At 70.3% G+C, this 57,671-nt stretch carries 53 protein-coding genes (2 of these 53 cut by a window edge); 38 read left to right on the forward strand and 15 right to left on the reverse strand.

The window, feature by feature from the left end:
* The 7 genes from metK to AB0M35_RS13890 all read left to right on the forward strand — a co-directional run.
* Positions 1–835, forward strand: the 3' portion of a protein-coding gene (gene metK / locus AB0M35_RS13860; RefSeq protein WP_363745061.1) for a methionine adenosyltransferase. It extends 359 nt beyond the left edge of the window; only the last 835 of its 1,194 coding nucleotides appear in the window; its start codon lies off the left edge, out of view; it ends in the stop codon at positions 833–835.
* 65 nt (positions 836–900) lie between these two features.
* A complete protein-coding gene (locus AB0M35_RS13865) occupies positions 901–2,886 on the forward strand; it encodes a primosomal protein N' (RefSeq protein WP_363745063.1) in 1,986 nt (661 codons plus the stop codon).
* Positions 2,887–3,160: 274 nt separating this feature from the next.
* Complete coding sequence (locus AB0M35_RS13870; RefSeq protein WP_363745065.1) at positions 3,161–4,144, forward strand: AAA family ATPase; 984 nt, start codon at positions 3,161–3,163, stop codon at positions 4,142–4,144.
* Between the two features lie 92 nt (positions 4,145–4,236).
* Positions 4,237–5,496, forward strand: coding sequence for a cytochrome P450 (locus AB0M35_RS13875; protein WP_363745067.1), 1,260 nt, complete (start codon positions 4,237–4,239; stop codon positions 5,494–5,496).
* A gap of 43 nt (positions 5,497–5,539) precedes the next feature.
* Entirely contained in the window at positions 5,540–6,100 is a 561-nt protein-coding gene (gene def, locus AB0M35_RS13880; protein ID WP_363745068.1) for a peptide deformylase, read from the forward strand.
* Between the two features lie 4 nt (positions 6,101–6,104).
* A complete protein-coding gene (gene fmt, locus AB0M35_RS13885; RefSeq protein WP_363745069.1) occupies positions 6,105–7,031 on the forward strand; it encodes a methionyl-tRNA formyltransferase in 927 nt (308 codons plus the stop codon).
* A gap of 23 nt (positions 7,032–7,054) precedes the next feature.
* Entirely contained in the window at positions 7,055–8,443 is a 1,389-nt protein-coding gene (locus AB0M35_RS13890) for a transcription antitermination factor NusB (RefSeq protein WP_363745237.1), read from the forward strand.
* 50 nt (positions 8,444–8,493) lie between these two features.
* Here the strand turns inward: AB0M35_RS13890 and AB0M35_RS13895 are convergent, their stop codons facing one another.
* The gene (locus AB0M35_RS13895) at positions 8,494–9,378 is read right to left on the reverse strand and encodes a septum formation family protein (protein WP_363745071.1); all 885 of its coding nucleotides are present in this window, start codon (positions 9,376–9,378) and stop codon (positions 8,494–8,496) included.
* A gap of 72 nt (positions 9,379–9,450) precedes the next feature.
* A complete protein-coding gene (locus AB0M35_RS13900; protein WP_363745073.1) occupies positions 9,451–10,338 on the reverse strand; it encodes a septum formation family protein in 888 nt (295 codons plus the stop codon).
* A 248-nt stretch (positions 10,339–10,586) separates the two neighbouring features.
* Here AB0M35_RS13900 and rpe point away from each other — a divergent pair, with 248 nt between their 5' ends.
* From rpe to ribH, 6 genes are all read left to right on the forward strand, one after another.
* A complete protein-coding gene (gene rpe / locus AB0M35_RS13905) occupies positions 10,587–11,267 on the forward strand; it encodes a ribulose-phosphate 3-epimerase (protein WP_363745075.1) in 681 nt (226 codons plus the stop codon).
* Position 11,268: 1 nt separating this feature from the next.
* Positions 11,269–12,249, forward strand: a complete 981-nt coding sequence (locus AB0M35_RS13910; RefSeq protein WP_363745077.1) for a response regulator — start codon at positions 11,269–11,271, stop codon at positions 12,247–12,249.
* Between the two features lie 375 nt (positions 12,250–12,624).
* Positions 12,625–13,686 (forward strand): bifunctional diaminohydroxyphosphoribosylaminopyrimidine deaminase/5-amino-6-(5-phosphoribosylamino)uracil reductase RibD, encoded by a 1,062-nt coding sequence (gene ribD / locus AB0M35_RS13915; RefSeq protein ID WP_363745079.1) that lies wholly within the window; start codon positions 12,625–12,627, stop codon positions 13,684–13,686.
* A gap of 2 nt (positions 13,687–13,688) precedes the next feature.
* Positions 13,689–14,330, forward strand: coding sequence for a riboflavin synthase (locus AB0M35_RS13920; protein WP_363745081.1), 642 nt, complete (start codon positions 13,689–13,691; stop codon positions 14,328–14,330).
* A gap of 58 nt (positions 14,331–14,388) precedes the next feature.
* A complete protein-coding gene (locus tag AB0M35_RS13925) occupies positions 14,389–15,660 on the forward strand; it encodes a bifunctional 3,4-dihydroxy-2-butanone-4-phosphate synthase/GTP cyclohydrolase II (protein WP_363745083.1) in 1,272 nt (423 codons plus the stop codon).
* A gap of 5 nt (positions 15,661–15,665) precedes the next feature.
* Positions 15,666–16,166: a 6,7-dimethyl-8-ribityllumazine synthase gene (gene ribH / locus AB0M35_RS13930; RefSeq protein WP_363745085.1), complete on the forward strand. Its 501-nt coding sequence runs from the start codon at positions 15,666–15,668 to the stop codon at positions 16,164–16,166.
* 109 nt (positions 16,167–16,275) lie between these two features.
* Here the strand turns inward: ribH and AB0M35_RS13935 are convergent, their stop codons facing one another.
* Both AB0M35_RS13935 and AB0M35_RS13940 read right to left on the reverse strand, forming a co-directional pair.
* Complete coding sequence (locus AB0M35_RS13935) at positions 16,276–16,929, reverse strand: hypothetical protein (RefSeq protein ID WP_363745087.1); 654 nt, start codon at positions 16,927–16,929, stop codon at positions 16,276–16,278.
* A 100-nt stretch (positions 16,930–17,029) separates the two neighbouring features.
* Positions 17,030–19,021 (reverse strand): acyl-CoA dehydrogenase, encoded by a 1,992-nt coding sequence (locus AB0M35_RS13940; RefSeq protein WP_363745089.1) that lies wholly within the window; start codon positions 19,019–19,021, stop codon positions 17,030–17,032.
* 503 nt (positions 19,022–19,524) lie between these two features.
* Between AB0M35_RS13940 and AB0M35_RS13945 the strand changes: the two genes are divergently transcribed.
* A complete protein-coding gene (locus AB0M35_RS13945) occupies positions 19,525–25,908 on the forward strand; it encodes a polymorphic toxin type 50 domain-containing protein (RefSeq protein ID WP_363745091.1) in 6,384 nt (2,127 codons plus the stop codon).
* 17 nt (positions 25,909–25,925) lie between these two features.
* Positions 25,926–26,345, forward strand: coding sequence for a HEAT repeat domain-containing protein (locus tag AB0M35_RS13950; protein WP_363745093.1), 420 nt, complete (start codon positions 25,926–25,928; stop codon positions 26,343–26,345).
* Between the two features lie 414 nt (positions 26,346–26,759).
* Here the strand turns inward: AB0M35_RS13950 and AB0M35_RS13955 are convergent, their stop codons facing one another.
* From AB0M35_RS13955 to AB0M35_RS13975, 5 genes are read right to left on the reverse strand one after another with little or no spacing between them, the layout of a single operon-like run.
* Positions 26,760–27,224 (reverse strand): transposase, encoded by a 465-nt coding sequence (locus tag AB0M35_RS13955; protein ID WP_363745095.1) that lies wholly within the window; start codon positions 27,222–27,224, stop codon positions 26,760–26,762.
* Positions 27,225–27,277: 53 nt separating this feature from the next.
* Positions 27,278–27,808 carry a transposase gene (locus AB0M35_RS13960; RefSeq protein ID WP_363745097.1) on the reverse strand — a complete coding sequence of 177 codons (531 nt, stop codon included), beginning with the start codon at positions 27,806–27,808 and terminating at the stop codon, positions 27,278–27,280.
* 27 nt (positions 27,809–27,835) lie between these two features.
* A complete protein-coding gene (locus tag AB0M35_RS13965; RefSeq protein WP_363745099.1) occupies positions 27,836–28,579 on the reverse strand; it encodes an amino acid ABC transporter ATP-binding protein in 744 nt (247 codons plus the stop codon).
* Positions 28,580–28,581: 2 nt separating this feature from the next.
* Positions 28,582–29,427 carry an ABC transporter permease subunit gene (locus AB0M35_RS13970; RefSeq protein WP_363745101.1) on the reverse strand — a complete coding sequence of 282 codons (846 nt, stop codon included), beginning with the start codon at positions 29,425–29,427 and terminating at the stop codon, positions 28,582–28,584.
* On the reverse strand, positions 29,424–30,290 hold the full coding sequence (locus tag AB0M35_RS13975) for an ABC transporter substrate-binding protein (protein WP_363745103.1): 867 nt from the start codon (positions 30,288–30,290) through the stop codon (positions 29,424–29,426). The genes AB0M35_RS13970 and AB0M35_RS13975 overlap by 4 nt, the downstream gene beginning before the upstream one ends.
* A gap of 121 nt (positions 30,291–30,411) precedes the next feature.
* Between AB0M35_RS13975 and AB0M35_RS13980 the strand changes: the two genes are divergently transcribed.
* The 19 genes from AB0M35_RS13980 (at position 30,412) to argH (ending at position 49,367) form a co-directional block, all read left to right on the forward strand.
* Positions 30,412–30,693: a phosphoribosyl-ATP diphosphatase gene (locus AB0M35_RS13980; protein WP_198408957.1), complete on the forward strand. Its 282-nt coding sequence runs from the start codon at positions 30,412–30,414 to the stop codon at positions 30,691–30,693.
* 43 nt (positions 30,694–30,736) lie between these two features.
* Positions 30,737–31,582 carry an ATP phosphoribosyltransferase gene (hisG, locus tag AB0M35_RS13985; protein ID WP_363745105.1) on the forward strand — a complete coding sequence of 282 codons (846 nt, stop codon included), beginning with the start codon at positions 30,737–30,739 and terminating at the stop codon, positions 31,580–31,582.
* A 71-nt stretch (positions 31,583–31,653) separates the two neighbouring features.
* Entirely contained in the window at positions 31,654–32,181 is a 528-nt protein-coding gene (locus tag AB0M35_RS13990) for a PH domain-containing protein (RefSeq protein ID WP_363745107.1), read from the forward strand.
* A 417-nt stretch (positions 32,182–32,598) separates the two neighbouring features.
* The gene (gene infC, locus AB0M35_RS13995) at positions 32,599–33,243 is read left to right on the forward strand and encodes a translation initiation factor IF-3 (protein ID WP_363745109.1); all 645 of its coding nucleotides are present in this window, start codon (positions 32,599–32,601) and stop codon (positions 33,241–33,243) included.
* Between the two features lie 20 nt (positions 33,244–33,263).
* Positions 33,264–33,458, forward strand: a complete 195-nt coding sequence (gene rpmI, locus AB0M35_RS14000; RefSeq protein ID WP_363745111.1) for a 50S ribosomal protein L35 — start codon at positions 33,264–33,266, stop codon at positions 33,456–33,458.
* Between the two features lie 32 nt (positions 33,459–33,490).
* Complete coding sequence (gene rplT / locus AB0M35_RS14005) at positions 33,491–33,883, forward strand: 50S ribosomal protein L20 (protein WP_363745113.1); 393 nt, start codon at positions 33,491–33,493, stop codon at positions 33,881–33,883.
* Between the two features lie 69 nt (positions 33,884–33,952).
* On the forward strand, positions 33,953–34,750 hold the full coding sequence (locus AB0M35_RS14010; RefSeq protein ID WP_363745115.1) for an RNA methyltransferase: 798 nt from the start codon (positions 33,953–33,955) through the stop codon (positions 34,748–34,750).
* Positions 34,751–34,989: 239 nt separating this feature from the next.
* Positions 34,990–36,060, forward strand: coding sequence for a phenylalanine--tRNA ligase subunit alpha (pheS, locus tag AB0M35_RS14015; RefSeq protein ID WP_363745117.1), 1,071 nt, complete (start codon positions 34,990–34,992; stop codon positions 36,058–36,060).
* 38 nt (positions 36,061–36,098) lie between these two features.
* Entirely contained in the window at positions 36,099–38,675 is a 2,577-nt protein-coding gene (gene pheT / locus AB0M35_RS14020) for a phenylalanine--tRNA ligase subunit beta (RefSeq protein WP_363745119.1), read from the forward strand.
* 219 nt (positions 38,676–38,894) lie between these two features.
* Positions 38,895–40,097 carry a nucleotide sugar dehydrogenase gene (locus tag AB0M35_RS14025; protein ID WP_363745121.1) on the forward strand — a complete coding sequence of 401 codons (1,203 nt, stop codon included), beginning with the start codon at positions 38,895–38,897 and terminating at the stop codon, positions 40,095–40,097.
* Positions 40,094–40,873 (forward strand): glycosyltransferase family 2 protein, encoded by a 780-nt coding sequence (locus AB0M35_RS14030; RefSeq protein ID WP_363745123.1) that lies wholly within the window; start codon positions 40,094–40,096, stop codon positions 40,871–40,873. Before AB0M35_RS14025 ends, AB0M35_RS14030 begins: the two co-directional genes overlap by 4 nt.
* A gap of 8 nt (positions 40,874–40,881) precedes the next feature.
* A complete protein-coding gene (locus AB0M35_RS14035; protein WP_363745125.1) occupies positions 40,882–41,907 on the forward strand; it encodes an NAD-dependent epimerase/dehydratase family protein in 1,026 nt (341 codons plus the stop codon).
* 146 nt (positions 41,908–42,053) lie between these two features.
* Positions 42,054–43,055: an N-acetyl-gamma-glutamyl-phosphate reductase gene (gene argC / locus AB0M35_RS14040; RefSeq protein ID WP_363745127.1), complete on the forward strand. Its 1,002-nt coding sequence runs from the start codon at positions 42,054–42,056 to the stop codon at positions 43,053–43,055.
* Entirely contained in the window at positions 43,052–44,224 is a 1,173-nt protein-coding gene (gene argJ / locus AB0M35_RS14045; RefSeq protein WP_363745129.1) for a bifunctional glutamate N-acetyltransferase/amino-acid acetyltransferase ArgJ, read from the forward strand. Before argC ends, argJ begins: the two co-directional genes overlap by 4 nt.
* 2 nt (positions 44,225–44,226) lie before the next feature.
* Positions 44,227–45,162, forward strand: a complete 936-nt coding sequence (argB, locus tag AB0M35_RS14050; protein WP_363745239.1) for an acetylglutamate kinase — start codon at positions 44,227–44,229, stop codon at positions 45,160–45,162.
* A complete protein-coding gene (locus tag AB0M35_RS14055) occupies positions 45,159–46,424 on the forward strand; it encodes an acetylornithine transaminase (protein WP_363745131.1) in 1,266 nt (421 codons plus the stop codon). The genes argB and AB0M35_RS14055 overlap by 4 nt, the downstream gene beginning before the upstream one ends.
* Positions 46,421–47,341: an ornithine carbamoyltransferase gene (gene argF, locus AB0M35_RS14060; protein WP_363745133.1), complete on the forward strand. Its 921-nt coding sequence runs from the start codon at positions 46,421–46,423 to the stop codon at positions 47,339–47,341. The genes AB0M35_RS14055 and argF overlap by 4 nt, the downstream gene beginning before the upstream one ends.
* Positions 47,342–47,347: 6 nt before the next feature.
* Positions 47,348–47,863, forward strand: a complete 516-nt coding sequence (locus AB0M35_RS14065; protein WP_363745135.1) for an arginine repressor — start codon at positions 47,348–47,350, stop codon at positions 47,861–47,863.
* A gap of 40 nt (positions 47,864–47,903) precedes the next feature.
* Entirely contained in the window at positions 47,904–49,367 is a 1,464-nt protein-coding gene (gene argH / locus AB0M35_RS14070) for an argininosuccinate lyase (RefSeq protein ID WP_363745241.1), read from the forward strand.
* A 138-nt stretch (positions 49,368–49,505) separates the two neighbouring features.
* On the opposite strand, the gene AB0M35_RS14075 is transcribed toward argH, so the two are convergent.
* The 3 genes from AB0M35_RS14075 to AB0M35_RS14085 all read right to left on the reverse strand — a co-directional run bounded on the left by AB0M35_RS14075 (position 49,506) and on the right by AB0M35_RS14085 (position 52,206).
* Positions 49,506–49,922 (reverse strand): DNA-binding protein, encoded by a 417-nt coding sequence (locus tag AB0M35_RS14075; RefSeq protein ID WP_363745137.1) that lies wholly within the window; start codon positions 49,920–49,922, stop codon positions 49,506–49,508.
* Positions 49,923–50,031: 109 nt separating this feature from the next.
* Complete coding sequence (locus AB0M35_RS14080) at positions 50,032–50,748, reverse strand: alpha/beta hydrolase (protein ID WP_363745139.1); 717 nt, start codon at positions 50,746–50,748, stop codon at positions 50,032–50,034.
* Positions 50,749–51,618: 870 nt separating this feature from the next.
* Entirely contained in the window at positions 51,619–52,206 is a 588-nt protein-coding gene (locus AB0M35_RS14085) for a DUF1152 domain-containing protein (protein ID WP_363745141.1), read from the reverse strand.
* Between the two features lie 305 nt (positions 52,207–52,511).
* Between AB0M35_RS14085 and AB0M35_RS14090 the strand changes: the two genes are divergently transcribed.
* Positions 52,512–53,681, forward strand: coding sequence for a helix-turn-helix transcriptional regulator (locus AB0M35_RS14090; RefSeq protein ID WP_363745143.1), 1,170 nt, complete (start codon positions 52,512–52,514; stop codon positions 53,679–53,681).
* A gap of 11 nt (positions 53,682–53,692) precedes the next feature.
* On the opposite strand, the gene AB0M35_RS14095 is transcribed toward AB0M35_RS14090, so the two are convergent.
* On the reverse strand, positions 53,693–54,403 hold the full coding sequence (locus AB0M35_RS14095; RefSeq protein ID WP_363745145.1) for an SDR family oxidoreductase: 711 nt from the start codon (positions 54,401–54,403) through the stop codon (positions 53,693–53,695).
* Positions 54,404–54,405: 2 nt separating this feature from the next.
* Entirely contained in the window at positions 54,406–55,662 is a 1,257-nt protein-coding gene (locus AB0M35_RS14100) for a transcriptional regulator (protein WP_363745147.1), read from the reverse strand.
* A gap of 534 nt (positions 55,663–56,196) precedes the next feature.
* Between AB0M35_RS14100 and AB0M35_RS14105 the strand changes: the two genes are divergently transcribed.
* The 3 genes from AB0M35_RS14105 (at position 56,197) to AB0M35_RS14115 (ending at position 57,605) form a co-directional block, all read left to right on the forward strand.
* Positions 56,197–56,679 (forward strand): hypothetical protein, encoded by a 483-nt coding sequence (locus tag AB0M35_RS14105; protein ID WP_363745149.1) that lies wholly within the window; start codon positions 56,197–56,199, stop codon positions 56,677–56,679.
* Between the two features lie 76 nt (positions 56,680–56,755).
* Positions 56,756–56,956: a hypothetical protein gene (locus AB0M35_RS14110; RefSeq protein WP_363745151.1), complete on the forward strand. Its 201-nt coding sequence runs from the start codon at positions 56,756–56,758 to the stop codon at positions 56,954–56,956.
* 40 nt (positions 56,957–56,996) lie between these two features.
* Positions 56,997–57,605: a DNA-3-methyladenine glycosylase gene (locus tag AB0M35_RS14115; protein ID WP_363745153.1), complete on the forward strand. Its 609-nt coding sequence runs from the start codon at positions 56,997–56,999 to the stop codon at positions 57,603–57,605.
* A gap of 22 nt (positions 57,606–57,627) precedes the next feature.
* On the opposite strand, the gene AB0M35_RS14120 is transcribed toward AB0M35_RS14115, so the two are convergent.
* On the reverse strand, positions 57,628–57,671 hold the end of the coding sequence (locus AB0M35_RS14120; RefSeq protein WP_102659282.1) for a type II toxin-antitoxin system HicA family toxin. It continues 181 nt past the right edge of the window; only the last 44 of its 225 coding nucleotides appear in the window; the start codon falls outside the window, past its right edge; the stop codon is at positions 57,628–57,630.

A 57,671-nucleotide genomic window follows, 5' to 3' on the forward strand; every position in this document is an offset into this window, starting at 1 on the left:
TGCGTTGGACGCGCAGGGCGCCGGCGACCAGGGCATGATGTTCGGCTTCGCCTGCTCCGAGACGCCCGAGCTGATGCCGCTGCCCATCGCCCTGGCCCACCGCTTGGCCCGTCGCCTCGCCGCAGTCCGCAAGGACGGCACGGTTCCCTACCTGCGGCCCGACGGTAAGACCCAGGTCACCATCGAGTACGAGGGCCTGCGGCCGGTACGACTCAACACCGTCGTCGTCTCCAGCCAGCACGCCGCCGACATCTCGCTGGAGTCGCTGCTCACGCCGGACGTGCGCGACCACGTCATCGCTCCGGAGTTGGAGAGCCTCGGCCTGGACACCGAGGGCTACCGGCTGCTGGTCAACCCGACCGGTCGCTTCGAGATCGGTGGCCCGATGGGCGACGCCGGCCTGACCGGGCGGAAGATCATCGTTGACACGTACGGCGGCTACGCCCGGCACGGTGGGGGCGCCTTCTCCGGCAAGGACCCGTCGAAGGTCGACCGGTCGGCCGCGTACGCGATGCGCTGGGTGGCCAAGAACGTGGTGGCCGCCGGCCTGGCCGAGCGGTGCGAGGCGCAGGTCGCCTACGCCATCGGCAAGGCCCACCCGGTGAGCCTGTTCATCGAGACCTTCGGCACCGAGACCGTGCCGGTGGCCTCGATCGAGAAGGCGGTGAACGAGGTCTTCGACCTGCGTCCGGCCGCCATCATCCGGGACCTGCACCTGCTGCGCCCGATCTACCGGCAGACCGCCGCCTACGGTCACTTCGGCCGTGAGCTGCCGGAGCTGACCTGGGAGAGCACCGACCGGGCCGCCGACCTCAAGTCGGCCGCGGGAGCCTGACCGGCAACAGGCGAGACGACCGGCGGCCCGCGGACGGGTCGCCGGTCGCTCGTGTCTGTGTCGACATGCCGCTGCCTCACCTGGATCGTCCGTTCGACTACTTGGTTCCGCAGGCGCTGGCCGCCGACGCGCGGCCCGGCGTGCGGGTGAAGGTGCGCTTCGCCGGCCAGCAGGTCGACGGCTGGCTGTTGGAACGGGCCGAGCGCTCCGACCACCCCCGGCTGGCGTACCTGGAAAAGGTGGTCTCGCCGATGCCGGTGCTCGCACCCGAGGTGGTCCGGCTGGCCCGCGCGGTCGCCGACCGGTACGCCGGCAGCCTGGCCGACGTGCTGCGTCTCGCGGTCCCACCCCGGCATGCCCGGGTGGAAAAGGATGTCCTCGCACGAACCGCCACCACCTCGGTGGAGTCCGCCGTCGAGTCGCCCACCGAACTCACCGAGCCGGCTGCCGCCCCCGACCGGCCGCCACCCGCGCCGGAGGTGTCGCCGGTCGGGCCCCCGGAGCCAGGTGGGTGGCGGGACTACCCGGCCGGGCCGGCGCTGCTGCGGGCGCTCGCTGACGGGCGCGCACCCCGGGCCGTCTGGTCGGCGTTGCCGGGTGAGGACTGGGCGGCAAGGTACGCCACCGCGGTCGCCGCCACCGTGGCCGCCGGTCGGGGCGCCCTGGTCGTGGTCGCCGACGGCCGGGACCTGGACCGGCTGGACGCCGCGTTGACCGCCACTCTCGGGCCGGACCGGCACGTCTGCCTCTCCGCCGCGCTCGGGCCGGCCCGCCGGTACCGCGCCTTCCTCACCGCCCGCCACCACGCCGCGCCGGTGGTCATCGGTACCCGGGCGGCCATGTTCGCCCCGGTGTCCCGGCTGGGTCTGGTGGCCATCTGGGACGACGGTGACGACCTGCACGCCGAGCAGCGGGCTCCGTACCCGCACGCCCGTGAGGTGTTGCTCACCCGCGCCCAACTCGACGGCGCGGCGGCGCTGGTCGGCGGCTACGCCCGTACCGCCGAGGCGCAACTGCTGGTGGAGACCGGGTGGGCCCGTGAGGTGGTCGCGGCCCGGGAGGTGCTGCGGGCCCGTGCTCCGGCGGTGGCCCCGACCGGCGACGACCCACAGTTGGCCCGTGATCCGGGGGCGGCGACCGCCCGGCTGCCCAGCCTGGCCTGGACCGCCGCCCGGGAGGCGCTGCGGGCGGAGTCTCCGGTTCTGGTGCAGGTTCCCCGGCGGGGTTACCTGCCGTCGGTGGCCTGCGACGACTGTCGTACCCCGGCTCGCTGTCCGCACTGCGCCGGGCCGTTGGCGCTGCCGTCGGCCGGTGGGGCACCGGCCTGCCGGTGGTGCGGGCGGGTGGCGGCCGCGTACGCCTGCCCGCACTGCGGTGGGCGGCGGCTTCGGGCCTCGGTCACCGGAGCCCGACGTACCGCCGAGGAGTTGGGGCGGGCCTTTCCCGGCGTGCCGGTGCGCACCTCGGGACGGGAGGAGGTGCTGGCCGACGTCCCCGGCGGCGCCGGCCTGGTGATCGCCACCCCGGGCGCCGAGCCGGTCGCCGAGGGTGGCTACGGGGCGGTGCTGCTGCTGGACACCTGGGCCCTGCTCACCCGGGCGGACCTGCGCGCGGGCGAGGAGGCGCTGCGGCGCTGGGCGGCGGCGGCCGCGCTGGCCCGGCCGGCTGCCGAGGGGGGCCGGGTGGTGGTGGTCGCCGATGGCGCGCTCGCCCCGGTACAGGCTCTGCTGCGCTGGGATCCCGCCTGGTTCGCCGCCCGGGAGTTGGCCGAGCGGCGGGAACTCGGCTTCCCGCCGGCGGTACGGATGGCCAGCCTGACCGGTGCACCGGACGCCGTGGCCGACCTGTTGGCGCAGGCGCGCCTGCCCGACGAGGCGCAACTGCTCGGCCCGGTACCGGCCGACGGCGAGCGGGAGCGGATGCTGGTCCGGGTGCCTCGGGCGCGGGCCGCGGCACTGGCCGAGGCGTTGCACGCGGCGGCCGGGGTACGCAGCGCCCGGAAGGCGGCCGACCCGGTACGCCTACAGGTCGACCCGCTCGCGATGTTCTGACATCGTCAACTGACGCCGCCCGGTGACGTTGCGTGGTGGCTGACACCGCAATTGTCGCCATATGTGAGAAATCCATCGCTGTCCGTGCCGATATGCCGGGCGGCGGTCGTGTCTTCGGGGCCGTCGTGCCGAAGGTGATAGAGTCGCCCGTCATGCCGGGGCGCACGACAGCTCCAGGTCACGGCGCGACGGCAGACGCGCAGGGTAGGGGTTGTCGCAGGACGGCGCGATATCGATGCTTCCAATCAGCCGGTGATTCAGGGGTGGGCCAGTCGTGACCGTTCGTCAGTCGATCGTCTTCAACGGTGACCTCGGTAGCGGCAAGAGCACCGTGTCAGTCGAGATCTCCAAGCGGCTGGGACTGCGCCGGATCAGTGTCGGCGACCTCTACCGGCAGATGGCCCAGGAGCGTCAGATGACCGCGCTCCAGCTCAATCTGCACGCCGAGCTGGACCAGGCCGTCGACGGCTACGTCGACCAGCTCCAGCGCGACATCGCCGCCTCCGGCGAGAGCCTCGTCATGGACTCGCGGCTGGCCTGGCACTTCTTCACCGACGCGCTCAAGGTGCACATGATCACCGAGCCCGGTGAGGCGGCCCGCAGGGTGCTGCTGCGCCCCTCCGGTCCGGCCGAGAGCTACACCTCGCTGGAGGAGGCCAAGGCCAAGCTCAGGGAGCGCAGCGAGAGTGAGCGTGGCCGGTTCCTGGTCCGCTACGGCGTGGACAAGGCCCGGCTGCGCAACTACGACCTGGTCTGCGACACCACCCGGGCCCCCGCCGACGAGGTGATCGAGCGCATCATCGACGTGTACGAGGGGCGGCTGGCCCCCGAGGTGCTGCGCGCCGCGCCCCCGCTGCTGCTGCTCGACCCGGCGCGGGTCTACCCGACCGAGGATGTCGCCGGCCTGCGCGGCCTGTGGGACTCGACGTTCGTCGGCGAGGTGGCCGAGGCCGGTGAGGCGGCCCTGGAGCCGTTGGAACTCGGCTACACCGGCGAGTACTTCTTCGTGATCAACGGGCACCGCCGGCTCAGCGCCGCCATCCAGAACGGTTTCCGGCTGGTGCCCGGGCGGCTCGTCGCCGAGGTCGACGAGCCGGTGGTGGGCACGACGAGCGCGGTCGACTTCTTCGCCGCGCAGGCCCGGCCCAGCCTCCTCCACGATTGGGAGGCGGCCCACGACATCCGCCTGCCGCTGCCGGAACACGCCCTGCTCGCCGGGGACGCGGTGCTGGCGGGGGAGCCCGGCGGCCTCGGCTGACCGCCCGGCCGCCGCGCCCGGACACCCTCGCCGAATGCCGTCGGGTCGCCGTGCGGGCATGATGGGAGCTTCGGCACACCGGGGAGGCCATTATGGACGTTGCGGACACCCTCGCCGCACTCATGGCGCCCGCCGGGCGCCTCGACCCCTATCCGGCGTACGAGCGGCTGCGCGCCCACGGTCCGGTGGTCCCCTCCGGTCCGGGCCTGTACGTCGTCACCGGCTATGCCGAGGCCGACGAGCTCCTGCGGGACGCCCGGGTGCGGGTCTCCGACGACGCGGTGCGCGACATGCTGCTGCCGCAGTGGCGCGATAGCCCGGCCGTCTCGACGATCGCCCGGTCGATGCTGGAGACCAACCCGCCCGATCACAGTCGGATGCGTCGTCTCGCCGCGCGGGCCTTCACCCCCCGGCGGATCGCGGCGATGCGGGACGTGGTGGCGGCGCAGGCCGACGAGTTGATCGACGCGATGGCGGCGGCCGGTCGAGGCGTCGACTTCATGGCCGACTTCGCCTATCCGCTGCCGGTCGCGGTGATCTGCGAGCTGCTCGGTGTGCCGGCCGTCGACCGGCCGCTGTTCCGACGTTGGGCGGCCGATCTCACCGCCGTCCTGGAACCCGAGATCACCCGCGAGGAGCTGGCCATGGCCGACGCGGGCGCCACCGAGCTGGTCGGCTACTTCACCGAGTTGGTTTCCGCTCGTCGGCGCCGTCCGGCCGACGACCTGACCACCGCGCTGGTGCAGGCACACGACGACGGTGACCGGCTTTCCGGTGACGAGCTGCTGGGCAACCTCGTGGTCCTGCTCGTCGCGGGATTCGAGACCACCACCAACCTGCTGGGCAACGGTCTGGCGGTGCTGCTGGCGCACCCCACGGCCGCCGACGTGTTGCGCCGTCACCCGGAACACGCCCCGGCGTACGTCGACGAACTGCTGCGCTACGACTCTCCCGTGCAGCTGACCACCCGGACCAGCAGCGAGACGGTGCGAGTCGGTACGGTCGAGGTGTCCGCCGGCAGCCGGATCCTGCTGCTGCTGGGCGCGGCCAACCGCGATCCCCGACGCTACCCGCAACCGGACCGTTTCGACCCGTGGCGGGCGTTGTCGAACCCGCTCTCCTTCGGCGCCGGTCCGCACTACTGCCTGGGTGCCGGGCTGGCCCGGCTGGAGGGGCAGGTCGCCTTCACCCGGCTGCTGCGTCGGCTGCCCGCGCTGGCGTTGTCGGGCACGCCCCGGCGTCGGTCGCGGCTGACCCTGCGCGGGTACGAGACGCTGCCGGTCACCGTGGGTGAGCTGGCATCGGTCGCCGATCATGGTGCGCCGGTCGGGGCGACCCCGGACACTCCGTAGACTGGTACGGCACTACCGCCCGCCCGTTAAGGAGTCAACCCGCGTGACCGTCCAGCCCATCCGTCTGTTCGGCGATCCGGTGCTGCGCACGCCGGCCGATCCGGTTGTCGATTTCGACGTGGAGCTGCGCAAGCTCATCGCCGACCTGACCGACACCATGCGTGACAGCAGCGGGGCCGGTCTCGCCGCGCCGCAGCTCGGTGTGGGCCTGCGGGTGTTCACCTTCGACGTCGACGACGTGGTGGGCCACCTGGTGAACCCGGTGCTGGAGTTTCCCGACTCCGAGGAGCAGGACGGCCCGGAGGGCTGCCTGTCCATTCCCGGGATGTACTTCGACACCAAGCGCCGGCAGAACGTGATCGCCAAGGGTTTCAACGGCTACGGCGACCCGTTGCAGATCGTCGGCACCGGCCTGATGGCCCGCTGTGTGCAGCACGAGACCGACCACCTCGACGGTGTGCTGTTCATCGACCGGCTGGACTCCGCCGGTCGCAAGGAGGCGATGAAGGCGATCCGCCAGGCCGAGTGGTACGACGCGGCCACCCCGCCCACGGTCAAGCTGAGCCCGCACACCGCCGGCAGCCCGTTCGGCCTGGGGCGGTGACCGGATGCGTGTGATCTTCGCCGGCACTCCGGCCGTTGCCGTTCCCGCCCTCGCTGCGGTCGCCGAGTCCCGGCACGAGCTGATCGCCGTGGTCACCCGCCCCGACGCACCGGCCGGTCGGGGCCGTGGCCTGGTCCGTTCCCCGGTGGGTGCCTGGGCCGACGAGCACGGCGTCGAGGTGCTCACCCCGGCCCGGCCGCGCGAGCCGGAGTTCCTGGACCGGCTGCGCGCCCTGGCCCCGGACTGCGTACCGGTGGTGGCCTACGGTGCGCTGGTCCCGCCGGTCGCGTTGGAGATCCCCCGGCTGGGCTGGGTGAACCTGCACTTCTCGCTGCTGCCCGCGTGGCGGGGTGCCGCACCCGTGCAGCACGCGGTGCTGCACGGCGACGAGTTCACCGGCGCCAGCGTCTTTCAACTGGAGGAGGGGCTGGACACCGGCCCGGTGTACGGCACGCTGACCGACGAGATCCGGCCCGCCGACACCTCGGGCGACCTGCTGGAGCGATTGGCCCACTCCGGGGCCGGTTTGCTGGTGGCGGTGCTGGACGCGCTGGACGACGGCACCGCCCGGGCCGAGCCGCAGCCCGCCGACGGGGTCACCCTGGCGCCGAAGCTGACCGTGGAGGACGCCCGGGTCCGCTGGTCCGACCCCGCCTTTGCGGTGGACCGCCGGATTCGTGCCTGCACCCCGGCGCCCGGGCCGTGGACGACCTTCCGGGGTGAGCGGGTGAAGCTGGGGCCGGTCGTCGCGGCACCGGACGCCGACGCCCTCAAGCCCGGGGAGTTGAAGGTGGAGAAGGCGCGGGTGCTGGTCGGCACGGCCACCGTCCCGGTTCGCCTCGGCGAGGTGCGGGCGGCGGGCAAGCGGGCCATGCCGGCGACCGACTGGGCGCGCGGCGTCCGGGTCAGTGCCGGGGAGGAACTGGCGTGAGGGACACCGCACCGCGCGGGGGAATGGACCGACGGGGCCCGCGTGCCCCCCGCCCGACGGTGGACCGGCCCCGCTACGCCGCGTACCAGGCCGTCGCCGCGGTCAACCGGGACGACGCGTACGCCAACCTGGTGCTGCCGGCGATCCTGCGGGACGAGGGGCTGGTCGGGCGGGACGCCGCCTTCGCCACCGAGCTGACCTACGGCACGCTGCGTCACCTCGGCACCCTCGACGCGATTCTCACCTCTGCCGCCGGTCGGGACGTGCAGCGGATCGACCCGCCGGTACGCGACGCGTTGCGCATCGGCGCGTACCAGGTGCTGCACACCAGGGTGCCCGCACACGCGGCGGTCTCCTCGACCGTCGACCTGGTCCGGATGGTCGGTCAGGGTGCCACCGGTTTCGCCAATGCGGTGTTGCGCGAGGTAGCGGCCTGTGACGCGGACGAGTGGGTGGCCCGCCTCGCCCCGTCGATGGAGACCGACCCCATCGGCCACCTCGCCCTCGCCCACAGCCATCCACAGTGGATCGTCCGGGCGTTCTCCGAGGCGCTCGGCGGTGACCTCGGCGAGACCACCCGGCTGCTGATCGAGGACAACGAACGCCCACCGGTGCACCTGTGCGCCCGGCCGGGTCTCGCCGACCCGATCGAGCTCGCCGACGCCTCCGGTGGCGCACCGGGTGCCTTCTCGCCGTACGCCGTCTATCTCGGTGGCGGCTCACCCGGGGACCTGGCGGCGGTGACCGACGGGCGCGCCCACGTCCAGGACGAGGGGTCCCAACTGGTCGCCAACGCCCTCGCGGTGGCACCGCTGGACGGCCCGGACGGTCGCTGGCTCGACCTGTGCGCCGGGCCGGGCGGCAAGTCGGGGCTGCTCGGCGCGCTCGCGGCGCAGCGCGACGCGCGGCTGACCGCGGTGGAGGTGGCCGAGCACCGCGCCCGACTGGTGGAGGGCGCCACCCGTGGCCTGCCGGTGACCGTGTTGCACACCGACGGTCGGCTGGTCGGTGCCGAGCCGAAGCTGCCCGAGGGGCACTTCGACCGGGTACTGGTCGACGCCCCGTGCACCGGTCTGGGGTCGCTGCGTCGCCGACCGGAGTCGCGTTGGCGGCGTCAGCCCTCGGATCTGCCGGCGTTGACCCGGTTGCAGCGCGAGCTGCTCACCGCCGGGCTCCGTGCGGTCCGCCCGGGTGGCGTGGTGGCCTACGTGACCTGTTCACCGCACACCGTGGAGACCCACGTGACGGTCACCGAGGCCGCCCGTAGGTGCGGTGCCCCGGTGGACTTCGTCGACGCCCGGCCGTTGTTGCCGGCGGGCATGCCGGGGCTCGGGGCCGGGCCGACGGTGCAGCTGTGGCCGCATCGACACGGCACCGACGCGATGTTCCTCGCCGTGCTGCGCCGCGGCTGACGTCGCACCCTGCCGGTGGGCGGGTTTGACGCCGAGCCCGGCCGGTCGCCTCAGGTGATCGGCAGGGCTCGGCTGCCGGCGCCCTTCATCGAACGGGTGAGGACACGCTCGCTGCTCCACAGGAAGCACTGCACGCCCCGGTTGCCGCTGCGCCACTCGGCCTCGGCGGGATGGTAGAAGATGGTGCCGGCGCGGTACTGGAGGTTGTTGTCGTCCGGCACCTTGGCGAACTTCGCGATCAAGCTGCGGCAGCCCCGATGGGCCCGCCCGGCGTTGTCGAGGAAATCCTTGTAGCTGCTTTTCGGGGCCTTCCAGATGCCGACGAACTCGGCCCGGTGTCGCGCCGTGCACTTGACGGCGACCATCTCGATGACCTCGTCGCCGCTGGTCTTGGCGTTGAAGCAGCCGTGCCGCAGCGGTGACGCCCCGGACAGGGTTCCGGACAGGCTCGCCGTGCGCCGTACCGGGACCGGGACGTCCAGGCCGCGTAGTTCGGTCACGTCGCAGCGGAACCAGCGTGCGCCGCCGCTCCACGCCGCCGGGGAGGGGAAGACGACGCTCAGCCCGACCCGGCCGCTACGCCAGTCGGCTCCCAGGGCCGAACGCGTCTGCCGGTCGCACTCGGCGAAGGCGGTACGCATCTGGGCGCTGCCGGCGGTCGGTGGCGTCTTCGTGTCCGCCGAGGGCAGCGAACCGACGTGCAGGGTCTCGACCCGGTGCGGCTGATCGCAGTCCACCGGGGCGTACGCGCCGACGTAGCCGACTTCCTGCGGCTGGGCGTGACAGGTGTCTGGCGCGGGGGTGAACACGGCGGGCGCGGCCATCGGCGCCCAGTCGTCGCTGAGGTCGCCGTCGGTCCCGGCCGGCCTGGTGCAGCCGGCCGGCGCCAGCGCCACCACCGTGCTCAGCGCGATCCCGGTCAGCCACCGTCGCATCCCGTCGACCTCCCGCCGCCGCGCTCGCGCGGCCTCCGGCGCGCGTAGCAGCGGCAGCATACGGCACGGTGATCAGGTCACCGGGAGTCCTTGCGGGCCGACCCCACGCATCGAGCCGGTGAGCTTGCGATCGTCACTCCACAGCAGACAGCGCACCCCCCGATCGCCCTCCTCCCATTCTCGTTGCGAGGGCGGATAGAAGATCGAGCCGGCGCGGTAGGGCAGGTCGGAGTTGTTGGGCACGTCCGCGTACGCGGCGATCAGTTCCATGCAGCGTCGGTGTGCCTGGCCGGCCGAGTCACTGAACTGTTGCCAGGTCATGTCCCGCTCGATGTACACCCCGACGAACTCGGCGCCGTGCGGTTCGGTGCACAGCACGGGGGCCATGTAGTTCAGGCTGTTGCCGATGAGCTTCGGGTCGAAACAGCGGTGCACCAGCGGTGAGTCGCCGATCAGCGCCCCGCGCAGGCTGCCGGTGCGGTTGACCGGCCGGGTGTTGTCGATGCTGTCGGTCTCGCTCAGGTCGCAGCGGAACCATCGGGCGCCGCCGTTCCAGGCCGACACCGACGGCAGGGCGATGTTCAGCGTCAGCCGGGCGACGTGCCAGTCGCCACCGAGCACCAGCCGAGCCCGCTGGTCGCACTCGGCCCGGGCCTTGCGCAGGGCTGCGGATCCGGGCTCGGGTCGCGGGCCCCTGCCCGCCGCACCGCTGAACGCGCCGACGTGGACCGCCTCGGCCAGATGGTTGCGGGCGCAGTCCACGGTCTCGTAGGTGCTTGCCTGCACGATCGCGGTGACCCGCGGCAGGCAGGCGTCGGTGGCCGGGACGAACATCGTCGGCGCGCGCAGCGCGGGCCAGTCGTCGGTGAGATCGCCGTCCGTCGCTCCCTGCCGTACGCAGCCACTCAGCGCAATCGCAGCCGCGCTGGCCAACACCAGCGCCGCGAACCACCGTCGCATCGTCCGCCCTTTCCGGGAGCCGTTGCCCGGCTGTCGGCTCCCGTGCCCACCAGCCTGCACGTTACCGTGACCGTCCCGGATGGAGTGTCGCCGCGATTCGGCCGTCTGGCCAGTCGGGGGAGCACCTTCGCACTGTGCCATCGGTCCGGAGGGTGCCATTCTGCACCATTGGTCACCTCTGGGTCACGTGGCGTCCTGGTTGGTGCCGTGCTGCCAGCGGGTGACGGCCGCCTTCGTACACTGGCCCGGTGACCGTACCGCCGCTGATCATCGCGCCCAGCATCCTCGCCGCCGATTTCGCCCGCCTCGCCGAAGAGGTCCGTGCCGTCGAGAACGCCGCGGACTGGTTGCACGTGGACGTGATGGACAACCACTTCGTGCCGAATCTGACCATCGGGTTGCCCGTCGTGCAGAGCCTGCGCGCCGCCACCGAACTGCCGTTCGACGTCCACCTGATGATCGAGGATCCGCGCCGGTGGGCGCCCGGCTACGCCGACGCCGGGGCCTACAACGTCACCTTCCACGCCGAGGCGTGTGACGATCCGGTGGCACTGGCCAAGGATCTGCGCGCGGCCGGCGCCAAGGCGGGTCTGGCGATCGACCGGGACACCCCGATCGAGCCGTACCTCGACCTGTTGCCAAACTTCGACACGCTGCTGGTGATGACCATCAAGGCCGGGTTCGGTGGCCAGCGGTTCATTCCGCAGTTGTTGGACAAGGTCCGCACCGCTCGTCGGCACGCCGCCGCCGGCCACCTGGAACTGCGTATCGAGGTCGACGGTGGGATCGCCGCCGACACCATCGAGCAGGCCGCCGCGGCCGGTGCCGACGCGTTCGTCGCCGGCACCGCGGTCTACGGCGCCGACGATCCGGCCGAGGCGGTACGCCGGCTGCGGCAGCTGGCGGAGCGCGCGGCTGACGGGCAGTGACGTGGAACCCGCCAGCGACCGCAAGGACGTGATCCTCGTCGTCGACGACGACGAGGACATCGCCCGTTTCGTCGAGTTCAACCTGCGGCTGCACGGTTTCGACGTGATGCTCGCCAGCGACGGGCAGGAGGCGCTGGAACTGATCCAACACCAGCGCCCCGACCTGGCCGTGGTCGACCTGATGATGCCCCGGGTGGACGGCCTGGAACTGACCCGGCGGCTGCGGGCCGACCCGATGACCGCGGTCCTGCCGGTGATCATGTTGACCGCCAAGGGGATGACCCAGGACAAGGTCAACGGGCTCAGTGCCGGGGCCGACGATTATCTGGTCAAGCCCTTCGACACCCTGGAACTGCTGGCCCGGGTCACCTCGACGCTGCGCCGCAACAAGGAGTTCCGCGAGGTTTCCCCGCTGACCGGGCTGCCGGGCAACAGCCGTATCCGTCGGGAGATCGCCGACCGGGTCCGCAGCGGCACCGACTACGCGGTCGGCTACATCGACATCGACCGGTTCAAGAGCGTCAACGACCGGTACGGGTTCGTCCGGGGCGACGACTTCATCTCCGCGTTGGCGCGCACCCTGCACCAGGCGGTGGTTTCGGTGGCGCTGCCGCCGGCCTTCCTCGGTCACGTCGGCGGTGACGACTTCGTCTTCGTCTGCACCCCGGATCAGGTTCGGCCGCTCACGTCCCGAGTTTCCGCAAGTTTCGAGAAGGCGGCGGACGCCCTCTACGACCCCACCGACCGCGAACGGGGGTACGTGGAGCTGAAGGATCGGCGCGGAAACATCCGCCGGGCGGCCCTGGTAACCCTCTCCATCGGGGTCTGCATCTCCGACGCCGACAAGCGCCTGACCAGCCCACTTGAGGCGATGACCATCGCTTCGGAAATGAAAACCGTGGCCAAGAGCCAACCCGGTTCGTACGTGGCGGTGGACCGTCGGCGCGGTGTCACCGAACCGAATCACCGTCATGTGAAGTAGCTCGCCGGGCTGGCCAAACCACCCGGTCTACGTGTAAGACTTTCCCTCAGTACCCACCACGCGCTGGCGGGACTCGGTGTAATTCCGAACCGGCGGTGATCCACGGTCCGACCGTGGTAAGCCCGCGACCCGGGAGCGGTTCGTCCGCCCGGTGGACCTGGTGAGAATCCGGGGCCGACGGTTGGGTGCGGTCCGTCCGCGCCCAGACAGTCCGGATGGGAGACAGCGCGCGGATCGGAAGGGCCGGGGTGCTCGCCGAACTTCGGCGTGCGCACCCTCCCAACCGGGGCGGCTGCGCCGTACCCGGACTCCGCCGCCTGCCTGTTCCCGTCTCCCCGCCCGCGCCTTGACAGCGAGAGGGCAGGGACCAGGCCGATGGCGAGCGTCTCCGTGGATGAGGCGATGCGTCGCGCGATCGAACTCGCGGCGCGCGGGCTCGGCACGACCAGTCCCAATCCCGTGGTCGGCTGCGTGCTGCTCGACGCCGACGGCGAGGTGGTCGGCGAGGGCTTCCACGCGTACGCCGGCGGGCCGCATGCCGAGATCGTCGCGCTGGCCCAGGCGGGCCACCGGGCGAAGGGCGGCACCGCCGTGGTCACCCTGGAGCCCTGCGACCACACCGGTCGCACCGGACCCTGTAGCAACGCCCTGGTGCAGGCACAGGTGGCGCGGGTGGTCATCGCGGTGCCCGACCCGACCCCGGTCGCGGCCGGCGGCGCCGCGACGCTGCGGGCCGCCGGTGTCCGGGTCGACCTGGGAGTACGCGCCGCCGAGGCGGAGAGCGGCAACATCGCCTGGTTGACCGCGATGCGCCGGGGCTGGCCCTACGTGATCTGGAAGTACGCGGCGACGCTGGACGGCCGGTCCGCGGCGGCCGACGGCACCAGCATGTGGATCACGTCGGAGGCGGCCCGGATGGACGTGCACGCGCTCCGCGCGACCGTCGACGCGGTGATCGTCGGGGTCGGCACGGTCCTCGCCGACGACCCACGGCTCACCGTGCGCAACCTGCGGGACGGCAGCCTGGCCATCCGGCAACCGTTGCGGGTGGTGGTCGACTCGGCCGGGCGTACCCCCGTCGACGCCCAGGTCCGCGACGGTGCCGCCCGCACCTGGATCGCCACCGCGGCGGAGGTGGGTACCGGCCCGGACGGGGGGGTGGACCTGCCCGCGCTGCTGGCCGGCCTGCATACCCGGGGAGTGCGGGCCGTGCTGCTGGAGGGTGGGCCGAGGCTGGCCGGGGCGTTCCTCGCCGCCGGTCTGGTCGACCGGGTCGTCGGCTATCTCGCCCCCCGGTTGCTCGGCGCGGGCCCGGCCGCCCTGATCGACGCGGGTGTGACCACCATCGCCGAGGCCATCGACCTGGAGATCACCGACGTTACCCAGGTCGGACCCGACCTGCGGATCACCGCACTGCCCCGTAAGAGGGAGGGCTAGGCATGTTCACCGGCATCGTCGAGGAACAGGGCGAGATCGTCGGAGTGACCCCGACGGCACAGGATTCGGTCCGGATGGCGATCCGCGGCCCGCTGGTCACCTCCGACGCCCGGCACGGCGACTCGATCGCGGTCAACGGCGTCTGCCTGACCGTGGTGGAGGCCGACGGCGGGGTGTTCACCGCCGACGTGATGGGCGAGACCCTGCGCCGTTCGGCGCTGGGCACGCTGCGCTCCGGCGACCGGGTCAACCTGGAACGCGCCGCCGCGCTCGGCAGTCGCCTCGGTGGCCACCTGGTGCAGGGCCACGTCGACGGCGTGGGCGAGGTGCTCTCGCGCCAGCCGGCGCAGCAGTGGGAGACGGTCCGGTTCCGGCTGCCCGCGTCGCTGGCCCGGTACGTGGTGGAGAAGGGCTCGATCACCGTCGACGGGGTGTCACTGACCGTGGCCGAGGTGGGTGGCGACTGGTTCACGGTGGGTCTGATCCCCACCACCCTGTCGCTGACCACGCTCGGTGCCCGACGGGTGGGCGACCCGGTCAACCTGGAGGTCGACGTGCTGGCCAAGTACGTCGAGCGGCTGCTCGGCACCGAATCGTCGGCGGCGTTGCCCGACGTGACCGCCACCGGGTCGGTGCGGGCATGACCGGCCCGCTCGGCCGGTCGGCCGCCGGGATCACGTCAACCTACGCGGAGGCCGTGGCATGACCGATTCGGGATCCTTCGACAGCATCGAGCAGGCGCTGGCGGACATCGCCGCCGGCCGGCCGGTCGTCGTGGTCGACGACGAGGACCGGGAGAACGAGGGCGATCTGATCTTCGCCGCCGAACTGGCCACCCCGGAACTGCTGGCCTTCACCGTGCGGCACACCTCGGGCTTCATCTGCGTACCGCTCACCGAGAGCGAGTGCGACCGGCTCGACCTGCCGCCCATGCACCACACCAACCAGGACCGCCGGCAGACGGCGTACACGGTGACGGTCGACGCCCGCGAGGGGGTGAGCACCGGCATCTCCGCCGCCGACCGGGCGCACACCATCCGGCTGCTCGCCGACCCGGCGACCGGGTCGGCCGACCTGGCACGGCCGGGGCACGTGGTGCCGTTGCGGGCCCGCCCGGGCGGGGTGCTGCGCCGTGCCGGACACACCGAGGCGGCCGTCGACCTGGCGCGGCTGGCCGGTCTGCGGCCGGCCGGGGTGCTCTGTGAACTGGTCAACGACGACGGCACCATGATGCGGCTGCCGGACCTGGAGAAGTTCTGTGCCGAGCACTCGCTGACCCTGGTCACCATCGCCGACCTGATCGCCTACCGGCGCCGCACCGAGAAGCAGGTCGAACTGGTCGCCGACGCCCGGATGCCCACCGAGCACGGCGTGTTCCGGGCGCTGGGCTACCGCAGCGAGCACGACTCGGCCGAGCACGTGGCCCTGGTGATGGGTGAGATCGGCGACGGCCGGGACGTGCTGGTACGGGTGCACTCCGAGTGCCTGACCGGGGACGCCTTCGCCTCGGTGCGCTGCGACTGCGGCCCTCAGCTCAACGCCGCCCTGGACCGGGTGGCGCGGGAGGGACGGGGCGTGGTCCTCTACGTGCGCGGCCACGAGGGGCGGGGCATCGGGCTGCTGCACAAGCTGCGGGCGTACCAGTTGCAGGACCAGGGTCGCGACACGGTCGACGCGAATCTCGACCTCGGCCTGCCGGCCGACGCGCGTGACTACGGCACCGGTGCGCAGATCCTCTACGACCTCGGAGTGCGCTCGATGCGGCTGCTCACCAACAACCCGGCCAAGCGGGCCGGGTTGGAGGGCTACGGGCTCACCGTCACCGGCCGGGAGAGTCTGCCGGTACGCGCGCACCCGGAGAACGTGCGTTACCTGCGCACCAAGCGGGATCGGATGGGGCACCTGCTCGACGTGGACGGGACGGCCGAGGCGCCGATGGGTCGCCCGGTGGCCGGCAACGAGATCGGAGCGTAGGAGAGATGGCAGGTTTCGGTGAGCCGGGGACGACTCCGGTCGACGCGTCGGGGATGACCGTGGGTGTGGTCGCCGCGCGCTGGCACGGTGAGCTGACCGATCACATGCTCGACCGGGCGGTCGCCGCCGCGCAGGCGTGCGGGGCCCGGGCCGTGGTGGCCCGGGTGGCCGGCTCGGTGGAGTTGCCGGTGGTGGCTCAGGCCCTGGCCCGCCGCTGCGACGTGGTGGTCGCCCTCGGCGTGGTGGTACGCGGGGCCACCGCCCACTTCGACTACGTCTGCCGATCGGTCACCGACGGGCTGACCCGGGTCGCGCTCGACGAGGGCAAGCCGGTCGCGCACGGCGTACTCACCGTCGACACCCTCGACCAGGCCCGCGACCGGGCCGGCCTGCCGGACTCCGCCGAGGACAAGGGCTGGTCGTCCACCGTCGCCGCGCTGGACGCCGCTCTGGCCATCCGTCAGGTCGACACCGGCGGCAACCAACGCGTCGGTTTCGGCGTCTGAGCGGGTCCGTTCGGGTGCCACCCGGCCGCCGGACTGTCCACCTGCCCGCGCTGTTCCGGCTGCCCCGCAGGGGCCGAGGGCCGCGACCCGGTCCCCGGCCCACACCGGCTCAGACCTCGTCCTCGTCCGGGTCGAACTGGGCCCGGACGGCCTCCTCGACCACCGTCGCGGACAGCTTGGTGACCACCTGCCCGCTGATCGAGCAGCCGGCCCAGTAGCTGCCGGTGGCCTGCGAACCCTGGATGCTCCAGTAGTCGCTGTCGCACCTGGCGACGTCCCTGTTGACGCTGTCGAGATCGGCTGCACTCACCAGCACGTGCGGAATGCCGGCCTTGCTGATGTACATGAAGTCCGTCGGCATGTAGATCGTCACGTTGTCCACCCCGGCGGCGGCCAGGAGGTTGGCCAACGCGGTGGTGTCGTGCCCGGTGTGGCAGACGAGAAACCACAGGGTGCGGCCGCTGAGGCCGGCCGGGGTGAACTTCGCCGTGACGTCCTGCACGAACTCGTCCAGCCACCGCCCGCCGATCCAGGGTGCCTCCTGCCCGTGGCGGTTGTCGAAGTCGTAGCCGGAGTGGGCGAGCACCAGCACCGGCTCGCCGGGGGCGAGGGCGGGCGCGAGCGGGGTCTGCACCTCGGCGAGCGTGCTGTTCAGTACGGATCGGGAGACGTGCGCCGCGACCGCCGCATTGGCCCGGAGGCGCTTGAGGTCGGCCGCGAACTCACGACTCAGCTTGCTCTTGCTCTCGATGATCCAGATCACCAGGGGCTCCCGTCGACGAGGGTGTGGCCCCAGGATGCGGTACCCCTTCGCGATTGCAGTCGCTACGGTCCGTTACTGAACAGTCGGGAAGTAGGCCCGGCTACGCCGGGACGGTCTGCGGGTCACCGGCGGCGTCGTGGGCCGCCATGGTCTCCTGCCGGTCGGCCTCCTCGCGGAGGATGGCGCAGTGCAGCCACGTCTGCGGGATGGCGAACCCGTCCACGAGCGTGCGCATCTGCGGGCGTAGCTCCTTGAGCAGGCCGTTCACCACGGCGGTGATCGCCTTGGCGCGGGCCGGTGTGAGCCGGCCATGTTCCAGGAACCAGCCCTTGTTGGCCTCGATCACGCTGAGCGCGTACAGATCACAGACGCGGGAGAGCAGCGCCTTGACCGCCGGGTCCGTGGTGCTGTCGATGCCGGCGACGAACGCCTCCAGGGTGACCCGGTCGATGTGTGCGGCGGCGACCGTGAGGACGTGGTCCTGGACGTCGTTGAAGATGTCGAAGGGTCGGTCCTTCTTGGTGCTCGCGCCGTTGCGCAGCCGCCGGACCGCGCCGTCGAGCAGATGCCGCTCGCGGTCCTCGAAGGCCTTGAGCTGCCAGCCGCGATCGGTGACGGCGACCTCCTCGTCGCGTCCCGGTACGGCGCTGACGAGCCGCTCGATGAGCGCCCGCGCGGCGGTGCGTTCCAGCACCATCTCACGGACCTGTTCGGCGACGAAGGAGGCCCGCCCCCAGCCGTCCAGGGAGCCGAACTCGTCCCGGTAGCCGGTGAGCAGCCCCTTGGCCACCAACTGCAACAGCACCGTGTTGTCGCCTTCGAAGGTGGTGAAGACGTCGGTGTCGGCCTTGAGACCGGGCAGCCGGTTCTCGGCCAGGTAGCCGGCTCCGCCGCACGCCTCCCGGCACATCTGGATGGTGCGGGTGGCGTGCCAGGTCTGTGCGGCCTTCAGACCGGCGGCCCGGGACTCCAACTCCCGCTGGCGGTGCTCGTCGACCGGACCATCGCCGCCCTGCACCTCGTCGATCGCGGCGACCAGTTCGGCCTGGGCGAAGTGTAGGGCGTACGTGGTGGCCAGAGCCGGCAGCAGCTTGCGCTGGTGGGCCAGGTAGTCGTTGAGCAGCACCTCACGCTCGGCGTCGGGGGTGCTGAACTGGCGGCGGATGTCGCCGTAGCGGACCGCGACGGTCAGCGCCACCTTGGTGGCTGCCGCTGCGGCGCCACCGACGCTCGCCCGGCCCCGGACCAGGGTGCCGAGCATGGTGAAGAAGCGCCGGGAGTCGTTGGAGATCGGGCTGGAGTAGGTGCCGTCGGCGGCCACCTGGCCGTAGCGATCCAGCAGCATTTCCCGGGGCACGGTGACGTGGTCGAAGCTGAGCCGCCCGTTGTCCACACCCAGCAGGCCGGCCTTGGGCCCCGCGTCGCCGATGGTCACGCCCGGCATCGGGTTGCCCTGCGCGTCGCGGATCGGGACCAGCCAGGCGTGCACACCGTGCTGCCGCCCACCGGTGATCAGCTGCGCGAAGACCACCGCCATCCGGCCGTCGCGGGCCGCGTTGCCGATGTAGTCCTTGCGGGCCGCCTGATGCGGGGTGTGCAGGTCGAAGGTCTGCGTCGCCGGGTCGTACGTGCAGGTGGTGCGCAGCTGCTGGACGTCGGAGCCGTGACCGGTCTCGGTCATCGCGAAGCAGCCGAGGATGTCACCGGCGACGATGTCGCGCAGGTAGGCGTCGTGGTGCCGCCGGGTGCCCAGCGACAGGACGGCACCACCGAACAGGCCCCACTGCACGCCCGCCTTGACCATCAGGGACAGGTCGACCTGGGCCAGCATCTCGGTGGCCACGATCGAGGCGCCGATGTCGGACCGGCCGCCGTACTCGGCGGGGAAGGCCGCAGGCATGCCCATCGTGACCGGCAGCCGGGCAAGCAGCCGGGTGATCCGCTCCCGTGCCTGGTCGCCGCTTTCCCCGTACACCGGCAGGAAGCTGTCGTCGAGTTCCCTGCGGTGTGCCTCGCGGACCTCGACCCACGGCCCGTCCAGCACCTCTCGCAGGCGGGCCACGTCGACGGGTACGGACGGCTGACTGGTCATGGCTGCTACCTCTGGCGAGATCGTCATGGGTGCGTTTTGTACCCAATCGAGCTTACCCGCCCACCACCTTGTGGCCTCGATCATGAGATTATCGGTGGCGGTAAGTTGTCAGACTATGGGCGTTCTATCCAGTCCTCCTGATTGGAGATGACTTGTAGTAGGTCGGAGGATGCCTCCGACCGTAACCCCTTCTTGCTGAGAATTTTCTGAAGATCGCGTTGCGTGAAGGTGTTGGCTGAGTGGTTGGAGTGGTAGGCCTCCTGTCGGGTGCTTTGTGGTGGTATTCGGCGGCAGGTGTGATCGGATGGCCCGCCTGATGAGTGCGTTCGGTGACCGTCCTTCATGGACGGTTGTTGATCATGCTCTTGTGTGGGCGTCGATGGGGTGTCTAGCGTGTCGGTCAATTTTCTTGATCGACGGGGGGCGTTGTGATGCTTGCTGGCCGCCGTGGGGGCACTGCGTTTGACCGTTTCGGGGCGCGGGGGAGGGTCAGGGCGGGAGCCTTGGCGGTCGCGGTGTTGCTGGGGTTGTTGCCGGTGGTGCAGTTACGTGGCCCGGCGGTTGCGGCGGGGCCGGTGTTGGAGCCGGGTGATTCGACGTCGGTGGCGAGTGTCGCGGTGCGGCAGCAGGGGCAGGATCCGGATCCGGATGACGAGGTCACGGTGACTGATCCCCTTCCCGCGGGCATGTTCCCTGAGGGTGGTGAGGCGGTCCTCGACCTTCAGGGTGACCCTGAGGATCGGGAAGCGTTCGGGCTGACGGTCGAACCGGCCGGTGAGGCGCCCGCGGGTGAGGGTGTGGCGGGGCGGGGCCTGGCTGGTGGTGAGGTCGGGTCGGTGCGGGTGCGGTCGTTCGATCGGGCGGCGTCGGTGGCGTTGGGTAACGCGGGCCCGTTGTATGCGCTTGATCGTGCGGATGGTTCGGCGGTGGCTGGTGCGGTGCAGGTCGTTGTCGACTATGCGGATTTCGCGCAGGCGTATGGGGGTTCGTTCGCGGATCGGTTGACGTTGGTGCGGTTGCCGGGGTGTGCGGCGACGACGCCGGAGGTGCCGGAGTGTTCGGCGGATCCGGTGTGGGTGTCGGCGACCAATGATCCGTATGCGAAGACGTTGACGGCGGTGGTGGAGGTCGGCGGCGACGCGACGGCCGCCGGTAGCCGCACCGGGGTGTTCGAGGGTTTCGGTCCGGAGTCGACGGTCGAGTCGACTGGTGTGTATGCGTTGGCGTCGTCGGCGTCGGGTGGGTCGACGGGTTCGTACACGGCGACGGATTTGAAGCCGTCGGGGTCGTGGCAGGTCGGGGAGAGCGCGGGGTCGTTCACGTATTCGTATCCGTTGCCGGAGCCGCCGTTGCCGTACGGGCAGACCCTGGGCTTGGAGTTGTCGTACAGCTCGTCTGCGGTGGATGGGATGACGCACGGGACGAACAACCAGTCGGGTCCGGCGGGGTTGGGGTGGTCGTACTCGCCGGGTTATGTCGAGCGGACGTACAAGCCGTGCCGTACGCATAAGACGGAGATGTGTTGGGAGTCCCCGGATGGTGAGGACGGGGAGACGGCGACGAATGATGCCGGGGCGTCGCATATCACGATTTCGTTGCAGGGGCAGTCGACGCAGATCGTGAAGACGACGGCGGGTGTGTGGAAGCCGGTCGACGACTTCGGGTGGCGGGTGGAGTTCCTGGCGGGTGGGGCTGAGGACGACGGTTATTGGAAGGTGTGGACGCCCGACGGTACGGAGTACCGGTTCGGGTTCGTGCGGGACTCGGTGTGGAAGATGTCGTTCCTCGGTGACGAGGCGGGCGAGCCTTGCTATGACGTTTATCCGGCGTCGTGTCGGGATCCGTGGCGGTGGAACCTGGATCGGGTTCGGGATGCCAACGAGAACGAGACGTATTTGCACTGGACGCGGGAGACGAATCATTACAAGCGGGCGTTGAGCGGGTCGATCCTGGAGTACGACCGGGGTGGGTATCTGTCGGAGATCGAGTACGCGAAGAACGTGACCGAGGCGGGTGCGGTCCCGGTCGGCCGGGTGGTGTTCGGGTGGGCGCACCGATGTGTGGAGCGCACCGCCGAAGATGATCCGTTCAACAACGAGCCAGCGACCTGTCCGGCGTTGTCGTCGAACCCGAACTCCTACCCGGATGTGCCCGGTGACCTGGTCTGTGGGTCGTCGTCGTGTGGGAACTACACCCAGTCGTTTTTCACCAGCAGGATCCTGGACCGCGTCATCTCCTACCAGTGGAACGCGGGCACCGGAGAGTGGAACAACATCGCCCGGGTTCAGCTGCGGTACAAGGTGTCCAACCCGACCGGCTTGACCGAGCGGGCCTTCGTCCTGGACTACATACGCCCCAGCGGCCTGATCGGTGCGGACACGAACAAGATCGACCTGCCGCCGGTGGACTTCGACTACGTCGACGGCGTCCAGCCGAACTTCCGCGACGGCCGCGTCGACTACGACGAGTCCGGACTCGGTGTGTCCGCGATGCGCATGCCACGCCTGCTCGTCGTGCGTAACGGCTTCGGTGGGCGCACGCAGGTCACGTACGGGACGCAGAAGCCGTGTCCGCAGGGCGGGTCGACACAGTCGGGCTACAACAGTTGGCACAACGGCAAGGTGGGTAACTGGGACGTCAACACCGAGGACTGCTACCCGATCTTCCACTCACCACCCGGGGCCGACCCCGGGTTCGGGATCTTCCACAAGTACCTGGTCAAGAAGGTGGTGGTGAAGGACCAGGTGGGTGGGTCGCCGGACCAGGTCACCCAGTACGACTACTCGGTCGGGAACCCGGCGTGGAAGAACCCCAACAACCCCCTCGTGCCGGACGCGGAGGAGACGTGGAGCATCTTCGCCGGCTACAACCGCGTCCGCGTGGTGCAGGGTTCGGGTACGGACCCCAGTAAGTACACGGTGTGGATGTCGAACTTCTTCCGCGGCATGTACCACGACATCTATGACCCTGGCAGCGGCGGCGGTATCAAACAGACCACGGTCACCGACTACGCCGGTGACACCTATGACGACCACTACGCCCGCGCCGGCCGGACCCTGCAAACCCGCCACTACCGGATGACCACCTACAACGCGAATCCGGCCAACGCCTCCTACACCGAGGTCGCCAGCACCCGCTACGACCACGTCATCCAAGGCAGCTCCAACGGCCCCGGCTACGCCAACCCCCGCCAAACCCGCCTCGGCCTAGAAAGCAACCGGGTCAAACTCGACGACGGCAGCTGGCGGACCAACGAAGAGAAAACCATCTACGAGTCCACGTACGGGCTCCCGATCCGATTCCACCAGTACAACCAGGTCGGCGTCGCCGACAACACCTGCACCTCCTACACCTACGCCCAACAGAACGCACCCAACTCCTACTACATGATCGGCTTCCCGGAACGGGTGGAAACCTGGTCCGGCGACACATGCGGCTCCGGCACACTGCTATCGCGGACGGTCACCTTCTACGACACGTACACCGTCGAAGGGTCCCAGGCCCCGTTCGACGGCAACGTCGCCGAGACCCGCGTCTACTCGGGCCCGGCCACCTACACCAGCAGTGGCCGAAGCACCTACGACAACATGGGCCGGATCCGTACCGCGACCGACCCCGCCGGGCTGACCACCACGACCACCTACAGCCCGGTTGTCAACTGGCCCGATAACGGCATCACCAGCACGGTCGGTGGCGGCTACAACCACACCACCACCACGCTGATCGACCGGCACACCGGCCGTCCGTCGAAGATCACCGACCCGAACGGCAAGGTCACCGAGCTGGTCTATGATCCACTGGGCCGCTTTGCGGAGGTGTATCTGCCGGGGCAGGCGAAGTCCTCTGGGATACCGTCGCTGCGCTTCAGTCACCAGATCACCTCCAGCGGCATCGGACAACCGACCGCCCCTGCGCGCACCAAGACCGAAACCCTGCAATCCAACAGCGGCAGCCCCGTCTATCTCACCTCATACCAATACGTCGACGGCGTCGGCCAGAGCAGGGAGAGGCAACAGCCCGGCCCGAACGGCGGCCGTATCGTCACCGCCACCACCTACGACGGCCGCGGCAATGTGGCCGCCACCACCGAACCCTTCCACAACACCTCAGCGGCCGGCTCCGGGCTGGTCAGCCCGAGCCTGGCCAGCGTCCCGGCTATCCGGGAAACCAGCTACGACCACCTGAACCGGGCTACAACGGAGGTGGACAAAAAGCTCGGTGTGGCTTGGCGCCAGACCGCCACCACCTACCACGGGGACCGCGTCACGGTCGTCCCCCCGATCGGTGGCACCAAGACCGTCAGCCACACCGATGTGCGTGGCAACGTCACCCGCCTGGACCAGTACACCTCGGCCACTGATCCGAACGCGTACCAGAGCACTTCCTACACATTCGACCTCCTCGACCAACTGACCAAGGTCGTCGACTCCGCCGGCAACACGTGGACCAATACGTACGACCTCGCTGGCCGCACTACCAAGAAGGTCGACCCGGACTCCGGCACCAGCAGCATCTATTACGACACCGTGGGCAGAGTTGACTACACCCTTGATGGACGCGAGCGAATGGTCTCCATCGAGTACGACGCCATGTCCCGCACCACGGCTCGCTGGGCCGGCCGCGTCGGCACCGGCGTCAAAAACGCTAGCTACCTGTACGACACTATCGCTAAGGGCCGCCTGACCTCATCCACGAGGTGGCACAACGGCAGCGCCTACACGACCGCAGTCACCGGCTACACAGACCAGTACCAGCCCACCGGCTCCACCGCCACGATTCCCGCCGCCGAAGGTAGCCTCGCTGGCACCTACACCACCGGCGTTACCTACAACCCCGCCGGCCAGATCACCAGCCAGACATTGCCGGGCATCGGTGGCCTGCCCGCCGAGACCATCACCTCTGACTACGACAGCAACGGCTACCTGCAGTCAACGATCGGGCAGATTGCCGGCATCCCCGACACCAGATACCTGGCAGATCTCGTCTACTACAGTCACGGACCCACCTACCAGACTGTGCACGGTGCTCCCGGCAGCCAGGTCCGGCATACCACCACCATCGACCCGGGAACCGGACGGCTGAACAGCCACGACGTCGCCACCGAACGCCAGAGCGCTCCTGGCGTTTTCGACAGTCGGTTCGCCAGCAGCTACACCTACGACCAAATCGGCAACATCACTACGATCGCCGGAAAAACCGACGGCACCACCGACCAGGTTGAATGCTTCACCTACGATCAGCTGCGCCGGCTAACCGAGGCATGGACCCAGACCACCACGAACTGCACCAACCCCCAGCGCGCCGGCGCTGACCCCTACCACCGGTCCTGGACCTTCGACGCCCTCGGCAACCGGCTAACGCAAACCGACCACAATCCCACCACGGGTGACACCGTGTGGACCTACAACGTCGGTGCCGCACATCAAGTGACCGCCCACCAGATCGCTTCGATTACCGCCAGCGGTCCCCTCGCCGAGGCCAGCATCCGCAGCTTCGCCTACGACAACGCCGGCAACACGACCCACCGCACCGCACTCACCGGCGCCACCCAGACGCTTACCTGGAATGGCGAAGGCCGCCTAGACACCATTACCGAGGACACCGACACCACTCAGTACATCTACGATGCCGGCGGCAGCCGGCTCATCTCCCGCGCACCTGACAAAACCACCCTCTACCTCGGCAGCACCGAACTCGTCCTTACCCCCACCAGCGGCGGCCCGCTCGGCACCCGCTACTACGCCGGCATCGCTGTCCGCGACGCATCCGGCCTGAAATGGACGATCAACAATCACCAAGGCACCGGCCAGATCCAGATCGACGCCGGAACCCTGGCAAGTCAACGCCGCCGGAGCATGCCCTACGGCGAACAACACGGCACCGCTCCATCAGTCTGGCTGGGCACCACGGCCTTCGTCGGTGGCACCCAAGACGACACTGGCCTCATCCACCTCGGCGCCCGCGAATACGACCCCAGCCTCGGCAGGTTCATTTCGGTCGACCCGATCATGGATCCTGCCAATCCGCAGCAGATGCACGGGTACGCCTACGGCAACAACTCCCCGATCACGTACAGCGACCCCAGCGGTCTCTACTTCGAAGAGGGCAGCCACGGCGAAGGTCAACGCGGCTACGTCACCAAGACCTCCTCGGGCAAAAACAAGATCAAGGTCACCGGTCAGCCGATCAAGGCCAAGCCGATCAAGGATCCTGAGCCGGCTACGCCGAAGAATGTGCCGACTATTTCCATTCCCGAAGAAAAGGCGCAGGAACTGCGCGAGTACATCGAGATGGTCATCCGCCAGAACCCGGACACCTGGAACGTCGCTACCTCCAACGCCAACAAAGCCATCATGGTCCGCGTTCGCAATGCCATGTACGGATCGCCCGGCTGGAAGGACTACTGGGAAGCGCTGGACGGCGTTGTGGTCTCCACCGTCGTCGCTACGGTCGGAGCCATCCTGTGCCCGGCATCCGCCGGAGTCACCTGCCTAGTTGCCGTCGGCGCCTTGGCCGGCGTCGCGGGCCAGTGCATGGACGGCTGCGCCGATGCTCAGGCCGTGGGGCTGGCGGCGGTACTCGGAGCCGCGGGCGGGAAAATTCCGAAGATTCACCCAGGCAAACAGGGCAAGCATGTCCCTGGCCATAACAATTTCGATCCTACAAGAGGAAGAAGTGAGTTCACCCACTCCGACCCGCAAGGCCTGATCAACCAGTTTGCCGGAACCGGTGCACGTCACGGAAACAAGGAGGTGGTGGACTTCCGCCAGCATATTGGAACCTGGGTGGGAATTGACGGAACTCGACTCAGTACTACTCGGGGCACAATTCACTACGGGAAGGATGATGTCCACATCGTTCCCGCTCACCCGACGGGCAGACAATGAACCCTCTAGCAGTCGAAGTGGCGCGCTTCAAACAATGGCAGGAAAGCGGTGCTCCAGATTACCTGAACTTGGGTCACGGTGCGGAGTGGGAGGCGAACTACCCCCACTGGGAGGCTCTACTTGATGCTGCGGAGCAGGCAGTCAAACGAGCGAGCGTACTAGAGCGGGAGGTGATTTCCGATCTCCTATTCGTACTTGCGCGTGACAACGAAGATGAGCGCGTCGCTGAGATTCTGCGCGATAATCCAGCTGCCCTACGTCGCCTATTACCTCAGGCTCTTCGGTACCCCGATGCTCAAGCTCGCTGGCAGGTTGCGGCAATCCTTCCGGCACTTGGCGCCGTCGCAGTAGAGCCCCTGATGCAACTCAAACTCGACCCAGACGAATACGTCCGGCGTCGAGCGGCTATTGCGCTCTCCGAGATTGGTGTCGAGTGACCGTCGAGCAGGAGAGCCGAGGCGCTCCTACAGCGCCTGGGTGATTCGTGCGTCCAGCGGACCTGGAGGTGAGTGTGTAGCTCATCTGTAGTCGTAAGCGCGTCGTCGCCTGCCGGTGTGAGTCCGGTCCGGGTAGCTGCCAGGAGGCCCGGTGGCAGGCTGGCGGCTCGGTCTGGAAACGGGTCGGGCCGAAGCCCAGCGTCGAAAGCCCTGTCAGGGGGAGAGCGACTGAGCCTCGATCCACCGACGCGGTTCGTTTTGGATTCGGTTGAATAGTTTCGGTATTGGGTGGTTTCGGGGCGTGGTGGTATCGCCGATCACGTGATCGGCTTGCTCCGGGCGTGGTTCGTTCGGGGGTGGGACGGGGTTCGTGGCCTGTGGTCGGGCCGCTTGGTCGCGGTCGGTGTGCCGTGGTCAGCCGGGTGCCGGGTGGACGGTGGTGAACAGGTTGTCGAACGCGGCTTGCCAGGGCCAGTGCTCGGGTAGGTGCAGGTGGATGGTCCGGGTGCGGTGCGCGAGGCGGGCGGTGACGTTGATGATCCGGGTCCGGATCGTGGTGGTTCGGGCAGCTGGCCAGGCGCCGGCGGTGAGGTGCCCGGCGGCGCGGGTGAGGTTGTGGGCAATGCCGGCGCAGGTCAGCCACGCGTCGTTGGCGGAGAATCGCCCGGATGGCAGGTGCGCCAGAGGGCCGGCGATCAGATTCGCGTTGATCTGTTCGATGACCGCGTGTTGACGGTGCTGGGCTTCGGCCTGGGGCAGAGTGTAAGGGCTGTCGGTGAAGACCGCGTGGTAGCGGTAGGCGGGGACGAGTTCTTCCTGGTCCGGGTGCTGTGTGGGGTCGTCGCGGCGGATGCGGCGCACGATCAGCCGGGCGGTCATCTGGTGTCGGGTGCCGGCGAACGCGGTGTAGGTGGTCTCGGCGATCTGCAGATCTACCGTTGCTCGTCATCGTCCCAGACGGCCTGTGGATACCGGATGTCGATCCACTGGTCATCGCCGATGCTGTCGCAGGCGGCGCGGATCTTGGCGTCGATGCGGGCGGTGACCGAGAACCGCACCCTGTGACGCCGGCAGGTGCTGATGACCGTCTTGGCGTAGAAGGCGGAGTCGGCCCGGAGCACGATCTCGCCGGTCGCGCCGCACGCGCGGGCGGTGGTGATCGTTTCGGCGATCATGCTCGCCGCGCCCCGGCTGGAGCCGGCGTTGCCGCTGCGCAGCCGGGTCGCCGCGACGACCGGCGCGCACAGCGGCGTGGACAACGTCGCGATCAGGGGGTGGTAGCCGCGCAGCCGCATTTCGTAGCCGCCGACCTTGGCGTGGCCGAACCCGATGCCCTGTTTCTGCTTGCCGTAGACCCGACGCAGCATCGAGTCGATGTCCACGAAGGTCAGCACGTCCGCGCCGGCCAGCAGCGGTGTCCGCGCGGCGAGGCCGATCAGGGTGTCGCGGGCGGCGGCCTGCAACTGCCGGACTCATCGGTGGATCGAGGCTCAGAGGCGGCGGGCCTCGATGATGCGGGTCAGGAACTGGCGGGTACGCGGGTGGATGGGGTCGGCCAGGACCTGGCTCGGCGGACCGGATTCGATCACCCGGCCGGCGTCGAGGAAACAGACCTGGTCGGCCACGTCACGGGCGAAGCCCATCTCGTGGGTGGCCAGCACCATCGTCATCCCCTCGGCCTTGAGGTCGCGGATCATCGTCAGCACCTCACCGACCAGTTCCGGGTCCAGCGCCGAGGTGACCTCGTCGAGCAGTAGCAGCCGGGGTGAGTTGGCCAGCGCCCGCACGATCGCCACCCGCTGCTGCTGGCCGCCGGAGAGCCGATCCGGGTAGGCGTGCGCCTTCGCCCCCAACCCCACCCGGTCGAGCAGTTCCCGGGCGCGGGCCTCGGCCTCACGCCGGGACCGGCGGTGCACCCGCTGCGGCGCGAGGGTGATGTTGTCCAGCACGTTGAGGTGCGGAAAGAGGTTGTACGACTGGAACACCATGCCGATGCGGCGGCGTACCTTGTCGGGGTCGACGCCGGGTGCGGAGATGTCCTCGCCGTCCAGCTCGATCGTCCCGTCGTGCAGCTGCTCCAGCAGGTTGATGCAGCGCAGCAGGGTCGACTTGCCCGACCCGGAGGACCCGATCAGGGCCACCACCTGATGTTCGGCCACGGTCAGGTCGAGACCGTCGAGGACCACCTGGTCACCGAAGACCTTGCGCAGCCCGCGACACCGCAACACGTCCATGCTCAGCCTCCGGACTGGCGTCGGGCCGCCCGCAGCGTCACCCGGTCGGTGACGGCGATCAGCGGAATGGCCAGCAGCACGAAGAGCACCCCGGCCACGATGTACGGCGTGTAGTTGAAGGTCTGCGCCGTGGCGATCTGGGCGGCTCGGACCGCGTCGATCGGCCCGGCCAGCGAGACCAGGCCGACGTCCTTCTGCAACGCCACCACGTCGTTGAGCAGCGGCGGTGCCACCCGCCGGACGGCCTGGGGCAGCACCACGTGCCGCATGGTCTGCCGGTAGGTCAGGCCCAGCGACCGGGCCGCCGCGAGCTGGCTGGGATGCACCGACTCGATGCCGGCGCGGAACACCTCGGCCAGGTAGCCGCCGTAGGTGAGCACCAGTGCCAGCCCGCCCAGCACCAGCACCGACGGCATGCCCTGCAACCGCAGGCCGGGCACGCCGAGGGTGAGCACGTAGAGCACGATGATCAGCGGCAGGCCCCGGAAGGCGTACGTGTAGCTGGTGGCCAGTGCCCGGATCGGGAAGAAGACCGGCCCGCGCAGGGTGCGCAGGATCGCGATCAGCAGCCCGAGCAGCAGCGCGCCGATCGCGCAGCAGACCAGCAGCCGTACGTTGAGCCAGAGCCCGGTCAGCACCTCGGGCAGCGCGTCGCGGGCGATCTGCGGATCGAGGAAGGAATCGCGGACCCGGTCCCAGCCGGGCGCCCCGGTCACCGCGATCGCCAGCAGTGTGCCGATCGCCGCCGTGGAGGCGGCGGCGATCAGCACGCTCAGCACGGTCTGCCGGCGTCGGTACGCCTCGCGGGCCCGCTGGGCGGGGGAGGGGACGTAGCGGGTCTTGCTCACGTGAGCTCAGGGGCTCCCGCGACCTGGGCCAGCCACTGCTGCTCCAACTGCTTCAACATTCCGTCGGCGGCGAGTTGCCCGACCGCACTGCTGACGCAGCCGGTCAGCGGCGAGTTCTTGTCCAGCAGCAGCCCGAACGCCTCCGGGGTGCCCACCTGCGGCAACTGCCCGACGATCACCGCGTCGTCGATCTCGGCGGCGGTGATGTAGAAGGCGGTGGGCAGGTCGACGACCAGCCCGTCGAGCTGGCCGTTCTGCAGGGCCTTCTTGGCGTCGTCGTTGCTGTTGTAGACCTGCGGCTGCGCCTTCGGCTTGATCACATCGGTGATCGCCTGGTAGCTCGTCGTCCCGACCTGGGCGCCGAGCTTGGCGTCGCGCAGGTCGGCCAGGGCGGTCTTGCCGGCGATCTTGGAGGACTTCAGGGCGATGACGGTCTGCCGCACCAGGTAGTAGGGCGCGGTGAAGTCGACCGCCTGCTTGCGCTCCTCGGTGATGGAGAACTGGTTGATGTCGAAGTCGAAGGTCTTCGGGCCGGGCGCGATGGCGGAGTCGAACTTCACCCGGGTCCAGACGACCTCGTCGCGGGTGTAGCCGAGCTTCTCGGCGACCGCGTACGCCACCGCGGACTCGAAGCCCTCACCGCTGTCGGGCTTGTTGTCGACGAACCACGGCTGGTAGGCCGGCTCGTCGGTGGCGATGGTGAGCTTGCCGGGGGTCCGGGTGGGTAAGTTCTCCTTCGCGCACGCGGTGGCGCCGGTGGCCGAGATCTGGGGGGCGGGCTCGCTCTGCGGCGCGCAGGCGGTGACGGCGAAAAGGACCGCGCCGGCCGTGGCTAGCGTACGGATGCGTGGGGTGCTGACCATGGCCGACAGCGTACGACCACCATCGTCAGGCGTCGAAGGGGTGTCCCACCATGCTGGTAGGGAATGCTGGTCCCGCTCACCGGTCACCGTCGGACCCGGTGCGAACCGCGACCGAGGGCGACTGGGAGAATCCGGTTCCGTGAAGACGTTCGAGGAGTTGTTCGCCGAGCTGCAGGCCAAGGCCGCGGCCGGCACCCCCGGCTCGGGCACGGTCGCCGCGCTGGAGAAGGGGGTGCACTTCATCGGCAAGAAGGTGGTCGAGGAGGCCGCCGAGTCGTGGATGGCCGCCGAGCATGAGGGGCCCGAACGCACCGCCGAGGAGATCTCCCAGCTGCTCTATCAGGTTCAGGTGTTGATGCTCGCCAGCGGGCTGGAGCTCAAGGACGTCTACCGACATCTCTGAGTGCCCGCCGTCGACCTCAACCCGATCGAAGGAGCACTCCGTCATGCTGCGTGTCGCCGTACCCAACAAGGGCGCCCTGGCCTCCTCGGCCGCCGAGATGCTGCGCGAGGCGGGCTACCGCCAGCGCACCGACCCGAAGGACCTGGTCTGCCGGGACGAGGCCAATGACGTCGAATTCTTCTACCTGCGGCCGAAGGACATCGCCACCTATGTCGGCTCGGGTGACCTGGACGTCGGAATCACCGGCCGGGACCTGCTGATCGACTCCGGCGCGCCGGCCGAGGAGGTCGTCGACCTGAACTTCGGCCGGGCCACCTTCCGCTTCGCCGCCCGGCCCGACGACGTCGACGACGTACGGGAGTTGGGCGGGCACCGGATCGCCACCGCGTACCCGGGGCTGGTCGAACGCCACCTCGGCGAGTTGGGTGTCAAGGCCGAGGTGATCCGCCTCGACGGCGCGGTGGAGAACGCCATCCGCCTGGGGGTGGCCGACGTGGTGGCCGACGTGGTCGAGACCGGCGCCACGCTGCGCCAGGCCGGTCTGGTGGTCTTCGGCGAGCCGCTGCTGCGCAGCTCGGCGGTGCTGGTCCGCCGGGTCGGTGCGGCCTCCCACCCACAGGCCGAGCAGTTGCTGCGCCGGCTGCACGGGGTGCTGGTGGCCCGCCGGTACGTGATGCTCGCCTACGACGTACCGGCCGGCCTGCTGGACCGGGCCAGCTCGTTGACCCCGGGCATCGAGTCGCCGACCGTCTCTCCGCTGCACCGGGAGGGCTGGGTGGCGGTGCAGGCCATGGTGCTGCGCGACGATGTGCACCGGATCATGGACGAGCTATACGACCTCGGCGCCCGGGCGATCCTGGTCACCAACATCCACGCCTGCCGGTTGTGACCGGGGCGGCGGGTGGTGCCGCTGCGTGTGGCACCGTCCGGCGGGCCGGGCGCGGATGGCAGACTGGTGCCATGAGTCAGCGGGACGCAGCGCAGCCGGGTGCCGGCACGGCCGACCGTGGGCCGGTGACCGGCGGCGAGCCGGTCCGGCTCCGGCCCCGGCGCATCCGGGTGGTCTGCTGGGTGTCGGCGGTCGTGGTGGTGGTGCTGTTCGCGGTGATCGCCACCACGCTGACCGGGCCCACCGGCAACGGCTACGGCACCTTCCAGCGCGGCGACCAGTTCGCCATGATCGGGCTCGGGGTGCTCTTCGCCCTCGGCGCCCTGCTGTTCACCCGCCCCCGGGTCGAGGCGGACGCGCGCGGCGTGCGGGTTCGCAACATCATCGGCTCGTACGAACTGCCCTGGGAGGTCGTCCGGGGGATCCGGTTCGACCGTGGTGCTCCGTGGGCCGCCTTGGAGTTGTACGACGACGACCTGCTGCCGGTGGTCGCGCTCCAGGCCGCCGACAAGCAGCTCGCGGTCGACGGGGTTCGTGCCCTACGCCGGCTGCACCAGGCGCACCTGGCCGCCCTCGCCGAGGGTGCCCCCGGCGCCTGACCGTCCGTCGGCGGGCCGCCCCGGGCACCAGCAGTTCACGCTGTCGAGCTGAGGGCGGAAACGGATCGGGCGGCAAGGTGGGGCGGTGCCGGCGGGGAGACCCGGCCGGTTTGAGGTCCCGATGGCCGGGGGTGTAGTGTGGTCAGGTCGACCAGGCTGTCCGCGTGAGCGGGTGGCCACGAAAGTGGAGCGCCTGCTCCCACCCGAGTTCGCCGACTGTGGCGGCCGGGTCCGGTCCCCGGTTCCGGGCACGTTCCGGCTCCGGATGCGCGATCCTGTGATCGTGCCGACCGGTCGAGCGGGCCCTGGCATGCGCCGGGGCCTTCTGCTTTCCGGGCCGGTTCCCGTCGGGAACCGCAAGGGTCGGCCACCGATGAAGAACCGACTCGAGGAGGCCCCATCAGCGTCGAACCACGCGTGAACGAGCAGATCCGGGCACGTGAGGTCCGACTGGTCGGCCCCGAGGGTGAGCAGGTGGGCATCGTCCCGCTGGAGCGCGCCCTTCAGCTGGCCGCGGACGTCGATCTGGACCTGGTCGAGGTTGCGCCGATGGCGCGCCCGCCGGTGTGCAAGCTCATGGACTTCGGCAAGTTCAAGTACGAGAGCGCACTGAAGGCGCGCGAAGCGCGGCGTAACCAGCAGCAGACCGTCATCAAGGAGATGAAGCTCCGGCCGAAGATCGATCCGCACGACTACGAGACCAAGAAGGGTCACGTGGTGCGGTTCCTCAAGGCCGGCGACAAGGTCAAGGTGACGATCATGTTCCGCGGTCGCGAGCAGAGTCGTCCGGAGCTGGGTTACCGGCTTCTGCGCCGGCTTGAGTCCGAGATCACGGAACTGGGATACGTCGAGTCCGCTCCTAAGCAGGACGGCCGAAACATGATCATGGTTCTCGCTCCGCACCGGGCCGTGAAGGCCTCCGCGGTCGCCGCCACGGCGTCCCGTGGTGGACCCCGGGAGCGGACCGCGGAGGAGCCCGCGGCGGCTGCCGAAACCGCTGCGGTCGGTGAGAGCGCAGCAGCCGGTGAGACCGGCGAGACCGCTGACACCAGCGGCCAGTAACAGGGGAGAAGACGTTCCACATGCCGAAGATGAAGAGCCACACGGGGACGGGTAAGCGGGTCCGCGTAACCGGCAAGGGCAAGATCATGAAGCAGCAGGCCGGTCTGCGCCACAACCTGGAGAAGAAGCCCTCCACCCGTACCCGCCGGCTGACGGGCGTGGTCGAGGCCGCCAAGTCCGACGTCAAGCGCATCAAGAAGCTGCTCGGCCGCTGACGCGCGCCACCTGAGCCCAAGAAGGAGTTGAGATGGCACGCGTCAAGCGGGCTGTGAACGCCCAGAAGAAGCGCCGTACCCTGCTGGAGACCGCGAGTGGTTACCGCGGTCAGCGCTCCCGGCTGTACCGCAAGGCCAAGGAGCAGGTGCTGCACTCGATGCAGTACGCCTACCGGGACCGTCGCGACCGTAAGGGCGACTTCCGGCAGTTGTGGATCCAGCGGATCAACGCGGGTGCCCGCGCCAACGGGATGACCTACAACCGGCTGATCCAGGGCCTGCGCCTGGCCGGCATCGAGGTCGACCGCAAGATCCTGGCCGACCTGGCCGTCAACGACGCCGCCGCGTTCGCGGCGATCGTCGAGCTGGCTCGGGCCGCGGTGCAGGCCGAGGGCATCGGCGGCGCGGCGGCCCAGGCCGCCTGATCCCCGCACAGCGCAGCGAGGCGTCCCTCGACGACGGGGGGCGCCTCGCGCGTGTGTGGTGAGGACACCATGCCTTTCACGCCGCGTACCCCCAGGGTGGTCGCCGCCCGCCGGCTGCAACGCCGCCGCGAACGCGAGGCCGCCGGCCGGTTCCTGGCCGAGGGGCCGCAGGCGGTCCGCGAGGCACTGGCCCGGCCCCGGACGGTGGTCGAGCTGTTCGGCACATCCGCCGCGCTCGATCGGTACGCCGACCTGGCGGCGGTCGCCGCCGGAGCCGACGTACCCGTCTCCGAGGTGACCGACGAGGCCCTCGCGGCGCTCGCCGAGACCGTCGCCCCGCAGGGCCTGGTCGCCGTCTGCCAGCACCTCGACGTGCCACTGGAGGCCGCGCTGTCCCGCCAGCCGCGGTTGGTCGCGGTGCTCGCGGGCATCCGTGACCCGGGCAACGCCGGCACCGTGCTGCGCACCGCCGACGCGGCCGGCGCCGCGGCGGTGGTCTTCGCCGGGGAGGCGGTCGACCCGTACAACGGCAAATGCGTCCGGTCGTCGGCGGGCAGCCTGTTCCACGTCGACGTGGTCCGGGAACCCGACCCGGCGACCGTGGTCGCCGCCGCCCGGGCCGCCGGTCTGGCCGTGCTCGCCGCCACCGGCTACGGCGAAGCGGATCTCGACGAGTTGGCCGATGCCGGCCGCCTGACTGTTCCCACCGCGTGGCTTTTCGGCTCCGAGGCGCACGGGCTGCCCGAACAGTTGATCGAGGCCGCCGACGCCCGGGTCCGGGTGCCACTGCACGGGCGGGCCGAGAGCCTCAACCTGGCTGCGGCAGCGGCGGTCTGCCTGTACGCTTCGGCGAGAGCACAGCGCTGACGTGAGGTCACGCGCAGGAACATGTGCAGATCCAGGATCATGTGCAGAGCACGAGGAGAGCGGCTCTGATGGTGGACGCACCACGATGTACGTTTAGCCAGCCCGCCGGTGTCGGCGGGCGGCGGGCCTGACCTGCTCTCCGCACAACTCCCACCGGCGGGCTGCGGCGCAGCCGCGCGTCCGTAGACTCGCTTCGCCGCCGTGAGGGCCGGCGCCGCCGTGAGGAGTGCCCGTACGCCATGACCTACCGCAACGATCCCTACGACCCGAAGCAGGTCGCCCTGCTCGACCCGGCTGCCCTGGCCGAGGCCGTGACCGAGGCCGAGAAGGCGTTCGCCGCCGCCGGTGACCCTGACGCGCTGGCCGTGGTACGCCCGGCGCACCTCGGCGACCGGGCTCCGGTCTCGCTGGCCCGCCGGGAGATCGGCGCGCTGCCGCCCGCCGCCAAGGCCGACGCCGGCAAACGGGTCAACGAGGCCCGCCGCAGCATCGAGCAGGCCTACGCCGCCCGGGCCGAGGTGCTGGACCGCGAGCAGGCGCAGCGGGTCCTGGTCGCCGAGCGTGTCGACGTGACGCTGCCCTACGACCGGCGCCCACGTGGCTCCCGGCACCCCATCACCGTGCTGATGGAACAGATCAGTGACCTGTTCATCGGGATGGGCTACGAGGTGGCCGAGGGGCCCGAGGTCGAGTTGGAGTGGACGAACTTCGACGCGCTCAACATCCCCGTCGACCACCCGGCCCGCGGCCTGATGGACACCTTCCACATCGCACCGGCCGAGGAGTCGGGGCTGGTGCTGCGCACCCACACCTCGCCGGTGCAGGCGCGCACCATGCTCACCCGCAAGCCGCCGATCTACGTGGTCGTACCCGGCCGGGTGTACCGCACCGACGAGTTGGACGCCACCCACTCCCCGGTCTTCCACCAGGTCGAGGGCCTGGTGGTGGACAAGGGCATCACCATGGCCCACCTGCGCGGCACGCTCGACCACTTCGCCCGGGCCATGTTCGGCGAGGGCGCGAAGACCCGGTTCCGGCCGCACTACTTCCCGTTCACCGAGCCGTCGGCGGAGTTCGACGTGTGGTTCCCGGAGCACCGCAAGGGCCCACAGTGGGTCGAGTGGGGCGGCTGCGGCATGGTCAACCCGCGGGTGCTGCGGGCCTGCGGCATCGACCCGGAGGTCTACTCCGGGTTCGCCTTCGGCATGGGCATCGACCGCACCGTGATGTTCCGACACGGGGTGGGCGACATGCGGGACATGGTCGAGGGCGACGTCCGGTTCACCCGGGCGTTCGGCCACGGGGCGTAGTGCGGGCGCGCGAGTTACGGAGACGGTGGTAACGAGTCATGCGAGTTTCTGTCAGTTGGTTGCGGGAGTACGTCGACCTTCCGGACCTGCCTGTCGCCGAACTGGAACGGGCCCTGGTCGACCTGGGCATCGAGGTCGAGTCCATCGTGGACCTGTCCGCCACGGTCACCGGTCAGTTGGTGGTCGGCGAGGTCCTCGAGATCGAGGAGTTGACCGGCTTCAAGAAGCCGATCCGGTTCTGCCGGGTCGACGTCGGTGCCGCCAACGGCACCGGTGAACCGCAGGAGATCGTCTGCGGGGCGCGCAACTTCGCCCCCGGTGACCGGGTCGTGGTGATCCTGCCCGGCGGGGTACTGCCGGGCGGCTTCGCCATCGGCGCCCGCAAGACGTACGGGCGCAACTCCCACGGCATGATCTGCTCGGTCAAGGAACTGGGCCTGGGTGACGACCACTCCGGCATCCTGGTGCTGCCCGAGCATGTCGTGGCCAAGCCTGGTGACGACGCCCGTCCGGTGGTCGGGCTCAACGACGTCGTCGTCGAAGTGGAGATCACTCCCGACCGGGGCTACCAGATGTCGCTGCGCGGGCTCGCCCGCGAACTGGCGCACGCCTTCGGCGTCGGCTTCCAGGACCCGGGTCGGGCGCCCGCGACGCCCGGTACCGCCGCACCGGCGTACCCGGTCGAGGTGCGCGACCCGGTCGGCTGTGACCGGTTCGCGGCCCGGATGGTGCGCGGCGTCGACCCGACGGCGCAGACCCCGGAGTGGATGCAGCGGCGACTCACCGTCGCCGGCATCCGCAGCATCTCGCTGCCCGTCGACATCACCAACTACGTGATGCTCGAACTCGGGCAGCCGATGCACGCGTTCGACGCCGACCGGATCACCGGCCCGCTGGTGGTCCGCCGGGCCGTACCGGGGGAGAAGCTGACCACGCTCGACGGGGTGACCCGCGCCCTGGCCCCGGAGGACATGGTCATCTGCGATGCCGGCCTGCCCAACCCCCTCGCGGGCGACGGCGACGGTCTGCCGATCTCGCTCGCCGCCGTGATGGGCGGCGAGACCAGCGAGGTGCTGCCCAGCACCGTCAACGTGCTGTTCGAGGCCGCGCACTGGGATCCGGCGATGGTGGGGCGTACCGCGCGCCGGCACAAGCTGTTCAGCGAGGCGGCGAAGCGGTGGGAGCGGGGCGTCGACCCGGCCCTGCCGCTGGTCGCCCTGGACCGGGCGGTCGCGCTGCTCACCACGTACGCGGGCGGCACCGCCGGTGACGAGGTGCTGGATCTCGACCACGTCGCGCCGCGTACCCCGGTGACGCTGCCGGTCGACCTGCCGAGCCGGCGGGTCGGTGTGGCGTACCCGCCGGCGCGGGTGGTCGCCCTGCTGGAACACATCGGCTGCACCGTGGCCCGGGGCGCCGACCGGCTGGCCGAGGACCCGGGCGAGGTGGCCGTCACCGCGGGTGACACCGACGTCCTCAGCGTCACCCCGCCGACCTGGCGGCCCGACCTGACCGACCCGGCCGACCTGGTCGAGGAGGTGGTCCGCCTCGACGGGTACGACAAGGTGCCGTCGCTGCTGCCCACCGCACCGCCCGGCCGGGGGCTGACCTGGCCGCAGCGGCGCAACCGGGCGGTGGCCCGGACGCTGGCCGATCGGGGTTACGTCGAGGTCCTCGCGCATCCGTTCGTCTCCACCGAGCTGGCCGACCAGCTCGCCCTGCCCGCCGACGACCCGCGCCGCCAGGCCGTACGGGTGGCCAATCCGCTGTCGGACGAGGAGCCGTTGCTGCGTACCACGCTGCTCGGTCCGCTGCTCGGCATCGTCCGGCGCAACCTCGGTCGTGGCCTGCGTGACCTGGCACTCTATGAGATCGGCGTGGTCTTCCACCCGCGCCCGGGTGCCGGCAGCCCGCCGGCCATGGGCGTCGAGAGGCGACCCACCGACACCGAGTTCGCCGCCGCCGACGCGGTGGTCCCGCACCAGCCCCGGCACGTCGCCGTCGTACTGACCGGCGACATCGAGCCGGCCGGCTGGTGGGGTGCCGGGCGACCGGCATCCTGGGCGGACGCCGTCGAGGCAGGCCGCGAGGTGCTGGCAGCAGCCGGCATTCCCGCCGACCGGATCGAGGTACGGGCCGCCGAGTACGCCCCCTGGCACCCCGGCCGCTGCGCGCAGCTGCTGGTCGACGGGGCGGTCGTCGGTCACGCCGGCGAACTGCACCCGGCGGTGCTGGCCACGTTGGAGCTGCCCCGGCGTACCAGTGCCATGGAGCTGGACCTGGACGCGTTGCCGGCAGCGCCGGTGCTGCCCGCGCCCGCGGTCTCCGGCTTCCCGCCGGCCCTGATCGACGTGGCGTTGGTGGTCGACGAGGCGGTTCCCGCCCAGGCCGTCCAGCAGGCCCTCACCGAGGGCGCCGGTGAACTGCTGGAGTCGGTGCGCCTGTTCGACGTGTACGCCTCGGAGCAGCTCGGAGCCGGCCGCAAGTCATTGGCCTACAAGCTCACCTTCCGGGCCCCCGACCGCACCCTCACCGTCGAGGAGGCCGTCGCAGCCCGCGACGCCGCAGTGGCCCGCGCCACCGAACGCGTCGGCGCCACCCTCCGCGGCGCCTGAGCTGTAAGGAAGGGCCCCTTCTTAACGCCTCGTGCATAGGAAGGGGCCCTTCTTAACATTCATCGGCGTGGCACTTCCCGATTCGAAACGGGGCAGCATCGGCCGAAAGGTCAGCACGGTTGGATTATTTGGTTACCCACGAGTCACCTCTGAGGGGTTAGCCTGCTGTGATCCCGATGACCCTGGGATCACACCCGCCACCCCCACGGGAGCCCTCTCATGCCCGATGAGCCACCCGCCTCGGTCGACGTCTGCATAGTCGGTGGTTGCGGCCGGGTGGGCCTGCCACTGGGCATTGCGTTCGCCGCCCGCGGGCTCTCCGTCGTGCTGTACGACATCAACGCCGACGCCGTCGCCACGGTCAACTCGGCGACCCTGCCCTTCGCCGAGGCCGGGGCGGCCGAACCCCTGGCCGAGGCGGTCGCCGCCGGCCGGCTGCGGGCCACCACCGACCCGGCCGCGGTCGGCACCTCCGAGCATCTGGTGGTGGTGGTCGGCACCCCGGTCGACGAGCACCTCAACCCGGACCTGGGTGCGGTGCCCCGGGCGTTGGAACGCTGTGCGGAGCATCTGCGGGACGGACAGTTGGTGGTGCTGCGCAGCACCGTCTACCCGGGAGTGACGGCGCTGACCGAGAAGTTGCTGGCCGGGCGGGGGGTGCACGCCGACGTCGCCTTCTGCCCGGAGCGTATCGCCGAGGGCCACGCAATGACCGAACTGTTCACGCTGCCGCAGATCGTGGCGGCGCGTACGCCGCAGTCTTCGGCCCGGGCGGAGAAGCTGTTCCGGCACCTGACCGACCGGATCGTCACGCTGACGCCCGAGGAGGCGGAGCTGGCGAAGTTGTTCACCAACACCTGGCGGTACATCAAGTTCGCCACCGCCAACCAGTTCTGGATGATGGCCAACGACTTCGGGCTGGACTTCGCCCGGATCCGGCACGCCGTGGCGTACGAGTATCCGCGCGCCGCAGACCTGCCGATGCCCGGGTTCGCGGCCGGGCCGTGCCTGTTCAAGGACACCATGCAGTTGGCCGCCTTCAACCGGAACAATTTCGTGCTCGGCCACTCGGCGATGCTGATCAACGAGGGTCTGCCGCTGTACCTGGTCTCCCGACTGGAGGACCGGTTCGACCTGGCCGCCTCGACGGTGGGCATCCTCGGCATGGCGTTCAAGGGCGGCAGCGACGACCCCCGGGAGAGCCTGGCGTACAAGCTGCGCAAGATCCTGGCGTTGAAGACCCGGGAGACGATCTGCACCGACCCGTACGTGGTCGACGAGCGATTCGTCGACCTCGACGAGGTGCTGCAAAGGGCCGACCTGCTGGTCATCGCCGCCCCGCACGAGCAGTACGCCCGCCTGGACACCGACAAACCGGTGATCGACATGTGGGGCCTGACCGGGCAGGGGGTGCGGGTGTGATCCCTCGGGTCTCGGTGATCGTGCCGGTCTACAACGAGGGCGCGGCGATCGTGCGCTGCCTGGAGCGGATGCTGCGGGAGATGCTGCTGCCGGCCGAGGTGCTCATCGTGCACGACATGCCGGAGGACACCACCGTCCCGTACGTCGAGCAGGCTGCCCGCACCGACCCGCGGGTGCGGGCGGTGCTCAACACCTACGGGCGGGGGCCGGCCAACGCGATCCGGTTCGGCATCGACGTGGCGCGGGCGCCGGTCGTGGTGGTGACGATGGCTGATGGCTGTGACGATCCCCGGCAGATCGACGAGTTGGCTCGGCTGGTGGACCGGGGTGTGGTGGTTGCCGCCGCCTCCCGGTACATGCCCGGCGGTCAGCAGGTGGGTGGCCCGAGGTTGAAGCGGCTGATGTCCCGTTGGGCGGGGCGCAGCCTCTACACCCTGGCGCGGGTGGGCACCCGGGACGCGACCAACAGCTTCAAGGCGTACGACACCGCCTTTGTCCGTGAGGTGGGCATCGAGTCGCGGACCGGTTTCGAGATCGGGCTGGAGTTGACCGCCAAGGCGACGCGGTTGCGGTTGCCGGTGGCGGAGATCCCGACGATCTGGCTGGACCGGCCGCTCGGTGAGTCCCACTTCGACCTGGGCCGGTTCCTCCCCGGTTACCTGCGCTGGTATCTGTTCGCCTACGGTCGACGGCTGAGCCGGGAGAAGCTGGCCGCCCGGATCCGACCGGCGGCGGTGCAGACCGTCGAGTCCACCGAGTACGAGAAGACCGCATAGGAGCGCACGTGGCGAAGGTCCTGGTTACTGGTTCGGCCGGCTTCATCGGCGGCTACCTGGTCGCGGAGCTGTTGGACCGGGGCCACGAGGTCGTCGGGGTGGACAACTTCTCCAAGTACGGCCCGGTCAGCCACAGCTACGACACCCATCCCCGGTTCCGGTTCGTCGAGGGCGACGCCCGCGACACCGACCTGCTGACCGAGCTGCTCGACGGTTGTGACCACCTGGTCGCCGGGGCGGCGATGATCGGCGGGATCTCCTACTTCCACGCGTACGCCTATGACCTGCTCGCCACCAACGAGCGGATCATGGCAGCCACCTGCGACGCGGCGCTGCGAGCCCACCGCGACGGCACCCTGACCAAGGTCACCTACCTCTCCTCCTCGATGGTGTACGAGTCGACCGAGCACTGGCCGAGCCGGGAGGGTGACGAGCGGCGCATCCCGCCACCGCTGTCGTCGTACGGCTTCCAGAAGTTGGCCGTGGAGTACTACGCCCGGGCCGCCTGGGAGCAGTACCAGTTGCCGTACACGATCGTGCGGCCGTTCAACTGCGTGGGCGTGGGGGAGGGACGGGCGCTGGGCCAGGCCGAGGTGCTCTCCGGCAACGTGAAACTGGCCATGTCGCACGTGGTGCCCGACCTGGTGCAGAAGATCGTCAAGGGGCAGGATCCGCTGCACATCCTCGGTGAGGGCGATCAGGTGCGGCACTACACCTACGGCGGTGACCTGGCCCGGGGTATCGCGTCGGCGATCGAGCATCCGGCGGCCCACAACGAGGACTTCAACCTCTCCACCGCCCGGTCGACCACGGTGTTGGAGTTGGCCGAGCTGATTTGGCGCAAGATCAAGGGCCCGGACGTGCCGTTCCGGTACGTCAGCGACGAACCGTTCCGCTACGACGTGCGTAAGCGGGTGCCGGACACCGCGAAGGCCGCCGAGGTGCTGGGCTTCACCGCGACCACCTCGCTCGACGAGATGCTCGACGAGGTCATCCCGTGGGTCACCGACGCGGTGCACACCGGCCGCCTGTAGGGGTAAGGAAGGGCCCCCTGTTAACGCCTCCGGTAGAGCAGGGGCCCCTTCTTAACAAGAAAGCATTCTCATGCGGCCGACTGCATGAACTTGCAGCTCCAGGCTGACTGCTGCTAGCCTCCCTGCATAGTCATACGGAGGTAGGCATGGGAATCCGGGTCGCGGTCGCCGGTGCGAGTGGCTACGCGGGTGGTGAGTTACTTCGCCTGCTCGCCGGACATCCCGAGTTCGACCTGGTCACCGCCACGGCGCACAGCCAGGCGGGGCAGCGGGTCGACAGCGTACACCCGCAGCTCGTCGGGCTGGACCACACCTTCGCCGAGACCGTACCGGAGACCCTCGCCGAGGCCGACCTGGTCTTCCTCGCGCTGCCGCACGGCCAGTCCGCCGCCCTCGCCGCGCAACTGCCCGCCGGCGTCCGGGTCGTGGACCTGGGGGCGGACCACCGGCTCGCCGACGGCGACGCCTGGGCCCGCTACTACGGCGGCCCGCACGCCGGGGCCTGGACCTACGGACTGCCGGAACTGCCCGGGCAGGCCGAACGGATCGCCGCCGCCACCCGGGTCGCCAACACCGGCTGTTACGCCGCCACCATCATCCTCGCGCTGGCGCCGCTGATCGCCGCCGGTGTCGCCGAGCCCGCCGACGTGGTGGTCGTCGCCGCGTCCGGCACCTCCGGGGCCGGTCGGGCCGCCAAGACCCACCTGCTGGCCAGCGAGGTGATGGGCGACCTGTCGCCCTACAAGGTCGGCGCCCACCAGCACGTACCGGAGATCAAGCAGGCCAGCGGGGCGACCGGGCTGTCCTTCACCCCGGTGCTCGCGCCGATGCCGCGCGGCATCCTGGCCACCGTGACCGCGCTGCCGGCCGGTCCGGCGGACCCACGGGAGGTGCTGGCGCAGGCGTACGCGGACAGCCCCTTCGTGCACCTGCTGCCCGAGGGCCGCTGGCCGCACACGGCGGCGACCCTGGGCAGCAACTCCTGCCACCTGCAAGCCGGCGTCGACGTCGACTCCGGCCGACTGATCGTGGTCGCCGCGCTGGACAACCTCGGCAAGGGCGCCGCCGGTCAGGCGGTGCAGAACGCCAACCTGATGTTCGGCCTGCCCGAGACCACGGGCCTGTCCCCGCTGGGGGTAACGCCATGACCGTCACCACACCTGCCGGGTTCCGGGCGGCCGGGGTCGCCGCCGGACTCAAGACCAGCGGGGCACCGGACGTCGCGGTGGTCGTCAACGACGGCCCGGACACCGGCGTCGCCGGCGTCTTCACCAGCAACCGGGTCAAGGCCGCGCCGGTGCTCTGGACCGAGCAGGTGCTCCACGGCGGGATGGTCCGGGCGGTGGTGCTCAACTCGGGCGGGGCGAACGCCTGCACCGGCCCGGCCGGCTTCCAGGACACCCACGCCACCGCCGAACACGCCGCCGCCGAGCTGACCGCGCAGCACCCCGGCCAGCCGTTCGGCGCGGGTGAGGTGGCGATCTGCTCGACCGGCCTGATCGGTGAGCGGCTGCCGATGGACAAGCTCCTGCCGGGGGTGGGCGCCGCCATCGGGGGCCTGAGCGCCGACGGCGGGGAGGCCGCCGCCGAGGCCATCATGACCACGGACACCCGACCGAAGACCACGGTGGTCTCCGGCGACGGCTGGACCGTCGGCGGCATGGCCAAAGGCGCCGGCATGCTCGCCCCGGCGATGGCCACCATGCTCTGCGTACTGACCACCGACGCGGTCGCCGACCCGCAGACGCTCGACGCCGCGTTGCGCGCCGCCACCCGGGTCACCTTCGACCGGATCGACTCCGACGGCTGCATGTCCACCAACGACACGGTGCTGCTGCTGGCCAGCGGCGCCTCCGGCGTCACGCCGGTCGCTGCGGAGTTGACTGCGGCGGTCACCGCCGCCTGCCACGACCTGGCCCAGCAGTTGATCGCCGACGCCGAGGGTGCCACCAAACAGATCGCCATCGAGGTGGTCGGCGCGGCCGACGAGGACGACGCGGTCGAGGTGGGCCGGTCGGTGGCCCGCAACAACCTGGTGAAGACCGCGCTGTTCGGCAACGACCCGAACTGGGGTCGGATCCTCGCCGCCGTCGGCACCACCGCCGCCGAGTTCGAGCCGGACGCCGTCGATGTGGCCGTCAACGGGATCTGGGTCTGCCGGGCTGGGGCCGCCGCCGAGGACCGCTCGAAGGTCGACCTGACCGGCCGGGACGTCACCATCCGCATCGACCTGCACGCCGGTGCCACCGAGGCGACGGTGTGGACCAACGACCTGTCGCACGCGTACGTGCACGAGAACTCGGCCTACTCGACATGAGCATGAACCTGAACTCGGACCTGACCCGCGCGCAGGCCAAGGCGGCCACGCTGATCGAGGCGCTGCCCTGGCTGGAGCGGCTCTCCGGTGCCACCGTGGTCGTCAAGTACGGCGGCAACGCCATGATCGATCCGGAGTTGCAGCGGGCCTTCGCCGCCGACATGGTGTTCCTGCGCCACGTCGGCCTGAAGCCGGTCGTGGTGCACGGCGGCGGACCGCAGATCTCGGCGATGCTCGGCCGGCTCGGCATCGACAGCGAGTTCCGGGGCGGCCTGCGGGTGACCACGCCGGAGGCGATGGACGTGGTCCGGATGGTGCTGGTCGGCCAGGTCGGGCGGGAACTGGTCGGGCTGATCAACTCCCACGGCCCGTTCGCGGTCGGCCTCTCCGGTGAGGACGCCGGCCTGTTCACCGCGGTACGCCGCCCGGCGTACGTCGACGGGGAACCGGTCGACGTCGGGCAGGTCGGCGACGTCGAGTCGGTGAACATCTCCGCGGTGGCGGATCTGATCGCGGCCGGCCGCATCCCGGTGATCTCCACCGTCGCGCCGGACGTCGACGGGGTGCTGCACAACCTCAACGCCGACACCGCCGCCGCCGCGCTCGCGGTCGCGTTGCAGGCCCGCAAGCTGGTCGTACTCACCGACGTGCCCGGTCTCTACGCCAACTGGCCGGACACCTCCAGCCTGATCAGCGAGATCACCACCGACGACCTGGCGAAGCTGCTGCCGTCACTGGAGTCGGGCATGGTGCCCAAGATGGAAGCCTGTCTGCGGGCGGTCAGCGGCGGCGTGCCGGCCGCGCACGTGGTGGACGGCCGGGTCGCCCACTCCACTCTGCTGGAAGTATTCACCTCGGAAGGCTTCGGAACCATGGTCGTGAGCGCGCCCAGCGAGGTTGCCGGCCCCGCGAACCAGGAAGGCTCGGTGGCGTCATGACCGCCCTCAGCGACCGGTGGCGTCAGTCCATGATGGACAACTACGGCACTCCACCGTTGGCCCTCGTCTCCGGCTCCGGCGCCGTCGTGGTCGACGACACCGGCCGGGAGTACGTCGACCTGCTCGGCGGCATCGCCGTCAACTCCCTCGGGCACGCCCATCCGGCGGTGGTGGCCGCCGTGTCCAAGCAGGTCGCCACCCTCGGACACGTGTCGAATCTGTTCATCTCCGAGCCTCCGGTGGCCCTGGCCGAGTTGCTGCTGGCCCTCGCCGGCCGACCCGGCCGGGTCTTCTTCGCCAACTCCGGCGCGGAAGCCAACGAGGCGGCGTTCAAACTGTCCCGGCGCACCGGCCGCACCCACGTGGTGGCCACCGTGGGTGGCTTCCACGGCCGCACCATGGGAGCCCTCGCACTGACCGGCCAGCCCGCCAAGGCCGACCCGTTCCGCCCGCTGCCCGGCGAGGTCACCCACGTCCCGTACGGCGACGTGGCCGCGCTGGAGGCGGCGGTCACCGACGCCACCGCCATGGTGATCCTGGAGCCGATCCAGGGCGAGAACGGCGTGGTCGTCCCGCCCGCCGGCTACCTCGCCGCCGCGCGGCGGATCACCACCCGGCACGGCGCCCTGCTGGTACTCGACGAGGTGCAGACCGGGATCGGGCGCACCGGACACTGGTTCGCCCACCAGGCCGACGGCGTCGAACCGGATGTGGTGACCCTGGCCAAGGGGCTCGGCGGTGGGCTGCCCATCGGCGCCACCCTCGCCTTCGGCCCGGCCGCCGACCTGCTGGCCCCCGGCTCGCACGGCACCACCTTCGGCGGTAACCCGATCAGCTGCGCCGCCGCCCTCGCGGTGATCTCCACCATCGCCCACGAAGGGCTGCTCGACCACGTCAAGCGGGTCGGCGAACGGCTCCGCCGGGGCATCGAGGCGCTCGGGCATCCGCTGGTCGGCGGAGTCCGGGGCGCCGGGTTGCTGCTCGGCGTGACGCTGATCGCGCCGGTGGCGCCCGCCGCCGCCACGGCCCTGCGTACGGCCGGCTTCCTGGTCAACCCGGTGCAGCCGGACGTGCTCCGGCTCGCCCCGCCGCTGATCCTCACCGCCGCGCAGGCGGACGCCTTCCTGGCCGCCCTGCCCACCGCGCTGACCGCCGCCGCGTCCGTGGCGCCCGGAGCCACGGACCAGCACCCGCGCGGACCGATCGCCGTACAAACCACCCCGACCGACGCGGACCCGACACCGACGGAGGCCCCCGCATGACCCGGCACTTCCTGCGCGACGACGACCTCACCCCCGCCGAGCAGTCCGCCGTGCTCGACCTGGCGGCCCGGATGAAGGCCGACCGCTTCGCGCACACCCCGCTGGCCGGGCCCCGGGCGGTGGCCGTGCTGTTCGACAAGCAGAGCCTGCGTACCCGGATCTCCTTCGACGTCGGCATCGCCGAACTCGGCGGCCACCCCCTCGTGGTGGACACCCAGGTCACCCACTTCGGTCGGGGTGAGGCCCTGAGCGACGCCGGCCGGGTGCTGTCCCGGTACGTGGCCGCGATCGTGCTGCGTACCCACGGCGACGACCGGATCGCCGAGGTGGCCGCCGGGGCGTCCGTGCCGGTGGTCAACGCGCTGACCGACGGCTTCCACCCCTGCCAACTGCTGGCCGACCTGCTCACCGTGCGGGAGCGGTGCGGCGGCACCGCCGGACGGACCCTGACCTACGTCGGCGACGCGGCGAACAACATGGCCCACTCGTACCTGCTGGCCGGGGTGACCGCCGGGATGCACGTGCGGGTCGCCGGACCGGCCGGCTTCCAGCCCGCCGCCGAGGTGGTCGCCCGGGCGCAGGAGATCGCCGCCGGCACCGGTGGCTCGGTGCAGGTGCTCACCGACCCGGTGGCCGCGGTCCGCGACGCCGACGTGGTCGCCACCGACACCTGGACCTCGATGGGACAGGAGAGCGACGGGTTGGACCGGATCACCCCGTTCCTGCCCTACCAGGTCAACAAGACGCTGCTCGCTCAGGCGGCGCCGGAGGCGATCGTGCTGCACTGCCTGCCCGCGCACCGGGGCGAGGAGATCACCGACGAGGTGCTCGACGGCCCGCAGAGCGCGGTGTTCGACCAGGCGGAGAATCGGCTGCACGCCCAGAAGGCACTGCTGACCTTCCTGCTGGCAGGGTAAGACCCTATGACCGCACCCCTGACCCGTGCCGCCCGACATGCCCGAATCGTCGAGCTGATCCGTGACAAGGCGATCCGGTCGCAGACCGAACTCGCCGAACTGCTCGGCGACGAGGGGGTCCAGGTCACCCAGGCCACCCTCTCCCGGGACCTGAAGGAACTCGGCGCGGTCACCGCCCGCGGCGGTGACGGCCGAGCCGTGTACGTCATCCCCGAAGACGGGCACCGCCCGTTGCGCGATGCGGAGGCGGCCCCGGCCCGGCTGGTACGGCTGCTGCGCGAGCTGCTCAACGAGGTGGACTCCAGCGGCAACATCGCCGTCCTGCGCACCCCACCGGGCGCAGCTCAGTACCTGGCCAGCGCGTTGGACCGGGCGGGCCTGCCGGAGGTCGTCGGCACCATCGCCGGCGACGACACCATCCTCGTCGTCGCCCGCGAGAGCGACGGTGGGGCCGCGCTCGGCGAACGCCTCGCCGGCTGGGCCCGCCGTGAGGACAACCCCGAAGGGAGCGCTACGCCATGATCGAAGCCCAGTTGGGTCGGGTGCGATCGTGACCACCAGAATGGGCGGGGTGGACGACAAGAGCCTGACCGAGAACAGCACCGCAGCCAACCGGACGAGCCTGTGGGGTGGCCGGTTCGCCGGCGGCCCGTCGGAAGCGCTCGCCCGGCTGTCGGTGAGCGTCCAGTTCGACTGGCGACTGGCCCCGTACGACATCGCCGGTTCCCGGGCCCACGCCCGGGTGCTGGCCGGCGCCGGCCTGCTCGACCCGGAGGAACTGGGCCGCATCCTCGCCGCCCTGGACGACCTGGAGGCCGCCTGCGCCTCCGGCGCCTTCCGGCCGACCGTCGACGACGAGGACGTGCACACCGCACTGGAACGCGGCCTGTTGGAACGTCTCGGCAGCCTCGGCGGCAAGCTGCGCGCCGGGCGGTCCCGCAACGACCAGGTCGCCACCGACCTGCGGCTCTACCTGCGTGACCACGCCCGTGGCGTGGCCGCCCGACTGGTCGAGCTGGCCGAGGCGCTGGTCGAGCAGGCCGAGCGGCACGTCGACACCGCCGCCCCCGGCATGACCCACCTCCAGCACGCCCAGCCGGTCACCTTCGGTCACTGGCTGCTGGCGCACGTCCAGCCGCTGCTGCGCGACCTGGATCGGCTGCGCGACTGGGACCACCGGGCCGCCGTCAGCCCGCTCGGCGCCGGAGCGCTCGCCGGGTCGGGGCTGCCGCTGGACCCGGTGGCGGTCTCCAAGGAACTGGGCTTCCGCACCTCGTTCGCCAACTCGATGGACGCGGTCGCCGACCGGGACTTCGTCGCCGAGTTCCTCTTCATCACCGCGATGATCGGCGTGCACCTGTCCCGCCTCGGCGAGGAGGTGGTGCTCTGGACGTCGCAGGAGTTCGGCTGGGTCGAGCTGGACGACGCCTTCGCCACCGGCTCGTCGATCATGCCGCAGAAGAAGAACGCGGACATCGCCGAGCTGGCCCGGGGCAAGTCCGGCCGGCTCGTCGGCGGGCTGGTCGCCGTACTGACCATGCTCAAGGGCCTGCCCATGACCTACGACCGGGACATGCAGGAGGACAAGGAGCCGGCCTTCGACGCGGTCGACACCCTGGAACTGCTGCTGCCGGCCCTCGCCGGGATGATCTCCACCATGACGGTACGCGTCGACCGCCTGGTCGCTGCCGCACCGGTGGGCTTCTCGCTGGCCACCGAGGTGGCCGACTGGCTGGTCCGCAAGGGCGTGCCGTTCCGTGACGCCCACGAGATCACCGGCAAGCTGGTGGCGCTCTGTGCCGCCCGGGACTGCGCCCTGGACGAGGTCTCCGACGCCGACCTGGCCACCGTCAGCGAACACCTCGACCCGTCCGTACGCGACGTCCTCTCGGTTCGCTCGGCGCTGGCGGCCCGGATCACCCCCGGCTCCACCGGCCCCGGCCCGGTCGCCGACCAACTCGCCGCCGCCGCCGACCACCTCGCCACCTGGCGCGAATGGTCCGCCGAAACCGTCGTCCCCCGCTGACCGGAGCCCTCGCTCCTGCGTGCGGTGCCTGCAACTTCGGGGAAGATGCTGCTTCCAGCTCCATTGAGACCGCATCTTCCCCGAACTTGCTGCCCGATGTATCGACGAGGGCCTTGCGGTCCCTGGGGGCAAGGTGGTTCAGGGGGCGGTTCGGGTTTGCGGGGTGCGGGCGGTGAGGCGGTCGTGGCGTTGTTTGGCGGCCTGGGCGCTGCCCAGGCCGAGCCCTTGGCCGATCGTCTGCCAGGTCAGGCCACGGCTGCGGGCCAGCTGGAACAGGCCCGCCTCCATGGTGTCGATCTCCGCGCGCAGGTGCGGGAAGAGGGCCAGCGCGGCGAGCAGGTCCGCCTCGTCCACCGGCTCCTCGCCCGGTTCCGGCTCGGCTGCCCCGGCGGCCAGTGCCAGGAGTACGGCGATCGCCTCGTAGGGGTCGGCGGCGTACGGGTTGGTGTGCCGTCGCCGCTGCTGTTCGGTGGCGGCGTGCCGCTCGGTGAGTCGTTGCAGCGCGGCGTAGCGGTGGTGTGCTCGATCCTCGGACCTGGTGTCGGAGTCGGTCATCCGCCCAGTTCAACACTTCAACGAAGTGTTGTCAACGAATCGTTGAAGTGTTGAACCTGAACCTGGTGCGCCACGGACCGGCGTATCAGGTGGCGACTGAGCCGGAACATCAGCCGCCCACGCCTCGGACCGCCTCGATGATGGTCTCCGCGACCTCACCCGGCCGGGCCACAGCCATCGCGTGCGAGCCGCCCTCGATCTCGCGCTGACCCCGCGGGTTGGCCCGCTCCGCCATGAACCGGTGCGCGGCGACCGGGATGTTCATGTCGGCGTCGCCGAAGATGAACCAGCTGGGCAGCGACCGCCAGGCGGGGTCGCCGACGAGGCCGTCGTTGAGGGCCTGCTCGGTGACCGGCCGCTGGGTCCGGGCCATCAGTGAGGCGAGGTCGGCGGGCGCGTCCGCGGCGAACTGCTTGTGGTAAGCCTCCTGGCCGATCGCCACCTCGTTGCCGCCGGTCGACACCGGATACTGCACCAGCGTGCCGGCGAGGGTGCTGCCGGGGAACTGCCCGGACAACGACAGCGCCGACTCACCGGTGTCCGGCGCGAACGAGTTGACGTAGACGAGGGCCCGCACCGACGGATTGTCGGCCGCCGCCTGCGTGGTCACCATGCCGCCGTACGAATGGCCGACGAGCACGACCGGGCCACCCACCCACCGCATCACGTCCCCCAGGTACGCGGCGTCACCGGGAAGGCTCCGCAGCGGGTTGGCGAGCGCGACCACGTGGTAACCGGCACCCAGCCGGTCGATCACACCGTTCCAGCTTGCCGACTCGGCGAACGCTCCGTGCACGAGAATGACGGTGGGCTGCTGATCGGACATGCGCACGCTCCCTCACTCCGATACCTGTTCACCGCCGGCGGCGCCGGTCACCCGCGATTACCCGCCAGGTCGGCGTGAAACCTCGTGGTCGACTCGGCGGACGGTCCGGCCGGGCTGAACGCGGGCGATCAGCCAGTCGTAGCGGTGTCTAGCCCGGGTGATCTTATGATCCAGATGTGGCGATGGGGGCTCGTGATGGCTGGCGGTGGTGGCTGAGCGCGGGCAGTGCAGGACTGGTGGTGTTGCCGTACTGGCAGGGTGTGCGCTGGCCGGCGGTGGTGGCGGCGGTCTTCGGCGTGATCGTGGTCAGTGCGTGGGCGTGGGGCACCCGCGGCGGCCGTGGGGTGGGTCTGGTTGTCGGTGTCGGGTTCATCGTCGTGCTGGCTGCGGTGTTCGTCGTCTCGCAGTGGCCTCGCGGCCTGGCGGTAGCGCCGTGGCTTGACTGGTTCGTGGTGTGGTTGCTGGTCGGTGCGGTGTGCCTGGCAGCGTTGGTCGTCGACCGCCTCTGGCATGCCTCGATGGTGGAGTGGAACTGGCTGACGGTTCGGTGGTTCGCCTCGGTGGTGCCGCTGGCCGGCGTGGTGCTGCTGTGCGGTGGTGGGCTCGGTATCGCCCAGATCGACGGTGACGGCAGGTTCCGGAAATCCGTTGGCGACGATGAGATCCTTCCGCTGCCGACGTCGCTGCGCCTGGTCTCGGCTGACACGTGTGCCTCTGGCGGTAGCAGCGGCAACTGCACGGCCGAGTTCGTGGTGACGGCTACCGACGGTGCCAGTCGGGAAACGACCGTGACCCGGGTCGTCGCCCACTTACGCGAGCGCGGATGGCCGCTGCAACCCGAACAGGGCAGCTACTCCGGCAGCCGCGACATCAGCGGAATCCTGCACTGGAGACCGCACCGAATATGGCTGTACACCGAAGCCGAACCGGCAACGGCGCTACCACCGGCGACACCGCACGACGCAGTGCAGATATATATCGACAATCTCTGACATGGCCCCACGGGGATCTGCCGCCGGCGGGGCGTTCAGTGGGAAATGCGCGGGGGACGCGCGCGCTGAGGAGTTCGTCGCGGAAGGTTTGGATGCGTGTGATGACCTGCCGCCTGCCGATGGTGTTCTCGATGCGGTCGAGGTACAGGCATCGGGCGGCGAGGCTCTCCAGCACCTGTACCTGGTTGACGCCGTCGTAGGCGTCGATGCCGAAGCCGAGACTGGTCACCAGCTTGACCGGCACGTCGAGCGCGGCCACGGCGGCCAGACTCGTGATGTCCTCCACCGGGGTGCCGAGATCGGCCTCGTCGCCGCGCAGCAGGACATCGGTGCCGCCATCGACCAGCACCACCGCATCGATGTCGAGGTGGTCGACCAGATACCGGTACGCCGCCCGCAACGGCTGGACGCCGAGCGGCGCAAAGGCGTGCACGAGTTGGGAGAAGGACAGGCTGGCCAGGTGCACCTGTGTGCCGCGGTGCCACAGGATGCCGCCCGCGCCAGCGTCGGGTTGGGGTGGTACCGGCGACTGGCTATCCGGCAGGGCCGTGTTTCGAGCTTCGGTTGTGGGCGATCAGTTCGGATGCCCAGGGGGTGGTGGACCTAAGCATCGATCTCGTAGCGGCACCAACGTCGGCGATCGCAGGCGTGGGTCACGTCCGCGCCGGAGATGCTCTTGCGCGCCATGTCGGTAACGCTGGTGCATGTGGTCGATGTACCGTCCGTAGCAGTGGCCCGCCGGTCCGGCCTGCCATCGGGGGGAGCGTAGCCGTGTCGCACGTTGATCCGCGTTTCGGTGCCCAACTGCGCGCTCTCCGGAGCAAGCATGGGTTGTCCCTGCGTGCGCTCGGTCAGCTGGCTCATCGCGGCAAGAGTCACCTGCACGACTTGGAGACCGGTGCGAAGGCACCCACGCCCGAGACGGCCAGACACCTCGATGAGGTACTGCGGGCGGGCGGCACACTCGCTTGTCTGGTCGACCAGCCGGTCGACCACGGCGCGGAGGCCGACGAGTTGCTGGCCCGGGTGCGGGCCAGCGATGTCAGCGCCGAGACGCTCGCGCGGGTCGAGGCGAGTGTGGACGATCTGGCGAGCGCGTACGCGACTACCCGGCCGATTGATCTGCTGCCGATGGTGCGGCGGCAACTGGCCTATGTGGGGCGGCTGCTCGATGGCCGTGGAACGTTCGCGCAGCGGCGGCGGCTCGTCGTTGCCGGTGGTTGGTTGACGGTGTTGCGGGCGACCGTGCACATCGATCTCTTGCAACGGTCTGCGGCGGGCGCGCATCTAAACATCGCCATGGCGCTCGCGGAGCATGGTGAGCACCCGGAGATCCAGGCGTGGTGCCTGGAGACGCAGGCGTGGGACTGGCTCACCCGAGGCGACTACCGACGCGCTCTGGAACTCTCGCAGCAGGCCCAGCGGATGGCCCCCCGAGGCAGTTCGGCGCACATTCAGGCGACCGCGCAGGAGGCGAGGGTCTGGGCGCGACTGACCGATGTGCGGCAGACGCGTGACGCGTTGGATCGGCTGGAGCGGTTGACGGTCAATCTGCCGGTGCCGGAACGGGCCGAGCACCACTATCGGTACGACCCGACGAAGGCTTTGGCATACACGGCAACGACGCTGGCGTGGGCGGATGACCCGGCTGCCGAGCAGATCGCGCGGACCGCGCTGGCGGAGTTGGATCCGCGTGGCGACGGTGGGCAGCGACCACGCCGCTCCGCGTCCGCTCGGCTGGATCTCGCCATGGCGTTGTTGGCTGCCGACCAACCGGACGAGGCCAGCGCGGTCGCCGCCGACGCGGTCCGGTCGGGGCGGGTGGCGTCGTCGAATTGGTGGCGGGCACGGGAGGTGCTCCGTCGGGTCGAGCTGATCGGGACGGCGGAGGCGGCGGCCTTCCGCGAGGTGTACGAGGCGTACCGACCCGAGACGCGCTAGCTAGGTGTCTTCTACCAGTCGATCGGCTTGCGGTTGGCGAACAGGCCGCCGGTAGGTCCGTCTGGTGGCAGGGTGGCGAGCCACACGGGTGTTTCGGCGCCTTCCTCCGGCGTACGGTCGGTCTCGCCGTACGCCATGCGGGTGTTCATGCGTCCGGGTGAGCAGGCGTTGACCAGGATGCCGGTGCCGGCAAGTTCGGCTGCGAGGACCCGGGTCAGCGCGTTGAGGGCCGCTTTGGACACCCGGTAGGAGACGTTGGTGTCGCCCATGGTGGCGAGCGAGGCGAGGTGGCTGGTGATGTTGACGATGCGGCCGTAGTCGTTCTTCTTCATCTCCGGTATGGCGGCGGCGCAGCAGCGCCAGGCGCCCAGCAGGTTGGTGTCCAGGGCGCTGCGGATTCGCTCGAAGTCGGGGCTCGCCGCTAGCTGGCCTCGGTCGATCGCGATGCCGGCGTTGTTCACCAGCACGTCCAACCGGCCGTGCTGCTTGGCGGTGTCGGCGAAGGCGCGGGCCACGCTGGCCGGGTCGTTGACATCGAGCTGGTGGCTGCTGGCGGCTAGCCCGTCCTTCAGTAGTTCGGACACCACGCGTTCGACGGAATACTCGTTCCGGCCAGCTAGCACCACGTGCAAGCCTTGCTCGGCCAGCTTCCGGGCGATGGCTGCGCCGAGCCCACGGTTGGCGCCGGTCACCACGGCGACCTTGATGTCGTCGTCAGCCATGCTCAGGCCCCCAGGGTGGCGAGCTGGTCGTCGAGTGCGCGAGCGCGCGGGTCGGTCTTGGCGAACGGGAGTCGTTGCCGTGCTCGAACGACGCGGCGCATGTTCCGTTCCGAAGGCGCCTCACGGATCAGCGGTATCGCCTCCGCGACGAGCGACGCGGCGTGGTCGGCGTCCCCGAGCTGCACTTGTGCCGATGCGCGACGGATCACGTACGTGGCCCGGTCCCGTACCTTGGTGGCTGGGACCAGCCGCAGCGTACGGCTGAGGTACGCATCGGCTTCTCTCGGTCGGCCCAGATCCAGGTAGCAGGTCCCGACCTGGGCGTTGAACTCGGATTCGTCAAAGTACCCGAGAAAGGCGGGCTCCGTGTCGGTCGACGTGACGCGGTCGAATTCGACGTCGGCCTGTTTGAGGAGGCGTTCGCAGGCTGCGGCGTCGCCGATTGCTGCGTGAGCCCTGGCCTCCCGTAGTGCCAGCATCGCGGCGGCGCGGGGGGTGGCCCCTTTGGCGCCTTCGTGGGCGCTGCGGGCCAGCTCCAACGCTTCTCGCGGGCGGTCGAAGTCGTAGCACTGCAGGCTCATCGATTTGAGGATGTTGGCTCCCAGCAGGCGGTCATCGGCGGCGTGTGCGGCGTGTAGCGCGGCGAGCCAGTAGCGCTGCGCCGCCGCGTGCAGGCCAGCGTCGAACGACGCCCAGCCGGCCATTCGGCCGAGTTCTGCCGCCAATGCGTACAGTCGCTGACCCACTGGGGCCGTGTAGGCGGATCGGTCGAGGACATCCACCACCATGCCGAGTTCGGCATGGATGAGGGTCCTGGCTCGGTCACCGCCTCGGGTTGCTTCCAGGAACCGCAGCCGCGGGAGGCCCTCCTCCATCCGTTCGACCAGGTCGGTGGTGACCTGATCGCCTCGCAGGACGGCGGCGAGCTCTTGGGGTTCGATGGTCAGCCACGCTTCGGCGATGCCGGCCAGCGGCACGCCTGTGATCTTCATGAAGGCACGGCGGTCCACGTGCGCGTACTCCAATGCGTTGACGAGTGCCTGTAGTCCACCCGGCTGAGTCCATCCGAACGAGGTCGGAATCGCGTCACCGTCGGGGAGCCAGTGGGGCCATGGTGCCTCGCGGACGCGATCTTGCGGAACGTCGAGTTCGGCGGCGAGAGCGAGCTGACTTTCGATGTCCGGGACCACACCCCAGTGCTCCCACCGCCATGCCTTCTCCCTTCGGGCGGCCATGTTCCGGCTGCGCTTCGCGATCACGCCGACCACGTCCTGGTACGTCCAACCTCTCGCAGCGCGCACGACGCTGAGCGGGTGGATGAGCCGGTCCCGGTCAGATGCCGGTAGCTGCGACGCCATCGCTGACCTCCTCGATGCGTAAGCACTGTAATGCGCGCCCGCGCGTCCGTTGAAGATCAACGACGGAGATCCGGCGAGAGACAACAGCGAGACTACGCCGCGGACCTGTTCAACCGCGTCGATGCCCGGTTGGCTGTGGTTGCCGGATCGCGTGACGGAGAGATCACCAAAAGTGCGTGAGGCTGCGGCCCTGCACGGGCCAAGGTCAGTCTTCCACCTCGATCGGTGACTCGAACGTCGTACGCACGGTGCCGACAAGCCGTGCCGGCCGACTCACCAGGGAGGACATCCCATGGCCCGGCGAATGCTGAATACCGGGAGGTACTGATGGTTAACGGCACCTCGGGCGCTCAGGTGAGGGCTCCACGCAGTCCGAACGACGTGCTGCGGCGCGCACGGCTGGCCATGCGGTCACCGACAGGATCGGGGCGGGTGATGTCACGGCAGGAGGTTGCCGAGGCGGTCAACGCGTGGATCTGGGAGCACCAGAGACGACGCACGTACCTGGACAGCAGGTACGTCGGCAAGCTGGAGCGCGGTGAGTCCCGCTGGCCAGCGGCGCACATCCGGGCGGGGCTCCGCGCCGTCTTCGGCGTGGACAACGATGCCTCGCTCGGGCTGTATGTCATCTACGGCTCGGGACGACCGGCCGAGGCCGTGCAGACAGTGCCCTCTCCGGCTCGGAAGGCGGAGGCGGTCCCTGCACCGATGACGTCGTTGAGTGACTGTACGGACGTGACACCCACTGTTCATCTCGCTGCGGGCACGGCGGTCATGGTCACGTTCGACGGTGAGCCTGCCGGGCCGATCCGCGTCGTACTGACCGCGATGCCCGACGACCGTTCTGACCGCTCGGCACTACTGCTCACTGCTGGTAGTGGGACACGGGTGTATCCACACGCCGATCAGCGGGGGTGAGCATGATGCTGGCCGCCGAGCGCACCGCACCGGCCGAGGTACGGCATCGCCCATCGGCCAGCGAGGTTTCGCCGGCATGACGGCACCGTTCCTGTCGCTGGCCCAGATCCTCAACCGGCTCGCCCTCACCGCCCGCCGGACCCTGCGCGAGCACCATCCGACACCCGGCGGCACCTGCCCGGTCTGCCGTACCGCAGGCTGCGCGGTGGCTGCCGCCGCCCGCGATGTGCTCAACACGATCAAGCAGCTGCGCTGGCACGATCCCGCAGGTAGGTGAGTGGTTGCCGGTCGGGGGTGGGACCGGGTTACCTGGACGGGTGAACCACCCCTGGTTGAGCGCCCCCGCCGCCGATGTCGCGCAGACCGCGCGGTCGCTGCTCGGCTGGGAGGTGGCGGCCAACGGCGTCCGGATCAGGCTGACCGAGGTCGAGGCGTACGCGGGCACCGGCGAGGATCCGGCCTCGCACGCCCATCGGGGTCCGACGCCCCGTACGAAGGTCATGTTCGGTCCGGCGGGCTACGCCTACACGTACTTCGTCTTCGGTATGCACTGGTGTCTGAATCTCGTCTGCGGCGCGGAGGGGGAAGCGGCGGCGGTGCTGTTGCGCGCGGGCGAGGTGGTCGACGGGCTGGATCTGGCCCGCGAGCGGCGCGCCGGGGTGCCCGACCGGGACCTGGCCCGTGGACCGGCCCGGCTGGTGATGGCGCTGGGTGTCACGGCGGCGGCCAACGGCACCAGCATGCTGGACGGGACCGGGCCGCTGCTGCTGACTCCGCCGACCCGGCCGGTCGCGCCGTCGGCCGTCTCCGCCGGCCCGCGCGTCGGCGTGGCCGCCGCCCACGACGTGCCCTGGCGCTTCTGGATGACCGGCGACCCGACCGTCAGCCCCTACCGCCGCCATGTCCCACGGAGACGGCGAAGCTGACGCTGCTCGTCGAGGCTCCGGATCAGTCGAGCAGTTGTTGGAACTCGCCTGGCGTCAACCCGGCCT

It is taken from the genome of Micromonospora sp. NPDC051196 (genome assembly GCF_040682415.1).
GTDB lineage: Bacteria > Actinomycetota > Actinomycetes > Mycobacteriales > Micromonosporaceae > Micromonospora.

Coding starts and splice junctions, on each gene's coding strand:
- AB0M35_RS13865 (WP_363745063.1), top strand. CDS start 901: ATGCCGCTGCCTCACCTGGATCGTCCGTTCGACTACTTGGTTCCGCAG.
- AB0M35_RS13875 (WP_363745067.1), top strand. CDS start 4,237: ATGGACGTTGCGGACACCCTCGCCGCACTCATGGCGCCCGCCGGGCGC.
- fmt (WP_363745069.1), top strand. CDS start 6,105: ATGCGTGTGATCTTCGCCGGCACTCCGGCCGTTGCCGTTCCCGCCCTC.
- AB0M35_RS13890 (WP_363745237.1), top strand. CDS start 7,055: ATGGACCGACGGGGCCCGCGTGCCCCCCGCCCGACGGTGGACCGGCCC.
- AB0M35_RS13895 (WP_363745071.1), bottom strand. CDS start 9,378: ATGCGACGGTGGCTGACCGGGATCGCGCTGAGCACGGTGGTGGCGCTG.
- AB0M35_RS13900 (WP_363745073.1), bottom strand. CDS start 10,338: ATGCGACGGTGGTTCGCGGCGCTGGTGTTGGCCAGCGCGGCTGCGATT.
- ribD (WP_363745079.1), top strand. CDS start 12,625: ATGGCGAGCGTCTCCGTGGATGAGGCGATGCGTCGCGCGATCGAACTC.
- AB0M35_RS13920 (WP_363745081.1), top strand. CDS start 13,689: ATGTTCACCGGCATCGTCGAGGAACAGGGCGAGATCGTCGGAGTGACC.
- AB0M35_RS13925 (WP_363745083.1), top strand. CDS start 14,389: ATGACCGATTCGGGATCCTTCGACAGCATCGAGCAGGCGCTGGCGGAC.
- ribH (WP_363745085.1), top strand. CDS start 15,666: ATGGCAGGTTTCGGTGAGCCGGGGACGACTCCGGTCGACGCGTCGGGG.
- AB0M35_RS13940 (WP_363745089.1), bottom strand. CDS start 19,021: ATGACCAGTCAGCCGTCCGTACCCGTCGACGTGGCCCGCCTGCGAGAG.
- AB0M35_RS13955 (WP_363745095.1), bottom strand. CDS start 27,224: ATGACCGCCCGGCTGATCGTGCGCCGCATCCGCCGCGACGACCCCACA.
- AB0M35_RS13965 (WP_363745099.1), bottom strand. CDS start 28,579: ATGGACGTGTTGCGGTGTCGCGGGCTGCGCAAGGTCTTCGGTGACCAG.
- AB0M35_RS13975 (WP_363745103.1), bottom strand. CDS start 30,290: ATGGTCAGCACCCCACGCATCCGTACGCTAGCCACGGCCGGCGCGGTC.
- hisG (WP_363745105.1), top strand. CDS start 30,737: ATGCTGCGTGTCGCCGTACCCAACAAGGGCGCCCTGGCCTCCTCGGCC.
- AB0M35_RS13990 (WP_363745107.1), top strand. CDS start 31,654: ATGAGTCAGCGGGACGCAGCGCAGCCGGGTGCCGGCACGGCCGACCGT.
- rpmI (WP_363745111.1), top strand. CDS start 33,264: ATGCCGAAGATGAAGAGCCACACGGGGACGGGTAAGCGGGTCCGCGTA.
- rplT (WP_363745113.1), top strand. CDS start 33,491: ATGGCACGCGTCAAGCGGGCTGTGAACGCCCAGAAGAAGCGCCGTACC.
- AB0M35_RS14010 (WP_363745115.1), top strand. CDS start 33,953: ATGCCTTTCACGCCGCGTACCCCCAGGGTGGTCGCCGCCCGCCGGCTG.
- pheS (WP_363745117.1), top strand. CDS start 34,990: ATGACCTACCGCAACGATCCCTACGACCCGAAGCAGGTCGCCCTGCTC.
- pheT (WP_363745119.1), top strand. CDS start 36,099: ATGCGAGTTTCTGTCAGTTGGTTGCGGGAGTACGTCGACCTTCCGGAC.
- AB0M35_RS14025 (WP_363745121.1), top strand. CDS start 38,895: ATGCCCGATGAGCCACCCGCCTCGGTCGACGTCTGCATAGTCGGTGGT.
- argC (WP_363745127.1), top strand. CDS start 42,054: ATGGGAATCCGGGTCGCGGTCGCCGGTGCGAGTGGCTACGCGGGTGGT.
- argJ (WP_363745129.1), top strand. CDS start 43,052: ATGACCGTCACCACACCTGCCGGGTTCCGGGCGGCCGGGGTCGCCGCC.
- argB (WP_363745239.1), top strand. CDS start 44,227: ATGAACCTGAACTCGGACCTGACCCGCGCGCAGGCCAAGGCGGCCACG.
- AB0M35_RS14055 (WP_363745131.1), top strand. CDS start 45,159: ATGACCGCCCTCAGCGACCGGTGGCGTCAGTCCATGATGGACAACTAC.
- argF (WP_363745133.1), top strand. CDS start 46,421: ATGACCCGGCACTTCCTGCGCGACGACGACCTCACCCCCGCCGAGCAG.
- AB0M35_RS14065 (WP_363745135.1), top strand. CDS start 47,348: ATGACCGCACCCCTGACCCGTGCCGCCCGACATGCCCGAATCGTCGAG.
- argH (WP_363745241.1), top strand. CDS start 47,904: ATGGGCGGGGTGGACGACAAGAGCCTGACCGAGAACAGCACCGCAGCC.
- AB0M35_RS14075 (WP_363745137.1), bottom strand. CDS start 49,922: ATGACCGACTCCGACACCAGGTCCGAGGATCGAGCACACCACCGCTAC.
- AB0M35_RS14080 (WP_363745139.1), bottom strand. CDS start 50,748: ATGTCCGATCAGCAGCCCACCGTCATTCTCGTGCACGGAGCGTTCGCC.
- AB0M35_RS14095 (WP_363745145.1), bottom strand. CDS start 54,403: ATGGCTGACGACGACATCAAGGTCGCCGTGGTGACCGGCGCCAACCGT.
- AB0M35_RS14105 (WP_363745149.1), top strand. CDS start 56,197: ATGTCACGGCAGGAGGTTGCCGAGGCGGTCAACGCGTGGATCTGGGAG.
- AB0M35_RS14110 (WP_363745151.1), top strand. CDS start 56,756: ATGACGGCACCGTTCCTGTCGCTGGCCCAGATCCTCAACCGGCTCGCC.